At 71.7% G+C, this 44,788-nt stretch carries 42 protein-coding genes; 26 read left to right on the plus strand and 16 right to left on the minus strand.

Annotated elements, in window-relative coordinates:
• Positions 1 to 143: 143 nt before the first annotated feature.
• The gene (locus ACFWGJ_RS10010) at positions 144 to 1,088 is read left to right on the plus strand and encodes a MerR family transcriptional regulator (protein WP_387322307.1); all 945 of its coding nucleotides are present in this window, start codon (positions 144 to 146) and stop codon (positions 1,086 to 1,088) included.
• Between the two features lie 192 nt (positions 1,089 to 1,280).
• Entirely contained in the window at positions 1,281 to 2,099 is an 819-nt protein-coding gene (locus ACFWGJ_RS10015; RefSeq protein WP_387322308.1) for an SAM-dependent methyltransferase, read from the plus strand.
• Positions 2,100 to 2,134: 35 nt separating this feature from the next.
• Here ACFWGJ_RS10015 and ACFWGJ_RS10020 read toward each other — a convergent pair whose 3' ends face one another.
• Both ACFWGJ_RS10020 and ACFWGJ_RS10025 read right to left on the minus strand, forming a co-directional pair.
• Positions 2,135 to 3,055, minus strand: a complete 921-nt coding sequence (locus ACFWGJ_RS10020; protein WP_387322309.1) for a helix-turn-helix domain-containing protein — start codon at positions 3,053 to 3,055, stop codon at positions 2,135 to 2,137.
• 108 nt (positions 3,056 to 3,163) lie between these two features.
• Positions 3,164 to 3,391 carry a DUF397 domain-containing protein gene (locus ACFWGJ_RS10025; protein WP_189767770.1) on the minus strand — a complete coding sequence of 76 codons (228 nt, stop codon included), beginning with the start codon at positions 3,389 to 3,391 and terminating at the stop codon, positions 3,164 to 3,166.
• Between the two features lie 441 nt (positions 3,392 to 3,832).
• On the opposite strand from ACFWGJ_RS10025, the gene ACFWGJ_RS10030 reads away from it, so the two are divergent.
• Positions 3,833 to 4,387, plus strand: a complete 555-nt coding sequence (locus ACFWGJ_RS10030; RefSeq protein WP_387322311.1) for a hypothetical protein — start codon at positions 3,833 to 3,835, stop codon at positions 4,385 to 4,387.
• A gap of 28 nt (positions 4,388 to 4,415) precedes the next feature.
• On the opposite strand, the gene ACFWGJ_RS10035 is transcribed toward ACFWGJ_RS10030, so the two are convergent.
• The gene (locus ACFWGJ_RS10035; protein ID WP_387322312.1) at positions 4,416 to 4,775 is read right to left on the minus strand and encodes a DUF6204 family protein; all 360 of its coding nucleotides are present in this window, start codon (positions 4,773 to 4,775) and stop codon (positions 4,416 to 4,418) included.
• Between the two features lie 73 nt (positions 4,776 to 4,848).
• A complete protein-coding gene (locus ACFWGJ_RS10040; protein ID WP_387322314.1) occupies positions 4,849 to 5,295 on the minus strand; it encodes an SRPBCC family protein in 447 nt (148 codons plus the stop codon).
• A gap of 299 nt (positions 5,296 to 5,594) precedes the next feature.
• Between ACFWGJ_RS10040 and ACFWGJ_RS10045 the strand changes: the two genes are divergently transcribed.
• The 3 genes from ACFWGJ_RS10045 to ACFWGJ_RS10055 all read left to right on the plus strand — a co-directional run bounded on the left by ACFWGJ_RS10045 (position 5,595) and on the right by ACFWGJ_RS10055 (position 10,026).
• The gene (locus ACFWGJ_RS10045; protein WP_387322316.1) at positions 5,595 to 8,024 is read left to right on the plus strand and encodes a beta-L-arabinofuranosidase domain-containing protein; all 2,430 of its coding nucleotides are present in this window, start codon (positions 5,595 to 5,597) and stop codon (positions 8,022 to 8,024) included.
• Between the two features lie 151 nt (positions 8,025 to 8,175).
• Complete coding sequence (locus tag ACFWGJ_RS10050; protein ID WP_387322318.1) at positions 8,176 to 8,796, plus strand: hypothetical protein; 621 nt, start codon at positions 8,176 to 8,178, stop codon at positions 8,794 to 8,796.
• Positions 8,797 to 9,267: 471 nt separating this feature from the next.
• Positions 9,268 to 10,026 (plus strand): hypothetical protein, encoded by a 759-nt coding sequence (locus ACFWGJ_RS10055; protein ID WP_387322319.1) that lies wholly within the window; start codon positions 9,268 to 9,270, stop codon positions 10,024 to 10,026.
• A gap of 58 nt (positions 10,027 to 10,084) precedes the next feature.
• Here the strand turns inward: ACFWGJ_RS10055 and ACFWGJ_RS10060 are convergent, their stop codons facing one another.
• Positions 10,085 to 10,564 (minus strand): MarR family winged helix-turn-helix transcriptional regulator, encoded by a 480-nt coding sequence (locus tag ACFWGJ_RS10060; protein WP_387322320.1) that lies wholly within the window; start codon positions 10,562 to 10,564, stop codon positions 10,085 to 10,087.
• 132 nt (positions 10,565 to 10,696) lie between these two features.
• On the opposite strand from ACFWGJ_RS10060, the gene ACFWGJ_RS10065 reads away from it, so the two are divergent.
• From ACFWGJ_RS10065 to ACFWGJ_RS10085, 5 genes are all read left to right on the plus strand, one after another.
• Positions 10,697 to 11,257 (plus strand): quercetin 2,3-dioxygenase, encoded by a 561-nt coding sequence (locus ACFWGJ_RS10065; protein WP_387322322.1) that lies wholly within the window; start codon positions 10,697 to 10,699, stop codon positions 11,255 to 11,257.
• Positions 11,258 to 11,262: 5 nt separating this feature from the next.
• Positions 11,263 to 11,409: a DUF1427 family protein gene (locus ACFWGJ_RS10070; RefSeq protein ID WP_387322323.1), complete on the plus strand. Its 147-nt coding sequence runs from the start codon at positions 11,263 to 11,265 to the stop codon at positions 11,407 to 11,409.
• 134 nt (positions 11,410 to 11,543) lie between these two features.
• The gene (locus tag ACFWGJ_RS10075) at positions 11,544 to 11,822 is read left to right on the plus strand and encodes a XapX domain-containing protein (RefSeq protein WP_387322325.1); all 279 of its coding nucleotides are present in this window, start codon (positions 11,544 to 11,546) and stop codon (positions 11,820 to 11,822) included.
• Positions 11,809 to 12,858, plus strand: coding sequence for an amidohydrolase family protein (locus ACFWGJ_RS10080; protein WP_387322326.1), 1,050 nt, complete (start codon positions 11,809 to 11,811; stop codon positions 12,856 to 12,858). Before ACFWGJ_RS10075 ends, ACFWGJ_RS10080 begins: the two co-directional genes overlap by 14 nt.
• Before the next feature lie 107 nt (positions 12,859 to 12,965).
• Complete coding sequence (locus tag ACFWGJ_RS10085) at positions 12,966 to 13,889, plus strand: alpha/beta hydrolase fold domain-containing protein (RefSeq protein ID WP_387322328.1); 924 nt, start codon at positions 12,966 to 12,968, stop codon at positions 13,887 to 13,889.
• 15 nt (positions 13,890 to 13,904) lie between these two features.
• On the opposite strand, the gene ACFWGJ_RS10090 is transcribed toward ACFWGJ_RS10085, so the two are convergent.
• Positions 13,905 to 15,074 carry an FAD-dependent monooxygenase gene (locus ACFWGJ_RS10090; RefSeq protein ID WP_387322329.1) on the minus strand — a complete coding sequence of 390 codons (1,170 nt, stop codon included), beginning with the start codon at positions 15,072 to 15,074 and terminating at the stop codon, positions 13,905 to 13,907.
• Positions 15,075 to 15,200: 126 nt separating this feature from the next.
• Between ACFWGJ_RS10090 and ACFWGJ_RS10095 the strand changes: the two genes are divergently transcribed.
• On the plus strand, positions 15,201 to 15,944 hold the full coding sequence (locus ACFWGJ_RS10095; protein ID WP_387322330.1) for a class I SAM-dependent DNA methyltransferase: 744 nt from the start codon (positions 15,201 to 15,203) through the stop codon (positions 15,942 to 15,944).
• A gap of 198 nt (positions 15,945 to 16,142) precedes the next feature.
• Here ACFWGJ_RS10095 and ACFWGJ_RS10100 read toward each other — a convergent pair whose 3' ends face one another.
• Positions 16,143 to 16,529 carry a hypothetical protein gene (locus ACFWGJ_RS10100; protein ID WP_387322331.1) on the minus strand — a complete coding sequence of 129 codons (387 nt, stop codon included), beginning with the start codon at positions 16,527 to 16,529 and terminating at the stop codon, positions 16,143 to 16,145.
• A gap of 226 nt (positions 16,530 to 16,755) precedes the next feature.
• On the opposite strand from ACFWGJ_RS10100, the gene ACFWGJ_RS10105 reads away from it, so the two are divergent.
• Entirely contained in the window at positions 16,756 to 17,742 is a 987-nt protein-coding gene (locus ACFWGJ_RS10105) for an ArsR/SmtB family transcription factor (protein WP_387322332.1), read from the plus strand.
• 40 nt (positions 17,743 to 17,782) lie between these two features.
• Here ACFWGJ_RS10105 and ACFWGJ_RS10110 read toward each other — a convergent pair whose 3' ends face one another.
• Genes ACFWGJ_RS10110 through ACFWGJ_RS10120 form a run of 3 tightly spaced genes read right to left on the minus strand, consistent with a single transcriptional unit; the run spans position 17,783 to position 21,418 of the window.
• Positions 17,783 to 18,577, minus strand: a complete 795-nt coding sequence (locus ACFWGJ_RS10110) for a DeoR/GlpR family DNA-binding transcription regulator (RefSeq protein ID WP_387322333.1) — start codon at positions 18,575 to 18,577, stop codon at positions 17,783 to 17,785.
• Between the two features lie 52 nt (positions 18,578 to 18,629).
• Positions 18,630 to 19,988, minus strand: a complete 1,359-nt coding sequence (locus tag ACFWGJ_RS10115; protein WP_387322334.1) for a gluconate:H+ symporter — start codon at positions 19,986 to 19,988, stop codon at positions 18,630 to 18,632.
• Positions 19,988 to 21,418, minus strand: coding sequence for a homoserine dehydrogenase (locus ACFWGJ_RS10120; RefSeq protein ID WP_387322335.1), 1,431 nt, complete (start codon positions 21,416 to 21,418; stop codon positions 19,988 to 19,990). The genes ACFWGJ_RS10115 and ACFWGJ_RS10120 overlap by 1 nt, the downstream gene beginning before the upstream one ends.
• Before the next feature lie 156 nt (positions 21,419 to 21,574).
• On the opposite strand from ACFWGJ_RS10120, the gene otnK reads away from it, so the two are divergent.
• Positions 21,575 to 22,879 carry a 3-oxo-tetronate kinase gene (otnK, locus tag ACFWGJ_RS10125; RefSeq protein ID WP_387322337.1) on the plus strand — a complete coding sequence of 435 codons (1,305 nt, stop codon included), beginning with the start codon at positions 21,575 to 21,577 and terminating at the stop codon, positions 22,877 to 22,879.
• Positions 22,876 to 23,535 (plus strand): class II aldolase/adducin family protein, encoded by a 660-nt coding sequence (locus ACFWGJ_RS10130; protein WP_387322338.1) that lies wholly within the window; start codon positions 22,876 to 22,878, stop codon positions 23,533 to 23,535. Before otnK ends, ACFWGJ_RS10130 begins: the two co-directional genes overlap by 4 nt.
• Before the next feature lie 270 nt (positions 23,536 to 23,805).
• Here ACFWGJ_RS10130 and ACFWGJ_RS10135 read toward each other — a convergent pair whose 3' ends face one another.
• The gene (locus tag ACFWGJ_RS10135) at positions 23,806 to 24,693 is read right to left on the minus strand and encodes an SDR family NAD(P)-dependent oxidoreductase (RefSeq protein WP_387322339.1); all 888 of its coding nucleotides are present in this window, start codon (positions 24,691 to 24,693) and stop codon (positions 23,806 to 23,808) included.
• A gap of 70 nt (positions 24,694 to 24,763) precedes the next feature.
• On the opposite strand from ACFWGJ_RS10135, the gene ACFWGJ_RS10140 reads away from it, so the two are divergent.
• Together ACFWGJ_RS10140 and ACFWGJ_RS10145 are read left to right on the plus strand one after the other, a co-directional pair.
• Positions 24,764 to 25,672, plus strand: coding sequence for a LysR family transcriptional regulator (locus tag ACFWGJ_RS10140; protein ID WP_387322340.1), 909 nt, complete (start codon positions 24,764 to 24,766; stop codon positions 25,670 to 25,672).
• A 114-nt stretch (positions 25,673 to 25,786) separates the two neighbouring features.
• Positions 25,787 to 26,452 carry a lytic polysaccharide monooxygenase gene (locus tag ACFWGJ_RS10145; RefSeq protein WP_387322341.1) on the plus strand — a complete coding sequence of 222 codons (666 nt, stop codon included), beginning with the start codon at positions 25,787 to 25,789 and terminating at the stop codon, positions 26,450 to 26,452.
• A 134-nt stretch (positions 26,453 to 26,586) separates the two neighbouring features.
• On the opposite strand, the gene ACFWGJ_RS10150 is transcribed toward ACFWGJ_RS10145, so the two are convergent.
• Together ACFWGJ_RS10150 and ACFWGJ_RS10155 are read right to left on the minus strand one after the other, a co-directional pair.
• Positions 26,587 to 27,669: a sensor histidine kinase gene (locus tag ACFWGJ_RS10150; protein WP_387322359.1), complete on the minus strand. Its 1,083-nt coding sequence runs from the start codon at positions 27,667 to 27,669 to the stop codon at positions 26,587 to 26,589.
• A gap of 116 nt (positions 27,670 to 27,785) precedes the next feature.
• Positions 27,786 to 28,451: a response regulator gene (locus tag ACFWGJ_RS10155; protein WP_387322343.1), complete on the minus strand. Its 666-nt coding sequence runs from the start codon at positions 28,449 to 28,451 to the stop codon at positions 27,786 to 27,788.
• Between the two features lie 175 nt (positions 28,452 to 28,626).
• Between ACFWGJ_RS10155 and ACFWGJ_RS10160 the strand changes: the two genes are divergently transcribed.
• Together ACFWGJ_RS10160 and ACFWGJ_RS10165 are read left to right on the plus strand one after the other, a co-directional pair.
• Positions 28,627 to 29,871 carry a DUF418 domain-containing protein gene (locus tag ACFWGJ_RS10160; protein WP_387322344.1) on the plus strand — a complete coding sequence of 415 codons (1,245 nt, stop codon included), beginning with the start codon at positions 28,627 to 28,629 and terminating at the stop codon, positions 29,869 to 29,871.
• Positions 29,872 to 30,005: 134 nt separating this feature from the next.
• Entirely contained in the window at positions 30,006 to 32,039 is a 2,034-nt protein-coding gene (locus ACFWGJ_RS10165) for a hypothetical protein (RefSeq protein WP_387322346.1), read from the plus strand.
• A 16-nt stretch (positions 32,040 to 32,055) separates the two neighbouring features.
• Here the strand turns inward: ACFWGJ_RS10165 and ACFWGJ_RS10170 are convergent, their stop codons facing one another.
• Positions 32,056 to 32,535, minus strand: coding sequence for a MarR family winged helix-turn-helix transcriptional regulator (locus ACFWGJ_RS10170; protein WP_387322348.1), 480 nt, complete (start codon positions 32,533 to 32,535; stop codon positions 32,056 to 32,058).
• 124 nt (positions 32,536 to 32,659) lie between these two features.
• Between ACFWGJ_RS10170 and ACFWGJ_RS10175 the strand changes: the two genes are divergently transcribed.
• Together ACFWGJ_RS10175 and rox are read left to right on the plus strand one after the other, a co-directional pair.
• Positions 32,660 to 34,735, plus strand: coding sequence for an MMPL family transporter (locus ACFWGJ_RS10175; protein WP_387322349.1), 2,076 nt, complete (start codon positions 32,660 to 32,662; stop codon positions 34,733 to 34,735).
• Between the two features lie 201 nt (positions 34,736 to 34,936).
• On the plus strand, positions 34,937 to 36,364 hold the full coding sequence (gene rox, locus ACFWGJ_RS10180) for a rifampin monooxygenase (RefSeq protein WP_387322350.1): 1,428 nt from the start codon (positions 34,937 to 34,939) through the stop codon (positions 36,362 to 36,364).
• 79 nt (positions 36,365 to 36,443) lie between these two features.
• Here rox and ACFWGJ_RS10185 read toward each other — a convergent pair whose 3' ends face one another.
• Together ACFWGJ_RS10185 and ACFWGJ_RS10190 are read right to left on the minus strand one after the other, a co-directional pair.
• Positions 36,444 to 37,220 (minus strand): response regulator, encoded by a 777-nt coding sequence (locus ACFWGJ_RS10185; protein WP_387322351.1) that lies wholly within the window; start codon positions 37,218 to 37,220, stop codon positions 36,444 to 36,446.
• Complete coding sequence (locus ACFWGJ_RS10190) at positions 37,217 to 38,578, minus strand: sensor histidine kinase (protein WP_387322360.1); 1,362 nt, start codon at positions 38,576 to 38,578, stop codon at positions 37,217 to 37,219. The genes ACFWGJ_RS10185 and ACFWGJ_RS10190 overlap by 4 nt, the downstream gene beginning before the upstream one ends.
• Before the next feature lie 238 nt (positions 38,579 to 38,816).
• On the opposite strand from ACFWGJ_RS10190, the gene ACFWGJ_RS10195 reads away from it, so the two are divergent.
• The 5 genes from ACFWGJ_RS10195 (at position 38,817) to ACFWGJ_RS10215 (ending at position 44,774) form a co-directional block, all read left to right on the plus strand.
• A complete protein-coding gene (locus tag ACFWGJ_RS10195; protein WP_387322353.1) occupies positions 38,817 to 39,644 on the plus strand; it encodes an ABC transporter ATP-binding protein in 828 nt (275 codons plus the stop codon).
• Positions 39,641 to 42,163, plus strand: coding sequence for an ABC transporter permease (locus tag ACFWGJ_RS10200; RefSeq protein WP_387322354.1), 2,523 nt, complete (start codon positions 39,641 to 39,643; stop codon positions 42,161 to 42,163). Before ACFWGJ_RS10195 ends, ACFWGJ_RS10200 begins: the two co-directional genes overlap by 4 nt.
• 129 nt (positions 42,164 to 42,292) lie before the next feature.
• Positions 42,293 to 43,102: an alpha/beta fold hydrolase gene (locus ACFWGJ_RS10205; protein WP_387322356.1), complete on the plus strand. Its 810-nt coding sequence runs from the start codon at positions 42,293 to 42,295 to the stop codon at positions 43,100 to 43,102.
• Positions 43,102 to 44,418, plus strand: a complete 1,317-nt coding sequence (locus tag ACFWGJ_RS10210; protein WP_387322357.1) for a PP2C family protein-serine/threonine phosphatase — start codon at positions 43,102 to 43,104, stop codon at positions 44,416 to 44,418. Before ACFWGJ_RS10205 ends, ACFWGJ_RS10210 begins: the two co-directional genes overlap by 1 nt.
• Complete coding sequence (locus ACFWGJ_RS10215) at positions 44,415 to 44,774, plus strand: STAS domain-containing protein (RefSeq protein ID WP_387322358.1); 360 nt, start codon at positions 44,415 to 44,417, stop codon at positions 44,772 to 44,774. The genes ACFWGJ_RS10210 and ACFWGJ_RS10215 overlap by 4 nt, the downstream gene beginning before the upstream one ends.
• Positions 44,775 to 44,788: the final 14 nt, after the last annotated feature.

Raw genomic sequence — 44,788 nt, forward strand, 5'->3', positions numbered from 1 at the left:
CCGCCCCGGCCGTGGGTCACCGGCCCCGCCACCCGGACCACCTGGGACAGCTAAACCCCCTGGGGGGGTTCGTCCGGGCGGGCCGGCCGGCCCGCCCGCCGCCCTGGCTAACCTAGGAACTCCCCCTGAGGGAGGTTCAACCCTTGCCACCCGACGGCACGAGCGGCATGAGCTCCGTGGACGGCGCGAGCCGCGTCCATGGCACCCTGAGCATCGGCGAACTCGCCGCGCTGGCGCGGACCACGGTCAAGACCGTCCGCTTCTACTCCGACCGGGGCCTGCTGCCCGAAGCCTCGCGCAGCGGCGGCGGCCACCGGCGTTACGGTCCCGGGGCGCCGGAGCGGCTGCGCATGATCCGCGCGCTGCGCGCGCTCGGCGTGCCCGTCCCGGAGATCGGGCGGGTCCTCGACCGCGGCGACACCCTGGAGGCCGTGGTGGCACGCCGGTTGGCCGACCTCGGCGGCGAACTCGCCGCCCTGCGCTGGCGCGAGGCCGCGCTGCGTGCGGTGCACGACGGCGACCCGGAGCAGCTCGCGGAGCGCCTTGAGGTGATCGGGGCGGTCGGTGTCCCGCCCAGCACCTCCGCCCTGGCGCACTACTGGCGCCGGGTGCTGCCGGTCCGGCTCTCCGCCCGGCTGCGCGGCGCCGTCACCGAGGCGGCCGTCCCCCGGCCCCCGGCCGACCCGACCCCGGACCAGGTCCTCGCCTTCGCCCGCCTCCACGCCCTGGCGACGGCCGCCACCGATCGCTGCCTCGTGTCCCACCGGCCCGCCACCGCCGCACACCCGGACCTGCTCTACGACGGTCTGCACGAGGCGTACCTCCTGGTGGCCGCCGCCCTGCGGGCCGACCGCGCGCCGGGCCCCGGTGAGGCACTGGACTGTTACGTCGCCGCCCACGCCCGTGACGCCGGAACCCGGGACAGCCCCGCCTTCCGTCGCGCACTCACGGTCCGTCTCGCCGCGGCGGATCATCCGGTGATGGCCCGCTACTGGCGGCTGGCGGCGGAACTGACGCCCGATCCGAGCCTCGGCGGAGCGGACTCCTGGCTCCGTGAGGCGTTGACGACGAGCGTGGCGGTGGCCTGATGGCCGTACGCCGCGCGCTCCGCAGCGGTGCGGCGGGCGGGCGCCGAAGCCCGAGCCATGGTCGTCGGACACATGATCTACTCATTCATCCGAAGGCCTGATACGGCGACAGGCTGGCCGTGGCAAACGTCAACTCCCTAAGATGTAGTTCCTGTTACGGACACAGCTGGTGCCGATCGAGCCGGGGGAACCATGAACACCGACAGGCCGCTGTCCAAGAAGATCGACGCCACTGTTCCGACGGCCGCCCGTATGTACGACCACTATCTGGGCGGCAAGGACAACTACTCCGCGGACCGCGCGGCGTGCGAGGAACTCGACAAGGTCGTGCCCAGCACCCGTCGGCTGGCCCTGAACAACCGGCGTTTCCTGCAGCGGGTCGTCAGGACGCTGGCCACGGACTACGGAATCCGGCAGTTCCTGGACCACGGATCCGGCCTGCCCACCCAGGACAACGTGCACCAGGTCGCGCAGAGCATCGACCCGGACTCACGGGTGGTCTATGTCGACAACGACCCCATGGTGCTCGTCCACGGCCGGGCGCTGCTGGACCAGAACGACCGCACCGCGGTCATCCACGCGGACATGCGCAACACCGAGGAGATCTTCGCCCATCCCGACACCCGGCGTCTGATCGACTTCTCGCAGCCGGTCGCCGCGCTGTTCAACTCGGTCTTCCACTGCATCCCCGACAGCGACACCGACGGCCCGCAGGCCGTGGTGGAGCGCGTCAGCGAGCGGCTCGCGCCCGGCAGTTTCCTGGTGATCTGCCAGCTGGTCAGCGAGGATGCCGAGGTCCGGGACTTCGTCACCAACTTCATGGACCAGGCGACGCAGGGCCACTGGGGGCGCGTACGCCAGGAGAAGGACGTAGCGGCGCTGTTCGACGGCATGGAGATCCTGGAGCCGGGACTGGTGGAGGTCTCCACCTGGCGCCCCGACAGTGAGGTGCAGACCCGGCAGCTCTCCCAGGAATGGATCGAGTTCGGCGGTCTGGGCCGGCTTCCCTAGGGCTTGTCCGGCGATTCACGTCTGCTGCGCGCGGGTCACTCGGACCCGTAGCGCTGCTCCATCGTGGTTCTCAGCATCTCCAGGGAGTCACGGGGCATCAGGGCCTCGTCGGCCAGCCGGTCGAGTGTGAGGCGGTACTCCTCGGTCTCGTCGCGGTCCTCAAGAAAGTGCGCGCTCCTGATGTGTTCCAGATAGACGACGTCCGGCAGGTCGAGTCCGCCGAACCGCAGATAGGTGATCGGTATGGCGGGCGCCGAGGCGTTCGTGACGTCCAGCGGCACGATCTGCAGGACCACATGGGGCCGTTGGGCCATGTCGATGAGGTGGGCGAGCTGCTCGCGCATGGCTTCCCGGCTGCCCAGTACACGCAGCAGGACGGACTCGTCGATGACGGCCCACAGCTGCGGGGCGTCCTCGCGGTGCAGCAACTGGGCGCGGCGCATGCGCAGTTCGACCCTGCGGTGCACCTCGGCGGACGGTGCGTTCGGCAGGCCCCGTTCGACCACGGCCCGGGTGTACGCCGGCGTCTGCAGCAGGCCGGGCACGTACTGGATCTCGAAGGTACGGATGGTGGCTGCCGCCTCCTGGAGGCCCACCAGCCGCTCGAACCATTCGGGCATCAGGCGCTTGTCGTAACGCTGCCACCAGCCCGGCTCGCCCGCCCGGTGCAGCAGCTTGAGGAGCACCGAGGCCTCGTACTCGTCGGTGCCGTACAGCCGCAGCAGGGCGCGTACATCGGTCTCGGTCGGTGGTTTGCGGCCCTTGCCCGACTCGATGCGTGAGAGCTTGGCGCCGCTGAAGCCCAGGGCGCGTGCCGCCTGGTCCTGAGCGAGGCCGGCGTCCTCCCGGAAACCCGAGAGCTGGACGCCGACCAGCATCTTCAGCAGCGTCGGAGCCGGCTCGGAACGCTCCAGATAGGATTCGAGCCGTGCGACGCGCGGCGACCCGGCTACCATCTTCGACTCCCCCGCAATCCGGCACAAGGACGGCAACAGTATCGCACCGGACCGCGCGGCATCCCATCCCCCTTCAGAGGTTCGGCAGTTGAGCCGGCGAACGGCGGCTCACAGCAGATGGTCGAACTCGCCGTCCTTGGCTCCCGCCAGGAAAGCCGCCAGCTCCGCGGACGTGTAGACGAGCGCGGGCCCCTCGGGATCACGGGAGTTGCGCACGGCGACGCCCCCGTCGATCCGTGCGACCTCGACGCAGTTTCCCTCGGCATTGCTGTGGCGGCTCTTGGTCCAGCTGACGTCCAGCGAGCTGGCCCGTATCCCGTTCTCCACCTGTGGCACCGCGTCTCCTCGCTGTTCCCGTTGTCCCTGCGCCGAATCGAACCGGCGGCCCGGCGGCCCTCGACCAAGCGTCTTCGGCCAAACTTCACGCAATTTCGCGTGCAATTGCACGCGGCCGTGTTCAGTGTGGATAATAACTGCAGCGCCGACAACCCCAGCCAGGGCATCGCGTCCTGACGTCAGATCAGGGAGATGACGTGTTGTCACCTGCGCGTCCAGAGCTCTCGTCGCTGCGGCCGACCGCAGCGCCGGCAGGAGGCCTGGGCAGGTTCACCGGGCTTCCGGCGCGACCGCCTCTGATGGCCGGCGGGGCAGTCGTATCGGCAGTCGCACACATCCGTGAACACCCGGGGCGCGGTACGTCCCTTCGGACCCCCGCTCCGGACGGATGCGCCGCCCTCGTCACCCAACCGATACGACACGCCGGAAAGGCCTGACGCCATGCATAGCGTTCCGCCGCAGCAGCCGAGGACCGGGCAGCGAGGGCACGAACTGGCCCGGACAGGAGCGGCGTCGAGCACGCCGTTGACCGCCATGGGCCGCATCTCCTGGAGTGAGATGCGGGACTCCACGGGCTGCGCCACCGCCATCCCCCTGCTCCTCAGCAGTGTCGCCTGGGGGGACGCGGAGACCGCGGCGACGGCACTCAAGGAACTGCGCGAACGCGTCTGCCAGTACGGCTTCGTCGTGGAGCAGGCGACCGCCGCCACGGTCCCCTTCCTCTGGGAACTCGCACAGCTGCCCCAGGTGACGTGCCGGGCATCGATCCTGCAGCTGCTCAAGAACATCGCGGACACCCGGCAGTGGGAGAGCATCGCGGACGCCTATCCGAAGCTGCTCAACCACCGGGAGAACCCGGCCGTGTGGGAGCGCGCGGCGAGGGAGGCCGTCCACGCCCACCAGGACGCGCTCGACGTGCTGGAGTCGGAGGACGACACGGAGATCGCGCACGCCACGACGGAACTCGCGCGCACGCTGGGCAGACAGCCCTGCTGAATGGCTGAACGGGCGGCCGGCGGTCCGGTCAGGTGTGCTTCCGGGCCGCCTCGCGCCGCTGCCGCTTTCCCAGCGGGGCCTGTGAGAGATCCTCGGCGGTGGACCGGAGGTTCTTGAAGCCGTATCCGCGTGCCGTGAGCCAGGCCTCGGCCGCCGTCTCGGCCCGTTCGGTCGCGTCGAGGATGTCCTCCTCCTCTTCCCCCGTGTCCACGAAGCGGAAGGTGAAGGCGGACCGTGCGGCGATGTCGTAGCTCAGATGCCCTTGTGGGGTGAAGGCCGCGCGCAGCACGTCGTGCTCGGCGGCGTCGGCCAGCAGGGCGGCCCGCTGATCGGCGCGGAGCCCGTCGAAGACGCCTCGAACGGTGATACGGAAGGTACGCGTGCTCATCGGGCGACCCTAACGAGCCGGGCGGGCAGCGCTCCACCGAATTAAGGGAGCGCCGCCCGCGGGGTCCACGGTCTCAGGAGGCCTCAACGGCCGCCTTGATGCGCTGTCCGAAAGCAGGGGCGTCCTTGCGTGCCGCGCCGCCCGCGAGGGGCAGCAGCAGTTTGCCGACGCCGTGGCCCTCCAGGACGTTGAAGATACGGACGCGGGTTCCGCCGCTCGGCGTCGGCTCCAGGTCGTAGCCTCCGTCGGCCGCGGTGATCAGGTTCTTGGACCGCTCGCTCCAGCGGATCCTGCTCGGGGAGACGAGTTCGGTGATCTCGAACTCCCGGCCCGTCGTCATGCCGGCGTCCTTCACGGTGCTGCGGAACATCGTGCCGACGGCCGTCGGCCCGTCCGGCGTCTTCTCGATCTTCTGCACGCGGGGGCTGAACTTCGGATCGTTGGTGCCGTCGGCGAGGAAGGCGAAGACCTCGTCGATCGGGCGGTCGATGTCGACAGTGGCCTCGAACTGGGTACCCATGGGCTCTCCCGGGGATGGCGGCGGCCGGCGGCAGAGGGTCGGGCGCTGCCGAGGCCGCGGGTCCACACGTCAGAACAGGCGAACCAACCATACGCCGCCGTGCCGGGCCCCGCAGGCACAACAGGACGGGCATGTCCTTGTCATTTCTCTGGACAGCCGCCGTACGCCGTGCTGTGATGCCGCAAGCCGACTTTCCAACGTTGTACAGCCTCTGTTCCGCCGCTCACGGCCGACGTCCGAGCATCCTCCACGGCAGGCCGTCGGTGGCCCCTTCCTCTCCCCCAACAGGAAGCAGTGACATGCCGATCAACAGACGCCATCTGCTGCGCACCGGCACTCTCGCGCTCGGTGCGGGCGCACCCCTGATGCACACCGGATCCGTCGCCGCCGCCGCGCCCCGGGTGACCGCAGCCGGGGCCGCAGCCGAGGCCGGGACCGCCGCCGAAGTGGTCGCCGATGCCTTCCTGCGGCTGAAGCCGGGCAGTATCGTCCCGCGCGGCTGGCTGGCCGGTCAGCTGCGGCTCCAACTCGACGGACTCTGCGGCCGGCTCACCGAGAAGTCCCACTTCCTGGACTTCGCCACGAGCGGCTGGGTCCATCCCGAGAACAGCGCCTGGGAGGAACTGCCGTACTGGCTGCGCGGTTACGTGCCGCTGGCCGTCGCCACCCGCGACACCGCCGCGCTGGACCGGGCGCGGCGCTGGATCGACGCGATCCTCACCACCCAGCAGAGCGACGGCTTCTTCGGGCCGCGCGCCCTGCGGACCGCGCTCAACGGCGGCCCCGACTTCTGGCCCTTCCTTCCCCTCCTGCAGGCGCTGCGCAGCTTCGAGGAGTTCACCGGCGACACCCGGGTCGTGCCCTTCCTCACCCGGTTCCTGCGGTACATGAACACGCAGGGCAAGGGTGCCTTCGACACCAGTTGGGTGTCGCAGCGGTGGGGCGACTGCATGGACATCGCCCTGTGGCTGTACCGCCGGACACCCGAGCCCTTCCTCCTCGACCTGGTCGACAAGATGCACACGTGGGGTGCCGACTGGACCGGCGCGCTGCCGAACGTCCACAACGTCAACATCGCGCAGGGCTTCCGCGAACCGGCCCAGTACGCGCAGCGCTCCGGCTCGGCGGAGCACACCCGCGCCAGCTACCGCACGTACACGGAACTCCTCGCGGCGCACGGCCAGTTCGCCGGTGGGGGCTTCGCGGGCGACGAGAACATCCGGCCCGGGTTCGGCGATCCGCGGCAGGGTTTCGAGACCTGCGGTGTCGTCGAGTTCATGGCCAGCCACGAACTGCTCACGCGCGTCACCGGCGACCCTCTCTGGGCCGACCGGTGCGAGGAGCTGGCCTTCAACATGCTGCCCGCGTCCCTGGACCCGGACGGCAAGGGCGTGCACTACGTGACCAGCGCCAACAGTGTCGACCTGGACAACTCCCGCAAGACGCAAGGGCAGTTCCAGAACGGCTTCGCCATGCAGTCCTTCCAGCCCGGCATCGACCAGTACCGCTGCTGCCCGCACAACTACGGCATGGGCTGGCCCTACTTCGCCGAGGAACTCTGGCTGGGCACACCGGACGGCGGCCTCGCGGCGGCCATGTACGCGGCCTGCCAGGTCACGACGGAGGTGGCCGGAGGCACCTCCGTCACCGTCACCGAGACCACCGACTACCCGTTCCGCGAGACGGTCGACTTCGCCGTCTCGACACCGCGGTCCGTCCGCTTCCCGCTGCTGCTGCGGATACCCGGCTGGTGTGCGGCGCCCCGGCTGCAGATCAACGGCAAGAGCGTGCCGGCGCGGAGCGGACCGGCCTTCGTACGCGTGGACCGCACCTGGGCCGACGGCGACCGTGTCTCCCTGCGGCTGCCGCAGAGCACGACCGTGCACACCTGGCCCGGGAACCGCGACTCGGTCAGCGTCAGCCACGGTCCGCTGACCTACGCGCTGCGCATCGGCGAGCGATACGTCCGCTACGGCGGCGACTCGGTCTTCCCCGAGTACGAGGTCCATGCCACGACCCCGTGGAACTACGGGCTGGTGCCCGGCGGGAGTGTGGTGGTGCACCGCGCTCCGGGGCCGGTCGCCGCGAATCCGTTCACGCAGTCGGCCACCCCCGTCTCCCTCACCGCCGACGCACGCCGTGTCCCCGAGTGGATCGCCGACGACGAGCACGTGGTGGCTCCGCTGCAGCAGAGCCCGGCCCGGTCCGCGGGTGCGGTGGAGCAGGTCACGCTGATCCCCATGGGCGCGGCGCGCCTGCGTATCGCGTCCTTCCCGACCGCTTCCCCCGACGGGACTCCCTGGCAGCCCGAGGCTCCGTACCGGCGGATCCGTAACAAGCACAGCGGGAAGGTGCTCGCCGTGGACGGGATGTCCACCGAGAACAGCGCCCACGTGGTGCAGTTCGACAACTCGGGCACCGGGGACCATGCCTGGCAGGTCGTGGGCCGGGGTGACGGATGGTCCCTGATCCGCAACGGCCACAGCGGGAAGGTCCTGGGCGTCGACCTCATGTCGACACAGAACAGCGCCCACGTCGTGCAGTTCGAGGACAACGGCACCGACGACCACCTGTGGCAGTTCGTCGACGCGGGGAGCGGCTGGTTCCTGATCCGCAACAAGCACAGCGGGAAGGTGCTGGGAGTGGACGGCATGTCCACCCAGAACAGCGCCCATGTCGTCCAATTCGAGGACAACGGCACCGACGACCACCTGTGGCAGTTCGCCTGACCGGTGACCCCGCCGATTCCGAGCGGTTCGAAGCAGAACCGCTCGGCTCCGCGCGCCGTCTTGATGGTCGAGGCGGAACTGCGACGAGAGATGACTCGTGGGGTCGCTGAGGCACATGTGTGTTCACAGGAAAGGCTGTTGAGTGGTGTTAGTGGATCAGAGGACGAGACGGATCAGCTCGATCGCGGGAGCGACGCTGGCGGCGGTCGTGGCTCTCGGGGGATGTTCGAGCGACTCGGACTCCGACTCTAAGAAGAAGTCGAACGCGAGCGCCTCGCCCGCGGCCGACGAGAAGAAGCCGGACTCGGACGCCTCGGCATCGGCACCGGCTTCGGCCGCCGACCAGTCCACCCCCGAGGGAGCCGTCGCCGCGTGGGTCACCGCGGTCATCAAGCAGCAGCCCAAGGAGGCCTGCCTGGTGATGGCGGAACCGGCCGAGGGCTCGACGCCCGCCAAGGTCGGCAGTGAGGAGACCTGCGGCGACGACGCGCCCGACCGGAAGCAGATCGACGCGACCGTCAAGCAGCTCGGTGAGTCGTTCACACCTGAGCCGCCCTCCGCGGACCCGAAGGTGGAGGTCGCCAAGGCCCCGGCCACCGGCGACACCGTCAAGTACCCCGCCGACAAGATAACCGTCGACGGCCAGACCCTCGAAAAGATCATCCTGTCGCACTCCACCGGAGTGACGGCGGACCAGCTGGACATCAAGGTCCACTCCGGCAAGATCGAGGACTCCTGGTACGTGACGAATCTCGACTTCGACATCGGCTAGGACCCGTCGCGTCGACCGTGTGCCCGTCTCGTGCCCGCGCCTGTCATGGCGGGCGTGAGGCGGGCCTGTCCGACTCGTGGGGGCCCGCGACCACGGGCGTACCGCAGAGCCGCGCGGCGGATTCCGTGGGAGCCGGTCCGCGACTACGCGATGGCCGATGCGGGAAGGTCGCTTCTGGAGAACTGCCCTTCGGAGAAGGAGCACAGGATGCACAACCGGCCCGAAGACCTCCCGGCGCAGCCCGAACCCCAGGCGTCACCCCCAGCTGGCTCCACTGCTCCGCCGGCGGACCAGCTCGCATCCGCGGCCCAGCCCCGGACGGAGACGCAGGCGCAGCCACAACCACAGGCACAGGTGCCGCCTCAGACAGAGGCACGGGCAGAGGCACAGGCACAGGCACACCAGTCGCAGGCCCAGCACCCGCCGTCCTCGCCACCCTCGCCGCCTTCGCCGCCAAGACCCGAGCCCACGATGGTCCCGTACCAGAGCGCACAGCCGACGAACGGCTACGGCTACGGGCCTCCTCCCGCCTTTCCCCCGGCCCAGCAGTACCCGTACGGGCCGCCGCCCGGGTCTCCCCCGCCGCCCGGCGGCAAGGGCACCGCGGGGCGCGCTGTGCTGTGGGCGGCGGTGGGTGCGGTCGTCGCCTCGGCCCTGTGGGCCGGCGGACTCTTCCTCCTCGGCCCGCTCGACGGCGACCCGGATCTGGCGGGGTACCGGGCCAGGGCCAACCTCTGCTCCTCGGTCGACTACGACTCGCTCAGAACCGAGTACCCCGAGGACGGCAGCGCGCCCACGCACAACGCGCTGAAGCACAAGGCCCTCGACCAGAGCTACTGCAGCATCTCGCTGAAGAAATCCTCGGCCTCCTCCTACTCGGACGCGTATCTCTCCGTACAGATGGATCTCCACAAGGAGACCGATCCCTCCGCCGAGTTCACCGCTCTGTGGTCCGAGTACGGCCAGCGGTACGACGACTACGAGGTGGCGAAGGTGTCCGGCTTCGGTGACGAGGCCTATCTGGTGACCGAGGACACCACGACCGGCTCGGGGGTCGGCGGCAGCCGGGCGGTGATTCTCGCGGTGCGCGACGGCTGGATGACGTACCAGATGAGCTGGAACGTCTACACGACCTCCTACGAGACGACCACGCCGCCCGAGATAGGCGAGGTCTCGCGGTGGGTGAAGTCCGACACCCGGTCGACCCTGGAGAACCTGCGGTCCGACTGACGGCACGGCGTGCGGCCGTCCGAGCACCGGACTGAATCCCGCGGGGCCCAGTGACCGACTACTGAGCCGCGCCTCCCGGATCCGGTACGCCCGCGGACGGGATCCGCAGCGTCGGCGGATCCCCCCGGGGTGCCTCCAGCGCGGCGCGCAGGGAGTCGACGGGGCCACGGCCGATACGCACCGCGAGTTCCCCTTCGAGCGCCGCCAGCACGGAGACGGCTTCGAGGTGCGCCGCCGCGCCGTCGGCTGTGCGGCGGATCAGCCTCCGGCGCGCGGACGACGGATCAGGGATCTGTTCGAGCAGCCCCATGCCGATGAGGCTGTGCACGGCCTGATGCGCGGTCTGACGGGTGACACCCATGCGCCGGGCCAGCTCGGAGACCGTGGTGCCCTGCTCGTCCAGCGCGGCGAACAGCTGCGCCTGGGTCGGCGAGATGGGCGCCATCCCCGCCTGCTCCAACGTCGCCACCAGCGCCTCGTCGAACCAGCGGCGGGCGTCGAGAAGCAGCTGCGGGAGCGGAGTGCCAACGGACTTCATGGGTTCCTCAAGTAAGACGCACAGGGGGTCCGAGCTTAGGTCGGGGCATTGCCACGCAGCCAATCCCTATGTCAGGCTACCTGACATAGGGATTTCGCCCGTGTCCTCCGTGAGCCACCCCCGGGAGAGAACATGACCGCTGAATTCGCCACCCGCCACCGTTCCGCCTCGCACATCCCCTCCGATCCGGGCAGGCCGTACTTCATCGAGAAGGGCATGGGGGACCGCGCCCATCTGTTCGGCGATCTGTTCACCGTCTACGCGGGCGGTGAACAGACCGAGAACACGTTCAACTTCTTCACCGCCGAGGGCCCCAAGGGCGACATCATCCCGGCCCACTCGCACCCCGACACCTACGAGGTCTTCTACATCGCCGACGGCGCGGTCCGCCTGTTCGTCGAGGACACCGCCGGCGAGCAGTACGAGAAGCTGCTGACCGCCGGCGACTTCGGCTTCGTACCCAAGAACTGTCCGCACGCCTACCGCATCGAGCGGCACCACAGCCGCATCGTCGGCGTGGCGGCCGGTCCCGGCGGCACCTTCGAGCGGTTCTTCGAGAACCTGGGCACGCCCACGGACGAACTCGGCCTGCCGCAGCGGCCGTTCGTGCCCGAGCCGCACAAGTTCGGCTCCGTCCCCCGACAGTACGACGTACGCTTCCTGCCCGATCACCAGTGGCGTACCCAGGGATGAGCGGCATGCCCTACCTCAAGGCCCTGGCGGCCGGGCTGCTCGTCGGCGCTCTCTACGCGACGCTGCGCGTCAGGTCTCCCGCGCCGCCGCCGGTCGCGCTGTTCGGTCTGCTGGGCATGCTGCTCGGCCAGGCCCTTCTGGCGACGCTGTGAACGCCTCGAAGCCCGGTCCGGGGGCCGTCCCGGAGGCTGCTTCGGGGGGTGCTGCGAAGCGCGTTCCGAGGGGCGTCCCGCAGACTGCTCCGGAGGATTTCCCGAAGGCTGCTCCGGACGCCGCTCCGGGCGCCGTGCCGGGAATCGTCCGCGCCCGGCACTTCACCCGGCATGCCGCCCTCGCCTTCCTCGCGGGAGCGCTGATGGGCGCCGTCTACTGGGCGTTGTCCGTCCCCTCCCCCGCGCCTCCGCTGCTCGGTCTGACCGGCCTCGCGGGCATCGTCGCGGGCGAGCGGATCGTCACCGCGATCCGCAACCGGCCCTCCCGCCGCCGTCCGGTGCCCTCCGCCACCGCCAAAAGCCCCGCCGCCTCGGCCCCCACCTCCCAGGAGCCCACCCATGACAGCCCCTGACGCGCCGCGACTCGTCGACGTGCACGCCCACTTCGTCACCGAGTCCTACATCCGGCAGGCCAGGGCCGCCGGGCACGAGCGGCCCGACGGCATGCCCGGCTGGCCCGCCTGGTCGCCCGCCGCCCATCTGGACCTGATGGACCGCTGCGGTATCGGCACGTCGATGCTGTCGCTCTCCTCCCCCGGCGTGCACTTCGGTGACGACGCAGCGGCCCGGCGGCTGGCCCGCGAGGTCAACGAGGAGAGCGCCCAGGTGGTACGCGAACACCCCGGCCGCTTCGGCCTGTTCGCCTCGCTGCCGCTGCCCGACGTCGACGGCGCCCTCGACGAGATCGCGTACGCCTTCGACACCCTCGGAGCCGACGGGGTGGTCCTGGAGACCAACACCCACGGTGTCTACCTCGGTGACGCGGGACTGGAGCCGGTCTTCGCGGAGCTGGCCCGGCGCGACGCAGTGGTCTTCCTCCACCCCACCTCCCCCGTGTGCTGGGAGCAGTCCGCGCTCGGACGGCCACGCCCCATGGTGGAGTTCATCTTCGACACCGCGCGGACCGTCACGGACCTGCTGTTCGCCGGCACCCTCGAACGCCACCCCGGCCTGAAGGTCGTCGTCCCCCACTGCGGCGGCGCCCTGCCCGTGCTCGCCGACCGCGTCAACGGCTTCATGAAGCTGTTCATGCCCGACGACCAGGGCGCTCCCGACGCCCTCGCGCAACTGCGCCGCCTGCACTACGACCTCGCGGGCACCCCGTTCCCCCGGCAGGTGCCCGCGCTCCTGAATCTGGTCGACCCCGACCGGCTGCTGTACGGCAGCGACTACTGCTGGACCCCGCCGGCCGCCGCCGAGGCCCATGTCGCCTCGGTCGACGCGGCTCCGGTGCCGGCTTCGTTCTCGACCTCGACCTCGACCTCGACCTCGGCTTCGGCTTCGGATTCGGATTCGGATTCGGATTCGGATTCGGGCGAAGGCGTCACCTGGCGGTCCCTCACCACCGCCAACGCACAACGCCTCCTGCCGCGCCTCGCCGCACTCTGACGCCCGTTCGCCCAAGCCCCTTTCGCTGAAGCCCCGTCCACCGAAGCTTCGCTCACCGAACCGCCGCCCCCGGCTCCGGTTCCGACTCCGGATCATTGAAGGAACCCATGTCCCTGCCGCCCGACCTCGCCGCGCTGCTCGCCCCGCCGGACCCGGCCCGGCTGCCCCTGCCACCCGCGGCCCTGCCCACCCCCGGCGTACGACTGCTGCGCGGCGTGCCCTATCTGCTGCGCGACGGCCATCGTCCCCTGGAGCTGGACCTGTGGCTCCCCGAGAATCCGGCAGGGCCGCTCCCGGTCGTCGTCTTCGTCCACGGCGGGGCCTGGCGCACCGGGCTGCGCGGCGACGCGGGCCCGGCGTTCCGCTCCTGGCGGCCGGGCCCCTTCGCCCGCCTCGCCCAGGCCGGGTTCGCCGTCGCCTGCCCCGGTTACCGGCTCAGCGGCGAGGCCGTGCATCCGGCCCAGGTCGACGACCTGGCCGCCGCGCTGGCCTGGCTGCACGTACGGTCCGGTGAACTCGGGCTCGACAGCGCCCGAACCGTCGTGTGGGGCGAGTCCGCGGGCGGTCACCTGGCCGCGCTGCTCGCGCTCACCTCCGCGCGCCGCGTCCCCTCCGTCCCGCCCGTGACCGGCTGTGTCACCTGGTACGCCCCCACCGATCTCCTCGCACTCGCCAGGGACCCGGCGGACGGGCACACCTTCGAGGCGCTGCTGGTCGGAGGTGCTCCGGCCGACGTGCCGGAACGCACCCGCGACGCCAGTCCCGTCCACCACGTCAGTGCCGACGCGCCGCCGTTCCTCGTCCTGCACGGGAGCGAGGACCACATCGTCCCCAGCGACCAGGGCGTACGGCTGGCCGCCGTGTTGCGGGAGGCCGGAGTGACGGCCGATCTGCGGCTGATCGAGGGAGCCGATCACCTCTGGTACGGCCTTCCCGACGCCGCGGTCGAGCGGTGTTTCGCCCTCTCGCTGGACTTCAGCCGGAAGCGCACCGCCACCTCTTCGCCCCTCTCATCCCCTTCGTCCCTCTGACGGGGAAGGGCAGGTTCAACGGGCGTCGTCCGTCCACCCGGCCGACTGCGGCATGAACCTGTTCCCGGCCGCGTGGGCCGCCATCCGGGCGTTGCGGATCCGGGCCTCGGGCCCGTCCGGCAGATGGAACTCGTCGCCCGCCCGCGCGGCCCCGGCCTGCACGCTCGTGGCGGTCGTCAGCCGCCGGCGTACGTACCGGTCGAGGGCGTCGGGCACCTCGGCCGGCGCCGCGTCCGTGAGGACGTCGCCGAGCACGGCCGCGTCCATGATCGCCTGGGCCGCGCCCTGGGCCAGGAACGGCACCATCGCGTGGGCGCTGTCGCCCAGCAGGGTCACGCGTCCGACGTTCCACCGCTCCAGCGGGGCCCTGGTGTAGATGCCGTAGCGGAACATCTGCCCGGCGCGTTCCAGGACGCCCAGCACCCGGGAGTCCCATCCCTCGAACGCGCGCAGTTGCTCGCCGGGTTCGGCCCGCGCGATCCACGACTCCTGCGGGCGGCCCGCCTCGTCGGCCGTGTACACGGCCACCACGTTGAGCAGTTCCCCGCGCCGTACCCAGTAGTGGACGAAGTGGCGGCCCGGTCCCATCCAGACGGCCAGCTCCGGCAGGTCCAGATCGGCGACCTCGGCGGCCGGGAGCAGCGCCCGGTAGGCGGCGGTCTTCGAGAAGAGCGCCGTGTCCGCGCCGAAGAGCCACTGGCGGGCCGCGGACCGTATCCCGTCGGCCGCCACGACCAGGTCCGCGCTCAGGCGCTCGCCGCTCGCCGTGGTGACATGGGCGGCTCTGTCGTCCTGGTCGATGCCGACGACCGCGGTGTCCAGACGCACGGACGCGGGCGGCACCGCCGCGGCCAGTGCCTCGTGCAGATCGGCGCGGTGCAGGAGGAGGTAGGGCGCCCCGAACGCGTCCTCGACCTCGCGTCCCAGCCGGTAGCGGCAGACGTCGGTCCCGTCGGACCAGGTGCGGAAGCACACCTCGGTGGGGCGGTACGCCCGCGCGGCGATCTCGTCCAGCAGGCCCAGCCGCCGCAGTACGCGGGTGGCGTTGGGCGCGAGCTGGATACCGGCACCGATCTCGGTGAACCGCGGTGTCTGCTCGACCAGCGTCACCTCGTGTCCGGCCCCGCGCAGGCTCAGCGTGGCCGCCAGTCCGCCGATACCCGCTCCCACGACAATCGCCCTCACACCAGACCCCCGCCTCGGCCCACTCGTCCACGATGTGCGAAGTGACCTCATTCAACCGTCAGTTGACGGTCCGTCATAGGGGAAATTCGTTGGACATGGCATCGGCCGGCGGCGACCGTTGACCGAATGCAGCAGGCAAAGATCTGGGACGCCGCCACCGCGCGGCGCTACGACACGCCCGGCACCGGCATGTTCGCGCCTCAGACCCTGGGGCCCACCGTGGACCGGCTCGCCGGCCTCGCGGGGGACGGGGCCGCTCTTGAGTTCGCCATCGGCACGGGCAGGGTGGCGGTTCCGCTCGTCGAGCGAGGGGTCCCCGTCACCGGCATCGAGCTGTCACCGCCGATGGTGGAGCAACTGCGCACCAAGGCCGACGAGGCGACGATCCCCGTGGTCATCGGCGACATGGCGACGACCGTCGTCCCGGGCGAGTACAGCCTGGTCTATCTCGTGTTCAACACGATCTCGAACCTCCTCGGCCAGGCGGAGCAGGTCGAGTGCTTCCGCAATGCCGCCCGCCATCTCACCTCCGGTGGGCGGTTCGTGATCGAGCTGTGGGTGCCCGAGCTGCGCAAGCTCCCGCCGGGGCAGGCGGCCACCGTCTGGCAGACCGACGCCGACTACATCGGCCTGGACACGTACGACGTCCTGCGCCAGCACGTCGTCTCGCACCACTTCCGGTTCGACGAGAGCGAGCGGGCGCAACTGTTCCGCAGCCCGCACCGTTACATCTGGCCGGCCGAACTCGACCTGATGGCCCAACTGGCCGGTTTCGAACTGGAGTCGAGGCACGCGGACTGGGACGGCACGGAGTTCACCGCCGACTCGCGCTCCCACGTCTCCGTCTACCGGCTCCCGCCGTCCCAGTAGATACCGCACTGCCCCTGCACCGCCCCTGACAGGTGTCAGGGGCGGTACGGCCGTGTTGCCTTCTAGCCTTGCGCGCGTCATGCCAGCCGGTCCAGCCGGTCCAGCCGGTCCAGCCGCAAGGAGTTCCATGCATCCGCTGCATCCGCACACCCGTACGGCCGTCATGCAGAAGAACCCGGACCAGGCGGAACCCGGGTCTCAGCAGTGGTTGGAGACGTTGCCCGTCTCGTTGCCCTTGAGCAGTCCGCCCCAGATCCAGTTGTCGTCCGACAGGAGAACCCACTTGTCGTGGTAGACGCCGTTGGCGTTGACGAACCCGCCTTCGTTCCAGCACACGGCGGTGAGGTTCTGATTCGCCGCGACGGTGTAGGCGATGCTGTAGCCGGTGCTCGGCCCGATCCGCACATTGCCGTTGATCCAGGTCGTGACCGTCTGGGCCTGGACGCCCGCGCTCAGGGAGGTGGACCGCTCCGCCGGCCGGTGTTCCGCGGCGAAGGCCGGAGCGGCCATGCCCGCCACCGCCATGACCCCCGCCGCTGCCGTGATCATGAGCTTGGTCATCGGTCGCGAACTCTGCTTCTGCATTTCCCTGTCTCCCTCATCGGCACCGGGAGTCCCCCGGGGCGGGTGGCGTCCCTCGTGATCCCAGCGTCGCCCGCCGCGGTCCGGCGCTCCAGCTCTGCGAACTTCTTCGAAACGTCGATGGGCACGCCCGGCATGCGGTACCGGCCTCGGGAGGGACGGTCAGGCCGGCACCGGAGCGTCGTGGCACATCGGTACAGGACGGTCGTCGTTCCACAGGAGGTACTCGTTGGCGGGCAGTCGTCTCCTTCTCGGCCCCTTGGACGAGGTGCACGTCGAGGTGGGCCGAGTCCCCGGCGCCTCTGTCTTCCCCGTGCTGAGCGAGGTGCTGGGCGGCGCACGGCACGGCGTGCCAAGGCGCTGGCGGGACGCGGTCCGCTCCGCCCTGCCGGCCGCGGCGGACACCCTGCGTCCGCTGTTCGGTCCCGGATCCGGCTGGATCCCCGACCTCCTGACGCTGACCGGCGACGTACGTGCCACGGACATGCGGTCGGTGCTCGCCGGGCTGCGGGAGGCGGACGCGCAGAGTCTCGCGGCCGAGGTGGCGCTGCACCACGGCGATGCGGTGCCCCGGGGCTGGCAGCGGGTGCTGGACGATCCCGCGGGGTTCCTCGGCACCTACCTGGACGTGGTGCAGGCGGCCTGGCGGCAGCTCGAACCCCTGTGGGTACGGGCTGACGCGCTGCTGGGCAAGGAGGCGGAACGGGTGGGTTCCGCGGTGGTCAGCCGGAACCTCGACGGGGTGCTGACCGGGCTGAGCCCGAGGATCGGTTACGCGGACGGGGCGCTGGAACTGCCGTCGTGCGGGGCGGAGCACTTCGAACTGGCCGGGCGGCGCCTGGTGTTGATCCCCGTGGTCTGCGGCACCGCTCCCTCCCTGTACAGCCTCGACCGGGACGACGTGGTGTGGTTCGGTTACCCGCTGCCGGGCGCGGGGCGGCTCGGGCCGCCGGTGGCGAGTGCCCCGCGCAAGGACGACCTCGTTCAGTTGCTGGGACCGGTCAGGGCCGGCGTGCTCCGCTCGGTGCAGCCGCCGGCGACGGTCAGTGAACTGGCCCGACTGCTCAACATGGGCGCCAGCACCATCACCTACCACTGCGAGCAGCTGAAGGCGGCGGGTCTGTTGCAGCGGGAGCGCTACGGCCGGGAGGTGCGCCAGCGGCTGACCGGCCGGGGCGCGGCGCTGGTGGACCTGCTCTCCCGGCCCGCCGCGTGATTCCTCCGGGCCGGCTCGCGCGTTCAGGTGTCCTGGGCCGTCAGGGCTTCACCAGATGCAGTTCGGTTCCGGAGGCCCGTACGCCGTCGGCCGCCGCGTCGGCCAGGGCGCTGTCGGTGATGATCGTGTCGAACGCGCCCAGGGCGGCCACCCGGTACTTGCCGAAGGTGCCGAACTTCGAGGAGCCCGCGACGAGCACGGAGGTGCCCGTGCACTCCATGGCCGTCTGCTTGACCTCCACCTTGAGGTCGGAGGGAGTGGTCACCCCGCGCAGGAGGTCCCAGGAGCTGGTGCTGATGAATGCCATGTCGAGGGCGAGTTGCCGCAGGACGGTGGCGGCGAGACGGCCGACGCTGGAGCGGTTGGCGGACTCCACCCTCCCGCCGACGTGGATGAGGTCGAGGTGGGGAGCGGTGGCCATCAACTGGTCCACGGTGGTGAAGTCGTTGGTGACGACGGTCAGGGCGGTGTGGTCCACGAGGAAGGGGACCATGGCCGACAGGGTCGTACCCGCGTCGAGGTAGACGGTCATGCCGTCCTCGATCAGGTGCGCGGCCCTGGCGGCCATGGCCTGTTTCTCGGGCTGCTCGATGAGTGTCTTGGCCTGGTGGCTGGGTTCGCTCTGCAGATGGCTGGCGATCCGGGCGCCGCCCGGTACGGAGAAGACCTGTCCCTGGCGCTCCAGTTCGGCGATGTCACGGCGGACCGTCATGTGCGAGACACCGAGGAGCTGGGTGATCTGCTGGACGCTGAGCACTCCGTCGCGGCGCAGGTGCTTCAGCAACTGCTCACGCCGCTGGTCGGGAATCAGCGGGAGGGAGCGGTCCTCGGCCATCGTCGATGGTCCTTCCTGTCGTCCACCAAGACTGGTCTCACCGGCGCGCCCGTCAGCTGCCGACGAACGTGCTCAGGAGCAATACTCCACCCAGGCTGAGCAGTGACTGCAGGGAGAGCATCAGTGTCCAGGTCCGGAAGGTCTGGGACACCGAGAGCTGGAAGTACTCCTTGAAGAGCCAGAAGCCCGAGTCGTTCACATGGGACAGCATCACGGCGCCGGAAGCGCTGGCCAGCACCATCAGTTCGGGAGAGAGCCCCGGATACGCCCCGAGCAGCGGCGCGACGATACCGGTGGCCGCGGCGGTCGCGACCGTCGCCGAGCCCAGGCAGATCCGCAGCAGCGCGGCGACGAGCCAGGCGAGCAGCAGCGGGGGTATCGACCAGTCCACGGCGTAGTCCGAGATGAGCTTGTCGATACCGGTGGCGGTCAGCATGGCCTTGAGGCCGCCGCCCGCGCCGAGGATCAGGACGATGCCGCCGACGGGTCCGAGGCCCTTGCCCGCCATCTTCTGGAGTTGTCCGAGGCCGAAGCCGGAGCGGACGCCCAGGGCGAAGAACGCGAACACGACGGCTGCCAGCAGGGACAGCACGGAGGAGTCGCAGGCCTCGAAGAACGCGTAGGGCAGGGAGCCCTCGGCCGTGTGGGAGGTGCCGACCGTGCCGATCAGCATGAGGACCGGCGGCAGGAGCACCGTGATCAGCGCCAGGGTGAAGGACGCGGGCCTGCGCTGGTTCTCGGGCAGCGGTTCGGGTTCGGGTACGGGGCCCTTGTCGAGGTCGGGGGCGGGCCCGAACCAGCGGCTGGCGACCTTGGTGAGCAGCGGCCCGCTGATGACGGCGATCGGGATGCCGATGATCAGGCCGTACATGATGGTCAGGCCGGTGTTGGCGCTGTAGGCGGAGACGGCGAGGGTCGGCGAGGGATGCGGGGGCAGCAGGCCGTGCGAGATGTAGAGGCCGGCCGCCATCGGCAGTCCGACGTACAGCAGGTGGGTGCCGGTGCGCTTGGCGACCGCGTACACCAGCGGTACGAGCATCACGAAGCTGACGTCGAACAGGTGCGGCATGCCGATGAGGAGGGCCGCCGCGGTGATCGCGGTGGGGATCCACTTGACCGGCCGCGCTCCGATGAACACGGTCGCGATGCGGTCGGCGCCGCCGGAGCCCAGCAGGATGCCGCCGAGGATGGTGCCGAGGCCGATGGTGGGGCCGGTGCTCTTGAGCGCGTCGCCGAAGCCGGTCTGGAAGAACTCGACGGTCTTGCCGGGGCCGATCCCGGCGGCGAGCCCGAGGCCGAGCGCGGAGATGCTCAGCGCCAGGAAGGGGTGCAGCTTGGCCTTGGTGATCAGAACGATCAGGACGGCGACGGCCGCCGCGCCGAGGAGCAGATGCTGGATGTCGGTGTCCATCAGCCGACCCTCCCGGCAGAGGCAGAGGCAGAGGCAGAGGCAGAGGTGTCGGTGGCGCGGGAGGCGCGGCCCAGGGTCCAGGCCGCCAGCAGGTCCTCGTCGGCGTCGGCGAGGTCGGCCAGCCGGATGAGGTCACCGGCGGCGACCGGGCGGGCGAGCGTGCAGTGGGCGGCGAGGTAGAGCGGGGCCACGTCGGCGGGGGTGTCCTCGTCGCGCAGCAGTACGGCCTGGACGTCGGTCACGTCGTGGTGGTGGCCGCCCATGGCCAGGACGGTCCCGGCGGGCAGGTCCTGCTGGGCACGGCCGGCGAGGGCCGCGTGGGCGCGCGGGTCGACGCCTCCGGAGGGGCGGCTGTGCAGGACCGCGGAGAGCAGGGAGACCGGGGTCTCGACGCCCATGAGGTGGTACGGCAGGTAGATCGCGGCGTAGCGGCCGTCGCGGCTGACGACGTGTCCCTTGCCCCGCAGGGTTTCCCAGGTGACCTGGTCGCCGGTGCGGACCACGACGAACACGCCGCCGGCGAAGGACGCCTCGTCGGGCAGCCGCAGCGCGCTGAACACGTCGACGGCTCCGGCGCGGTGGAGGAGTCCGCCGTCCTCGCGCAGGGCGTAGACGTCGGCGAGTTCCGCGATGCGGGCGACCGGGTAGTGCAGGCGCTCGACGTCGGGCCGGAAACCGGTGTTCGTGGCGACGACGGCCATCTCGCAGTAGTCGGCGGTGGCGCCGACCGGCAGTGCGGACACGGCCGCCGCGCGGGCGGCGAGGGTGGCACGCACGTCGTCGCCGAGGGAGAGGAGCGCGGCGAGTTCCGGTGCGGGGACGGTGGTGTCGAGCTGGGTGACCGTACCCCGGTCGGGGTCGAGGACGAGGTCGTACTCGCTGGACTTGCCGATGGCCACGATGTCGAGGCCGAGCAGTTCGGCCCAGGTCACGAGGCCGATGAGGTTGGCGGGCTGGTCGCCGTCCGCGGTCGTGTAGACGACACCGTTGTCCTTCGCGAGGTCGGCGAGGTGGAGTCCCGCGACGGAGTCGACCTCCTTGCTGACCATGGCGACGTGCCGGCCGTCGGTGAGCGCCTCGCGTGCCATCGCGTAGCCGTCGGCGGGGCTGCCGGTGGCCTCGACGAGAATGTCCCAGGGCGCGGCGGACAGCAGTGAGCCGCCCTGGACGAGGGCGATGTGTCCGGCCTGCGCGGCGGCGGCCACCTCGTCGGCCGTGGTGCAGACGTCGAGGTCGGATGCGCTGTAGCCGAGGTCCAGGAGCATCGCGTGCAGCCGGGGTACGTCGCGGTCGCACAGGACGGCGGGGTCCAGCCCGGGGATGCGGGGCGTCTGCGCCAGCAGGGTCCGGGCGAAGCCGCCGCCCGCTCCGGACAGTGCGTAGCGCACGGTCCGGCTGCCGGTGCCGGCGAACAGATGGTGCAAGTTCATGGACCCTCCTGGATGACGAGCGCGATGCGCTGCTCGTTAACAAGATGTATCAGCAGATCCCACCCACGTAAAGTCTGTTAACATTTTTTCACAAGCCCTGGTCACGGCCCCCGGTCGCGTCGACAGGGCACCCGCCCACCCATCCCTAGGAGCCTGATGCCGACCCTCGGGGCCATCGCAGACGACTTCACCGGAGCAACGGATCTCGCCACGATGCTGGTCGCCCGCGGCTACCGCACCGTGGTGGCCGTCGGCTCCGACAGCATCGCCGACGAACCCGGGCGCACCGCGGTGGACGACGCGGACGCGGTCGTCATTGCGCTCAAATCGCGTACAGCCCCGGTCGCCGAAGCCGTGGACTCCTCGCTCGCCGCGCTGCGCGCCCTGCGGGCGGCCGGCTGCCGGCGCTTCTACTTCAAGTACTGCTCCACGTTCGACTCGACGGCGCGGGGCAACATCGGTCCCGTGGCCGACGCCCTGCTGGAGGAGATCGGGGAGCGGCGTGCCGTCGTCGTGCCGTCGTTCCCGGCCACCGGCCGGACCGTCTACCGCGGCAGGCTCTTCGTCCACGACGAGCTTCTCGACGAGAGCCCGATGCGCCACCATCCGCTGACCCCGATGCGCGACGCGCACGTGGGACGGCTGCTGACACCACAGACCACACATCCGGTACGGCTCGTGGGCCTGGACACCGTACGGGCCGGGGCGGCGGCGCTCGCGGCGGCGCTGGACGACCCCTCCCTCGCCGACGCGCTCGTCGTGGTGGACGCCACCGAGGACGAGGATCTGCGCACCATCTCGGCGGCCACCGCACACCACCCGCTCGTCACCGGCGCCGCGGGGCTCGCGCTCGGCCTGACCGGTCCGCGGCCGGGGGCCGCACGCGTGGCAGCCGTCTCGCGTCCCGGCGATCCGGCCGTCGTGCTCTGCGGCAGCGCGTCCTCGGCCACCCGCGCCCAGGTGGCGCACGGCCGCGCGCACCTGCCGCACCGCAAGCTCGACCTCGCCGCGCTGCGGGCCGACTTCGGGAGCGCTGTCGACGGGCTGGTCGCGTTCGCCCGCGCGTGCTGGGAGCAGGACCCGCAGCGACCGCCCCTTCTGTACGCCGTCGGCGACCTGAGCGACCTGGACGACTCCCCCGCCGCGTCGGCGCTGGTGGAGAAGGCGCTGGCCGCCTGTGCTTCGCGCCTGGTCGCGGCCGGCGCACGACGGCTGCTCGTCGCGGGCGGGGAGACGTCCGGCTCGGTGGTCACCGCGCTCGGCGTGCGCACGCTCACCATCGGGTCCCCCATCGCGCCGGGCGTCACCTGGGCCCGCGCCCAGGTGACTGTGCCTGCCCAGGACGACGGGCACGGCGGCAACGGCCGCACCGAGGACGGCCGGTTCGTCGACGTGGCCCTCAAGTCGGGCAACTTCGGTGCCCCGGACATCTTCACCGAGGCTTGGAGCGCGCTCGTATGAACGACCCGCGACCGAACGACCCGCGGACCGAACTCGCGGCGGCGGGCGCCCACCTCGCCGCGCTCGGCCTCAGCCCCGGTTCCTCCGGCAACCTGAGCGTCCGCGAGGACTCCCGGATCTATCTCACTCCCACCGGTACGGACCTGTCCCGCGTCGATCCCGACGCGCTCAGCGTCCTCGATCTGTCGGGAGCACACCTCGACGGGCCGAAGCCGTCCAAGGAGTTCCCGCTGCACACCGCGTTCTACCGGCGCGACGCGTCCGCCCGGGCCGTCGTCCATCTGCACTCCCGCCACGCGGCGGCCGTGTCGTGCCTGCCCGCCTGGCACGAGCACAGCGCCATACCCCCGCTGACGCCGTACTTCGTCATGCGCGTCGGCCAGACTCCCCTGCTGCCCTACGCCGCGCCCGGCGACAGCGGGCAGGCCGACCTGATGGAGTCCCTGCCGTTCCCCTTCCGGGCGGCCCTGCTGCAGAACCACGGCCCGGTCGTCGCGGGCCGCTCGATGTCCCTGGCGGTGGAGTCGGCGGTGGAGCTGGAGGAGGTCTCCGCGCTGCTCCTCGCGCTCGGCGAACGCGCTCCGCGGCTGCTGTCGGCCGAGGAGACCGCACCGCTGGCGCGGAAGTACGGGTCGCCGTGGACGGTGGCGGACTGACCTCGCCGGGCCGTCGCGCCGCGGACGCGTCGCCGTCGCGCCGCCGTCGCGCTCCGAGCGGCCGAGCTCACCGCCCACGGAGGCTGCGCGTCGGGTGCGGGTCCGGTGGGGGCTGAGCGCGCCGTTCCCCGCGCCCCTGAAAGCGGCCTTCGCCGCGGGGCCCTGCGGCGTCGGGCGGGTGCGGGTCCGGCGGGGGCCGAGCGCGCCGTTCCCCGCGCCCCTGACGGGGCGGGCTCGCTCCCGAGCCCATGGCTCGTCCCTTCGATTCGTTCAGGGCGTGAGGATCCGGTCCTGCTCCGTCGGAGGTGTGCCGCTGTACCACGGCAGGGTCTTGCCGAAGCGGACCAGTTCGCCGTAGTGGTCGGGCTCGACGTGGTCCGCGAGGACCAGGTTGAGCACCGCGCGGGCGGCCCGGGACGGCGACTGGGCATGGCTGTAGTCGCTGAACCAGGGGCGCGAGGTGGCGGTGTCGACCATGCCGGGGCACACGGAGGCGATCAGGGTCCCGTCGGCGAGATCGTTCCGGCGGCGTTCGGCGGCGACCGCGCGGACGGCGGCGACCTGGGCCACTTTGGACGGCACGTTCAGCCAGCGCGGCCAGCCCGCCTCTTCGGCGGTTCCGGCGTGGACGGCTTCGCGCCAGGACTCGACGGCGTGCTCGACCTCGTCGAGGCTCGCGCCGTCGAAGAGGTGGTGCAGCCGCGGGTCCAGATGACCGAGGGTGCCCAGGGTGCTGGCCACGACGAGCAGCCGGCCGCCGGGGCGCAGGACGGGCCCGAACGAGCGCAGGATCGCGTGGGTGGCGGTGTTGGAGACGTCGATGAACTCGTCGGCCCGCTCGGCCTGGGAGTCCTCGGGCAGCAGCCGGGCGATGGCGTTGGAGACGACGATGTCGACGCCGCCGTGCCGGGTCCGCAGTTCGTCCGCGAGGCGTGCGACGGCCTCGCGGTCGGAGACGTCCAGCACCCGGCCCTCCACCCGGCTGCGCGTACCGGCCGCCCCCGCCACCTCGCGGGCGGCTTCCTCGACGCGCCGGTGATCGCGCCCGGTGAGCAGGACCACGTCCTGCGGGTCCAGGCGGGCCGCGAGCCCTTCGACGAGAGCGCGGCCGAGCCCTTGGTTGGCCCCCGTGACGAGGGCGATGCGTGAACCTGTCATGGGGCCACGCTAGGAAGGTCCGCGGCATGCGTCCAACGAGAGTCACGCACACCTGGTATGCGTAGTCCTCATGGACTTCACGCAGGTGTCACTGACCGCGTTGCGCGTCCTCCGCGCGGTGGCGGAGCAGGGGACCTTCACCGCGGCGGCGGTGTCGCTCGGCTACACCCAGTCCGCCGTCTCCCGGCAGATCGCCTCCATCGAACGGGCGGCGGGTACGGAGTTGCTGGAGCGGCGGCGCGACGGGGTGCGGCTGACCGCGGCAGGTCATGTCGTCCTGCGCCGTGCGACGGTCGTGCTCGACGAGATCGACGCGACGGCGCGTGAGCTGTCCGGCCTGCCCGGACAGGCGGGGACCGTCCGGCTGGGCTGGTTTCCCAGCGCGGGAGCGGTGCTGCTGCCCGAAGCACTGGCGGAACTGCGCCGCACCGACCCCGGCCTCCACGTCGTCAGCCGGGAGGGCGGTACCCCGGCGCTGGTACGCGCCCTGCGGGCAGGCAGCCTGGATCTGGCGCTGCTGGCGGCGGCCCCGCCGTTCCGCCCGCCGGACGCGGAGTCGCCGCCGCTGGCGCTGGAGACGCTCACGGAACGCGCGCTGTGCCTCGCGGTGCCCGCCGCCCATCCGCTGGCTCGCGGCGACCACATCGACGTGACCGCGCTGCGCGGGCAGCGCTGGATCGCAGGCTCCGCCGCCGGAGGGGACCTGCTGCTGGGCGTGTGGCCCGGCCTGGACGAGCGTCCCGACATCGCCCACACGGCCCGCGACTGGCTGGCGAAACTCCGGCTCGTCGCCGCCGGCTGCGGACTGACCACGGTGCCCGCCTCACTCGCCACGGCCGCACCGCCGGGGGTACGCGTCCTGCCCGTGCGCGGCGGGCCCCAGGAGCAGCGGCGTCTGCTGCTGGCCCGCCTTCCGCACCCGCCGGCCGACCCCGTCACGCGGGTGGCGGCAGCGCTCCGCGCCGCGGCCCGGGCGTGAATCTGGCGCAATCGAGTGTTGCCATTCCGTTTCGTCACGCCGAGCCTGGGTGGCGCGGGAGCGCTCCCACGCCCCGTACACACCAAGAGAAGAGCCATCCGGAAGGAGCACACCTTGACTTGTCATGATCGCGTCACACCCTCGCGGGCGACCCTCATCCTGAGCCTGCTCGCCGCCGTGCTGCTCTGCCTGATCCCCTGGAGCGCCCCGGCCCACGCCCACGGTTCGGTGGTCGACCCGGCGTCCCGCAACTACGGCTGCTGGCTCCGCTGGGGAAGCGACTTCCAGAACCCCGCCATGGCACAGGAGGACCCCATGTGCTGGCAGGCGTGGCAGGACAACCCGAACGCCATGTGGAACTGGAACGGCCTCTACCGCAACGGCTCGGCCGGGAACTTCGAGGCGGTGATCCCCGACGGGCAGCTGTGCAGCGCAGGCCACACCGAGAGCGGCCGCTACAACTCCCTCGACGCCGTGGGCGCCTGGAAGACGACGGACATCGCCGGCAACTTCACCGTGAAGCTGTACGACCAGGCCAACCACGGTGCCGACTACATCCTGGTCTATGTCACCCGCCAGGGCCTCGACCCCGCCACCCAGCCCCTGACCTGGGACGATATGCAACTGGTCGCCCGGACGGGCAAGTACGCCCCCAGCCAGAACTACGCCGTCGACGTGAGCACTTCGGGCCTCAGCGGCCGCCACGTCGTCTACACGATCTGGCAGGCGTCGCACATGGACCAGACGTTCTTCATGTGCAGCGATGTGAACTTCCGCTGAGAGCGACCGCCTGAGAGTGGCCCACCGGGATTTGCTCGTCCGGAACTTGCTCGTCCGGAACTTGGCCGTCCGGTACTAGGCCGTCCGGTACTTGCCCGTCCGGTATTGGCCGTCCAGGAGTGGCCGCCGCACCCTCACCGCGTCTGCTGCAGCGGCAGGCACAGATGGAGTTCGTAGCCGCCGTCGGGGGCGGGTCCCGCGATGACGGTGCCGCCCAGCAGCTCGGCTCTCTGGCGCAGGCCAGCCAGGCCGTGGTGGGCGCCGGGCAGCAGCAGGGCGGGCCGGGTGGGCGCGGTGTTGGTGACGGCGGCCCGGACAGTCCCCTCGGCCAGCCGTATACGGACGGCGGCCTTCGCGCCGGGAGCGTGCTTGCGGACATTGGTGAGGGCCTCCTGCACGGTGCGGTAGACGGCGCGCTGGATGGTCGCGGGCAGGGCGTCCGGCAGGTCGGTGTGCAGCTCGGTCTCGATACCGCTGGTGTCGACCAGCCGCTGCAGATCGGCCAGGGACGGCTGCGGGGTCAGTTCCGTGGGACGGCTGCCCGCGGCGCGCAGCACGCTCACCATGTGCCGCAGTTCCTCCAGGGTCTGCACGCTCAGCCGTCTGATGGTGGCCGCGGCCTCCTGCGCCATCGGTTCCCGGCTGCCCACCTGCAGCGCCCCCGCGCGCACGGCGATCAGACTGACCTGGTGGGAGACCACGTCGTGCATCTCCCGGGCCAGTTGCGCGCGTTCCTTGGCCAGCACGCTCTGGGCCTGCAGTTCGCGTCCGTGCTCGCGCGCCTGGGAGATCTCGGCCAGCCGCAGCGACAGTTCGCGGCGGGCCTGGACGAGCTGGCCGAGGAAGACCGGCGCCGCCGCGGTGGCCAGGCTGTAGGTGACAGTGATCAGGTCGGACGGATCGGAGAAGTCCGCGAACGTCGGCGAGGGCCACATCCACCAGGTGATGTCGCAGGCGGCGAACGCCAGCGCGCAGACCACCAGGAGCACCCGGCTCCGGCTCAGCGAGGCGAGGGCGTACAGCGCGGCCAGGGTGGCGAACACCGCGTCGCTGACCAGGGTCGCGGGAAGGGCGCACAGGAAGGCCACCAGCGGAAGATGGCGGCGCAGGGACAGAGCCGCCGCGGCCAGTACCGCGACGGCTCTGCGCTCGGGATCGTCGGCCTCGACGTGCACCCAGATGTCCAGCAGGGAGATACCGATGAGCAGGGCGTCCATGACGGGGGCCGGGATACGCCGGGCCGCGACCCATCGCCGTGGGCGCGCGGCGCACCGCGCCCAGCCCTTCGGATGCGCGGCGGAGTGCTCCCGACCGCCGTCGTGCGCGCGGGATTTCACCCCTCCTCCCGAGGGCTCGGCGGTTTGAGCAGTCCCGCGCGTTCGGCCAGCAGGGCGGCCTGGACCCGGCTGCCCACCCGCAGTTTGGACAGCAGGGCGCTCACGTGGTCCTTGACCGTGCCGGTGCTCAGGTGCAGTTGTGTGGCGATGGCGGCGTTCGGCAGCCCTTCCGCGATGAGGATCAGGACGGCCTTCTCACGGCCGGTGAGCTGGGTGACGCGGCGCAGGGCGGCCTGCTGGGGGCCGTTGGCGAGGTAGCCGTTCACGACGGTGCGGGTGATGGAGGAGGACAGCACGACTCCGCCCTGTGCCAGCGTGCGCACCAGCACGGGCAGTTGCACGGGGTCGGTGTCCTTGAGCAGGAACCCGGAGGCTCCCGAGCGCAGGGCGGCGGCCACGTACTCGTCCATGTCGAACGTCGTGAGCATCGCCACCACCGGCGCCGCCGGCAGGAGCCGCAACTGGGCGAGCACGCTCAGCCCGTCCACGTCCGGCATCCGGATGTCCAGCAGCACCACATCGGGCGTCAACCGCCGTGCAGCCGCGACCGCCTGGCCGCCGACGACGGCGCCGACCACCTCGATGTCGTCGGCCGCGGAGAGGATGTGCTCGAAGCCCGTGCGGATCAACGCTTCGTCGTCGACCACCAGTACGCGAATCACGTGCGCCCCTATCGACGTGGACCGCTTGAGGTTTCGTACCACGCGCGAGGGTGCCCCGGGGTTCCCTCGGTGACGTTTCCGGCTGGGCGACGGAGGGCTTCCAGCCGGTCGGCTGGACGACTGCGGCCACTTGCCGGATGGGCCCGGGCGGGTGCGCCGCGTCAGCCTTAAACCCATGACACACGAAGCGACTGCAGCCTCCGCACCGGCCCTTCCGTCGCCGGTCCCGCGGCCGAGCCGGCCGGCCGACGTCCCCCTCAAGTCATCGGCCGGCCGGCTCATCGGTATCGATCTCGCCCGTGGCCTGGCGGTCTTCGGCATGTACGCCGCCCATGTGGGCCCCGAGCCGACCGCGGGCGGACCGGTGGGCTTCCTCGCCGAGCTGGCCCGCGGCCGGTCCTCCGCCCTGTTCGCGCTGCTCGCCGGGTTCTCCCTCGTTCTCATCACCGGCCGTCCGCGACCCCACACCGGCCGCGCCGGACGGCAGGCGGTGGGCCGGATCGTGCTGCGCGCGCTGATCCTGATCGCCGCGGGCTACGCGCTCACCGCCCTGGACACCGACGTCGAGGTCATCCTCTCGTTCTACGGGCTGATCTTCCTGCTCGTCCTGCCGCTGTACCGGCTGCGCGCCCGCACCCTGGCGGTGCTCGCCGCCGGGAGCGCCCTGCTCATGCCCGTGCTGGTGTACGCGATCCAGCAGGCGATCTACGACGGCGACTGGGCCGACACGGTCATCGCGGCGGATCCGCTGGCGCGCGTCAGCGACACCGACGGCTTACTCGAACTTCTGTTCACCGGCTCGTATCCGGCGCTCACCTGGATGCCGTTCATGATCGCGGGCATGGCGGTCGCCCGCCTCGATCTCACCCAGGCCCGGATCCGTACCCGGCTCGCCCTGACCGGCGGCGCTCTGGCCGTACTCGGCTACGGCGGCTCCTGGGTGGCTCTGCACCTCGTCCCGGGCGCCTTCACCACGATCGCCGCGGCTACGGACGGCGGCGGGGCGGCATCGGCCTGGTGGTCGGACATCGTCGGCTATCCCGTCGACGAGACCCCGGCCGTGTGGCTGCTGGTGGGCGCGCCCCACAGCCAGACCACGTTCTCCGTGCTGGGCAACACCGGTGCGGCGCTGCTCGTGCTGGCGGCCTGCGTCACCGTCGCCGCCCGGATGCCGCGGCTGACCCGGCTCGCCCGGCCGGTCGCCGCCGTCGGCATGATCGCGCTGACCGCCTATGTCGCGCACATCCTCGCCATCGCCGTGGTCGGCATGGAGGAGCAGCCCGGCCCTGCCCTGGTCGCGCTGTTCGCATTCGTCACGGCGGCCCTGCTCCTGGCGACCGTCTGGACGCGGCTCTTCCGCCGCGGTCCGCTGGAGTACGTGCTGTACCGCGCCACCCGTATCACCCGTCACATCAGGTAACTCCCGTCGCAGCCCGCCGGTCGGGCCGGGCTGGGGACGTCAGCGGAGTGTGACGGCCAAGGTGACGGCATCGAAGATCACTCGTTTGACCGTACTGACAGATCTTCCCCGTCCCCCGAAAGAGCTAAGCGATCATGTTTGTGCGCTGGCATACACCCTCGGACAGCGACCTGCGTGTGCTCGATGTGCGGCGCGCGGAAGCCGCGCTCATGGAGCACTACGCGCGGCTGGTCCGACTGGTCTACGTCACCCTCCCCCGCTCCCCGGGCCGCCACCGGCGGGTCCTCGCCGCCCATGGCCTCGTACAGCGGGCGCTGCCCCACCGCGCGCCCGCCATACCGGTCCGGCGCCGCTCGGGCGACGCCCGGGACGCGGCCCCGGACGAGTACGGGGTCCTGCGGACGTCCGTACTGCGGGCGGCCATGGCCCAGGACGCGCGGCGCGGTCCGCTCACCCGGTCGCGGGGGCGGTGGGCGGGGCGCCCCGCGCTGCCCGCGGTGTGGGGGCTGCGGGTCTTCCCCCAGTCGGGGGGCGCCGAGGAACTGCTGCTGGACCGTGCCCTCGCGCAGGCCGGCTGGCCGGTGCGGGCGGCCGTCGCGCTGCTCGTCCTGGAGAAGCTGTCCGTGGACGAAGCGGCCACCGTCCTGCGGGACACCGGCGTGGCCGAGCCCGGCGAAGCCCTCCGGGCCGCCCGGCGGCTCGTCGACGAGAGCGGCCCTCAGCTCTCGAACCCCGGCAGCGGCACGGGTACGGCGGAGACGGCCGACGGATCCGGCCCGGCATCGGCGGCAGGCGGCTCCGGCCCGCCCGTGTCCGCCCTGCTCGCCCCGGAGTTCGACCCCTGTCTGCTGCACGCACGGCCGACCGACCTCCTCCGCCGCAGACACCGGGTGCGCACCGCGGTGACCGGCGCCCTGCTGGCCGCGTGCGTCGGAGCCGTTTCCCTCTCCCTCGCGGGCGACAGCGGTGTCCCCGCCGAGAGCGGCCGCGATTGGACGGACTCGAAGGCAGTGGGCACCGCGCTGCTGCGCCAGACGCCCGCCGGCGTCTGGGCGGACACCGCCCGGGTCGACTTCACGGCCTGGCCCGCCCGCGGAGCGCGGACCGGCGACCGGGCACTGCTGGAGCGCGCCCTGCGGGCCTGGTCGGACCCGTCCTGGCGGGGGCGGCGGTCGCAGGAGGCCGGAGCGGCGCCCACGGGCAGCGGCCCGGCGCCGCATCTGCTGTTCGCGGACGACGTCGACGGACGCGCGGTCGTCGTCCTGCACGACGACCTGACCACCGTGCGCTACAGCGAACCGCTGGACGGCGACGGCACCCCCGAGCTGGTGTCCGCCCTCACCGACGGCGCGAACGTGACGACCGCCGCCGCGGTCGTCGTCTCCCGCACACCGGAGTCCGTACGGATGCTCCTGGCGCCGTGGATCGCCGAGGCGGGCATGCGCGATCTGCTGGCACCCGACACGCCGGCCCGGGAGGTGTCCCGTTCCCGCACGGGCCTCACCGAGCCCCTGCCGGTGCCGTCGGCCGGTGGCGACTGCCGTACCTGGCCCGTCGTGCAACTGCGGTCCTCGACGCGCATCGTCGAGAAGCACGCGTTCCTGCTCACCGACCTCGGCGGTCTGTCGCCCGTCCATCTGACCTACATGCCGCCGCCGGAGCCGGGGGTGCGTCCGCGACCGCCCCGGGAGGCCACCGGGCCCGACGCGCTGCGGGGCTGGGCACGCACCGCCTGCCGGCTGGACGGAATGCGCGGCCAGGGGGTGCGCTCGGTGAACCACTGGATCTTCGCGCAGCAGGACCTGCCCGAGCGCGCAGGCCGGGCCACCTGGGTGTGCGCCCGTGCCGACACCTGGCGCGGCCCCGGCCGGGTGGAGTACCTCTTCCTCGGCCCGGGCACCGGTCCCGCCCGCTCCGCCGGTGTCCGCGCGAACACCGCCGAGTGCAGCCGGTTCGGCCAGCACGTGCTGGCGGACGTCGACTGGCGGGCCCCTTCCGGATCCTCGTACCTGCTGGCCGCCGGGAGCAGGTCCGTCGGCAGCATCAAGGCCTCGGGGCCCCTGCGTGCCGAGGCCGACGGACGCTTCCTCGCCGTCCGTGCCCCCAGGAACACCGACGCGAAGGTCGTCGGACAGCTCCCCGAGCGGGCCGAGGTCCGGGCGCCCTGAGGCAACGGGCGCCCGGTCAGCGCTCGTTGCTCAGTTCGCTGTTGAGGGCGTGGAGGAACTCGGCGATCGTCTCCAGCTGCTCGGGGGTGAACTTCCGGCGCGCGGCCTCCGTGCTGCGCGCCAGCGGGCTGAAGTACTCGCGGGCGAGCTTCCGGGCGCCCGCGTTGTAGGTGAGGTGGACCACCCTGCGGTCGGCGCTCTCACGCGTGCGGCTGATGTGGCCCGCGCGTTCGAGTCTGTCGAGACAGGCCGTGACGGCCCCGGAGGTGAGGTCGAGGCGCTCCCGCAGACGCGAGGGCGTCATCGGCTCCCCGTCGGTCACCGAGGCGTCCAGGATCGCGGCCAGCGCGTGGACGTCCGTGGCATGCAGCTCGTTGGCCTGGGCAAACGAGTGGGCGATCCGGTTGAACTCGCTGTTCAGCGCCCGCAGCAGGACGGCGTAGGCCTGGAGATCGCTGGCGTGGCCCTCAGGGCTGTCCGAACTGTTGGGCTGCATGGGACAAGGATAATATCTCTCAATGGTTGAGATACTTTCTCTTTGAGCTATCTTTGCTTTCGACCGCTGTCCGTCCGGTCCCTGTCCTGCGCCACGCCTGTTGGGAAAGCTCTTGAGAAAGTCAATGAACACCGCGCGTCGACCCGCCCGATGGCTGGTCCCGCTGGTCCTCGTCGTCGTCTGGCTCGGTCTCGGCGGAGCCTTCGGCTCCTACGCGGGCAAGCTCGGCGACGTGTCGACGAACGACCAGGCCGCCTTCCTGCCACAGAACGCCGAGTCCACCAAGGTCATCGAGCAGCAGAAGGCCTTCGCCGAGCGGGAGACCCTGCCCGCCGTCCTCGTCTGGACCGCCGACGGCGGCGGCAAGGTCTCCACGGCGCAACAGGACTCCGCGACCCGGGTCCTGGAGTCGCTCGCCGAGGTGGAGGGCGTCGAAAGCAGGCCCTCACCGGCCCTGCGCTCACAGGACGGAGCCGCACTCCAGGGCGTCGTGCCGCTGCGCCCGGATCTCGGGGAGCGGCTGGGCGAGGTGCTGGACGAACTGGAGCAGGCCGCGGCGGACGTCTCCGGGACCCGCGTCCAGATCGCCGGACCCGCCGCCACCCAGGGCGACCTCGGCGAGGCCTTCGCGGGCATCGACGGGATCCTGCTGGGAGTGGCCCTGGCGGCCGTGCTGCTCATCCTGCTGCTGGTCTACCGCAGTGTGCTGCTGCCCTTCACGATCATCATCAGCGCCGTCTTCGCCCTCGGCATCGCCTGCGCCATCGTCTATGTGCTCGCCGACCACGACGTCGTGCGTGTGGACGGTCAGGTGCAGGGCATCCTCTCGATCCTCGTGATCGGCGCCGCCACCGACTACGCCCTCCTGCTGACGGCCCGTTTCCGCGAGGAACTCGCGCGCAGCGACGACCGCTTCCAGGCCGCGTGGAAGGCACTGCGCGACTCCTTCGGCGCGATCACCGCCAGCGCCGCGACCGTCGCCCTGGGGCTGCTCGCCCTGCTGCTCAGCGACCTCACCAACAACCGCGCGCTGGGCCCCGTCGGAGCGATCGGCATCGTGTGCGCCGTACTGACGACCCTCACGTTCCTGCCCGCGGTGCTCGCCCTCATGGGCAAGGTGGCCTTCTGGCCGGCCAAGCCCCGTTCGGCCGACGCGGAGACGGGCGGGCACGGGATCTGGCGGCGCGTCGCCCACTGGGTGGACACGCGCCCCCGGCGGCTGTGGATGGCCTCCGCCGCGCTGCTCGTGGCGGGTGCGGCGTTCTTCCCCGCCCTGCAGTCGAAGGGCGTGCCCCTGGACGAGCTGTTCGTCAACGACGCACCGTCCGTCGCGGCCCAGGAGACCCTGGGCCGGCACTTCCCCGGCGGCTCCGGCCAGCCGGTCGTGATCATCGCGGACGCGGACCGGCGTACGGAGGTCACGCGCGCCGCGGCCGCGACGAAGGGCGTCGCCGAGGCACAGGCGGTGACCGCTTCCGGCCGCCCGGACGGAAAGCCGCTGGTCAAGGACGGCCGGGTGCGCATCGACGCCGTCCTGGACGCCGCGCCGGACAGCGACTCGGCGAAGGACACCGTGCAGGCGCTCCGCGACCGGCTGCACACGGCCGACACCGGCGCCCTGGTCGGCGGCTACACCGCGCAGCAGTACGACACTCAGCGCACCGCGGAGCACGACCGGACCCTGATCATCCCCGTCGTCCTGGCGATCATCCTGCTGATTCTCGTCGTCCTGCTGCGCTGCCTCCTGCTGCCGGTGATCCTGGTGGCCACCGTGGCGCTGAACTACCTCGCCACGCTCGGGATCGCGGGCCTGGTGTTCCGGCACGGCTTCGGCTTCTCCGGCACGGACGCCTCGGTTCCGCTGTACGGGTTCGTGTTCCTCGTCGCGCTCGGCGTGGACTACAACATCTTCCTGATGTCACGCGTACGGGAGGAGACACTGCAACTGGGCACGCGGCAGGGCATGTTGCGCGGACTGATCGCCACCGGCGGTGTCATCACCTCCGCGGGGGTGGTCCTGGCCGCCACGTTCGCGGCCCTGATCGTCATCCCGCTCGCGTTCCTCGCGCAGATCGCCTTCATCGTCGCCTTCGGCGTGCTGCTCGACACGATCGTGGTGCGCTCGCTGCTGGTCCCGGCCCTCGTCCGGGACATCGGCCCGGCCGTCTGGTGGCCCGGCCGCCTCGCGCGCCGGCCGTAACCGGCGCAGGCGGCGGCCGTCCGGGGCGCTGCCGGCGCGGGCAATGAAGAAGGCAAGGAGTCGTGTGCTCCTTGCCTTCTTCAAGCTATAGCGCACCGGGGGGCTTGCCGCAAGACCCCGGTCGTGGCGCAGAATCACCGGCCGAAGCCGGAAACCACCGGACCGGCTTCTCGGTTTCTACGTCGCTGAGTTGGGGTTTTGATGATTGACGTGATCGTTGTGGGCGCGGGACCGACCGGCCTGATGCTGGCCGGCGAGTTGCGGCTGCACGGTGTGCACGTGGTGGTGCTGGAGAAGCTGACCGAGCCGACCGCGGAGACCCGGGGCCGCGGCCTGCACACGCGCAGCGTCGAGATGATGGACCAGCGCGGGCTGCTGGACCGCTTCCTCGCGGTCAGCGAGAAGTTCCAGGCCGGCGGGCTCTTCGGCGGCATCATGAAACCGTGGCCGGACTCGCTGGACACCGGCCATCCGTACGGACTGTCCACGCTGCAGCCGGTCACCGAGCGGCTGCTCGAAGAGCGGGCCGTGGAACTGGGCGCCGAGATCCGGCGCGGCAGTGAAGTGGCCGGACTGAGCCAGGACGAGGACGGGGTGAGCGTCGGACTGGCGGACGGTACGAGCCTGCGTTCCCGCTATCTCGTCGGGTGCGACGGCGGGCGCAGTGCGGTGCGCAAGCTGCTCGGCGTCGGCTTCCCCGGCGAGCCCGCCACGGTCGAGACGCTGCTGGGCGACATGGAACTGACCGCGGACGCGGCGTCGGTCGCCGCCGTCGTCGCGGAGGTCCGCAAGACCCAGCTGCGGTTCGGCACCATCCCCAACGGCGACGGAACGCACCGCGTCATCGTGCCCGCCGACGGGGTGGCCGAGGAGCGGGAGACCGCGCCGACCCTCGACGAGTTCAGGCAGCGGCTGCGGGACGTGGCGGGCACCGACTTCGGTGTGCACTCACCGCGCTGGCTGTCCCGGTTCGGCGACGCCACCCGGCAGGCCGAGCGCTACCGGGTCGGACGCGTGCTGCTGGCGGGCGACGCGGCGCACATCCATCCGCCGACCGGCGGGCAGGGGCTCAACCTCGGAGTACAGGACGCCTTCAACCTCGGCTGGAAGCTGGCCGCCGCGGTCGACGGCTGGGCGCCGGAAGGGCTTCTGGACAGCTACCACGACGAACGGCACCCGGTGGGCGCCCGCGTGCTCGACAACACCCGGGCGCAGATCACGCTGTTGGGGACGAGTGCGGGTGCGGTCGCGCTGCGGGAGCTGTTCTCGAAGCTGATGGACTTCGAGGAGGTGAACCGGTACGTCACCGAGATGATCACCGCGGTCGGGGTCCGCTACGACTTCGGCGAGGGCCACGACCTGCTCGGCCGCCGCATGCGGGACGTCGAGCTGAAGCACGGACGCCTCTACTCGCTGATGCACGAGGGCCGCGGCCTGCTGCTCGACCGGACCGGCGGCCTCTCGGTGGCGGGCTGGACGGACCGGGTCGACCACGTGGTCGACGTCAGCGAACAACTGGACGTACCGGCCGTGCTGTTGCGGCCGGACGGCCATGTGGCGTGGGCCGGCGACGACCAGCAGGACCTGCTGGCGCACCTGCCCAAGTGGTTCGGGAACGCCACCGGTTGAGCGTTCCGCGCCACGTCCCACCGGAACCGCGACCGGGACCGGGACCGGAACCGCGACCGGGACCGGGACCGGGACCGCGTCAGCGGGTGCCGGTCCGCGTGGGTCGGGCGGACCGCTCGGCCGCCTCGTGTGCGCCGGCACTGACCAGCCCTGTCTCGTAGGCGACGATGACGGCCTGCACACGGTCGCGGAGCCGGAGTTTGGCGAGGATGCGGGCGACGTGCGTCTTGACGGTCGTCTCCGCCAGATGGAGTCGGGCGGCGAGTTCGGCGTTGCTCAGCCCCTGGGCCAGCAGCCCGAGGACTTCCACTTCGCGCGGGGTCAGCGGGGCGAGGTCGCGGTGCAGGGCGGCGGCGTCGCTGCCGCGTCGCGTGAACCTCTGCACGAGGCGGCGGGTGATGGCGGGTGCCAGGAGAGCGTCACCGGTGCGGACCGTGCGGATGGCGGCGGTCAGTTGCTCGGGGGTGACGTCCTTGAGGAGGAAGCCGCTGGCCCCCGCGGACAGCGCCGCGTAGACGTACTGGTCGAGGTCGAAGGTGGTCAGGATGATGACGCGCGGCACGTCGGGGGCGTCCGTAGCACCGGAACTGCCGGAACCGGCGGAACCGCCGGAACCGCCGGGAACGCCGGGAACGCCGGTGAGGATGCGGCGGGTGGCCTCCAGGCCGTCCATCTCGGGCATCCGGACGTCCATGAGCACCACGTCGGGGCGCGTGCGGCGGACCGCTTCGACCGCCTCGGCTCCGTTGACCGCCTCGGCGACCACGTCGATGCCGTCGGCGCCGAGGATCAGCCGGAATCCCGTACGGACCAGGGTCTGGTCGTCGGCGAGGACCACCCGCAGCGGCTCGGTCACGGCGTCCACGGTGTCTCCAAGGGGATGGTCTCCAGGGGAATCTGGGCCACCACACGGTAGCCGCCGGTCAGGCGCCGGCCGGTCTCCAGCGTTCCGTCGTGCACGGCGAGGCGCTCCCGCAGACCGATCAGCCCCCGGCCGCTGCCGGCCGCCGCGCCCGTGCCCGGCTGTCCGCCGGTGTCGGTGACTTCGATCCGCAGCCGCTGCGGGCCGTATGCGACGGTGACGGCGGCGGTGGCGCCGGACGCGTGTTTCACCGTGTTGGTCAGGGCTTCCTGGACCACGCGGTAGGCGGCGAGTTCGAGACCGGGCGGGAGGGGACGGGGCGGTCCTGTCACGGTCAGGGCGACGGGCAGCCCGGTGTCCCGGACCCGTCCGACCAGCTTCTCCAGCTGGTCCAGGCCGGGTTGCGGGGCCAGCTCCGCCACCACGGCACCGGCCGGGTCCGCGCCTTCGGCCGTCCCCCTGCCCCCGCCCTCGCCGTCACTCCCGTCCTCACCCTCGGCGGCCATGGTGAGCAGCCCCATGACATGGCGCAGTTCCGTCATGGCCGCCCTTCCGCCCGCCTCGACGGCGAGCAGCGCCTCGCCGGCCTGCTCCGGCGAGGTCCGCATGATCTTGCGGGCGGCGCCCGCCTGAATGATCATCACGCTGACGTTGTGCGTGACGACGTCGTGCAGTTCGCGGGCGATCCTGGCCCGCTCGTGCTCGACCGCCCGCCGCAGTGCCCGGCTCTGTTCACGTTCCAGGACGGAGAGCCGGGCGCGGCCCTCGTCGGTCCGGAGTTTCCAGGTCCGCAGGCCGACGGCGGCCACGGCCATCGGGACCAGGATCAGCAGCGCGATGTACTCGTTGGGGACGATCGGTGTCACCGAGTTGCCCGAGGTGCCGACCAGGACGACCGACACCGGCAGCGCCACCAGGGTCGCCACCCGGTACGGGCTGTACACGGCGGCGCTGTAGACGGCGATGACGTACGCGTAGAAGGTCAGCCGCAGAACGCTCTGCGGTGTCGCCAGGGTCGCGGCCGTCACGACGCACAGCACGGCGAGCGGGTAGCGGCGGCGCAGCGCCAGGGCGGCCGAGGCGACGGCCGCGAGGGTCACCATGAAGGCCATGCCCGCGGGGCCGGCCGGACGCGGAATGACGCGTACCACCCCGGGGGCGATCTCGCGGATCACGACGTTGTCGGCGTTGTCGATGCCGTAGTAGACGGTGGTGATGCCGAGTACCAGGGCCGTCAGCACGTCGAACAGCCAGGCGCGTCGGGTGAGCCGCAGCGGTGGACCGCTCGGCAGCCCGGCCTCGCGGACCGCCCGGCGGGCGGCTTCCCACAGCCGCGCAGGCGCCGTACGCATGTCCGTCACCGGTCCTGTGTCCGTCACCGGTTCATTGTCGCCGTCACGCGGCGGCGTGGAGTCCGTCCCGGTGGTCATTCCCACCGCGCCGGATACATCGCCCGCCTACATCGCAGGGATGACCCTCCGGGGCATCGTCCCGGCGCGGTACCGCAAGGGGTTCGGGCGGGCGATGTGTAAGGACCGGTCCCGCTCCTACCGTTCACGCAGCCGACTTCCCCGACGCAAGGAGCATGTCGTGACCGTGCCGGTGATCGAACTGCGGGAGGTGAGCCGCCACTACGACGACGGCCCGCCCGCTCTGCACGAGGTGTCGCTGACCGTGCGGCCCGGCGAGGCCGTCGCGGTCCTCGGCCCTTCCGGCAGCGGCAAGTCCACGCTGCTCAATCTGATCGCGGGCCTGGACCGGCCCGACACGGGGACCGTCACCGTGGACGGGGTGCGGGTGGACGGGCTGGGCGAAGCCGGTTCGGCGCTCTACCGGCGGTCGAAGGTCGGCATGGTCTTCCAGTTCTTCAACCTGCTCGACGATCTGACCGTCACCGACAACGTCGCCCTGCCAGCCCGCCTCGCGGGTACGCCCCGCGGCGAGGCGGACCACCGAGCGGCGGAGCTCCTCGAACTGCTGGGCATCGACCGGCACGCCCGCTCCCGTCCGGGGCGGCTGTCCGGCGGCGAACGACAACGCGTCGCGGTGGCACGGGCGTTGATGAACCGGCCGGCGCTGCTCCTGGCCGACGAGCCGACCGGGGCGCTGGACACGGCAGCCGGAGAGGACGTCAGCAGGCTGCTCGGCGACCTCAACGCCGAGGGCCAGACCCTCGTCGTGGTGACTCACGACCTGGCCCTGGCCCGGTCCTGCACGAGCCGCACGGTCCGGATCGCCGACGGCCGGATCGTCGAGGACGTCCGGTCGGGTGCCATCGGGACGGGTGCCGCCGCACTGCAGGCCGTCGCTTCGGGAACCACCGCTTCGGGAACCACCGATTCGCGGACCGTCGCGTCGGAGACCGTCGCTTCGGAGACCGTCGCGTCGCAGACCGTCGCTTCGGAGACCGCGCGATGAGCGCCCTCGGCAGGGTGGTGCGCTCGGGGGTGCGACGCCGCCGGGTGCAGACCCTGGTGACAGGGCTCGCCACGATGATGGCGGTGACCGTTTCCGTCCTCGGCGGATCGCTGCTCGTGGTGTCCGGGGCACCCTTCGACGACGCCTTCGCCCGGCAGCACGGCGCGCATCTGTCCGTGCGGTTCGACGCGGGCAAGGTGAGCGCCGGGCGGTTGGCGAAGTCCAAGGACACCGACGGAGTGAGCGGCGCGGCCGGGCCGTTCCGTACGGCGACGGTCACCCCGCGGTCGGACGGAGCCGGGCCCGGCGGGCCGCTGACCGTGGCAGGCCGGGCCGATCCGGGCGAAGACGTCGACGAGGTGACGCTGCTCGACGGGCGGTGGCCCACACGCTCCGGCGAGATCGCGCTGTCCGCCGACTCCCCGATCGTCCCGGCCCTGGGCATGAGGATCGCCTTTCCCGACCTGCCCGGCGGTCCGGAACTGGTGGTGGTCGGCGTGGCCCGCTCGGTCACACGGACCGCCGACGCCTGGGTGGTCCCGTCCCAGATGCCGGCGCTGACGGCGCCGGCCAGCGGCGGCTACCAGATGCTCTACCGCTTCACCGACGCGAGCACCGACGCGCGGGTCAGCGCGGGCGACAGGGCCGTGACCCGGTCGCTGCCGTCCGGCGCCGTCCTCGGCAAACGGTCCTGGCTCGCCGTGAAGGAGACCGCCGAGCGCGAGACCGCCGTCTACGTCCCGTTCCTGTTGGCGTTCGGAGCCCTGGGTCTGGTCATGTCGGTGCTGATCGTCGGCAACATCGTCGCGTCGGCCGTCGGTACGGCGACGCGCCGCATCGGCATCCTCAAGGCCGTCGGGTTCACCCCGGCCCAGGTCGTACGGGCGTACGTGGGCCAGGCGCTGATCCCGGCCGCCGCCGGCACGGGCCTCGGAGTCGTCGCCGGCCATCTGCTCGCCGTTCCCGTCATGGCCGAGACCGAGGACGTCTACGGCACCTCGTCCCTGGCCGTCGCCCCCTGGGTCGACCTGACGGTGGCCGCCGGGGTGCTCGGGCTGGTGGCGGCGACCGCATGGGCTGGTGCCTGGCGGGCCGGCCGGCTGCGTACGGTCGACGCGCTCGCCACGGGCCATGCCGCTCCGGCCGGGCGCGGCCGGTGGGCGGTCCGTCTCGCCGGCCGGCTGCCGCTGCCGCCGCCGGTGGCCCTGGGTCTGGCCCGGCCGTTCGCGCGGCCCGTCCGCGCGCTGGCCATGGGCACGGCGATCCTGTTCGGCACGGTCGCCGTCACGTTCACCGTGGGGATGGGTGCCTCGCTCGACGAGGTGATGAAGGCGAAGTCCCACGACGTCGCCGACGTGGTCGTGCCCGCGCCCTTGCCGGACATCGGCGAACAGGGTCCGCCAGGTGGTGCCCGAGGCCCGCAGGGCTCCCGAAGCCCACAGGACCCCGGCGCCGAGAAGCGGCCCGAGGCCGAGGCGGATCCCGCCTCGGTCGCCTCCGTCATCGGGGCCACCGCCGGAACCGGGAGGTACTACAGCGCCGCGACGGTACGGGCGTCCGTGTCCGGCCTGACCGGCACCGTCGACGTGATCGCCTTCACCGGCGACGCCTCCTGGGGCGGCTACACGATGGTCTCGGGCCACTGGTTCGACAGGTCCGGCAGCGACGGGCGCACCGCTGACAGGTCCGGCGCCGACGCACGCACCGCTGACAGCTCAGGCACCGACCGGCGCACCGCCGACCGGTCCGATACCGGCGGGCGCGGTAGCGGCGCGCCCGGGGAGGCCGTGGTCCCGACCCCTTTCCTGGCCGCCACCGGCGCCCGTGTCGGCGACACCGTCACCCTGGACGGGCTGGCCGAGCCGGTCACGGTCCGGATCGTCGGCGAGGTCCTCGACCCGCGCAACGGCGGCATGCAGGTCTTCACCGACGTATCGACGCTCACCGGCGCGCATCCCGACCTGACGGAGACGAGCCACCACATCGCGGTCACGTCCGGCACCGAGGTGACCGGCTATGTCGACGCGCTCAACAAGGACCTGGCACCGCTGGGCGTCACCGCGCAGGCCGGCGGGCTCGGCGCCGGCGGCGACATGGTCGTCACGCTCAACGCGCTCTCCGCGATCCTCACGCTGATGCTCGTCGCCGTCGCCGCGCTCGGCGTGCTCAACGGCGTCCTGCTCGACACACGCGAGCGCGTCCACGAGATCGGGATCCACAAGGCACTCGGCATGACGCCCCGGCAGACCGTCGCGATGGTCCTCACCTCGGTCGTCCTGACCGGCCTGGTCGCGGGCGCCCTGGGCGTGCCGCTCGGCGTGGCCCTGCACGGCCGGATCCTCCCCGCTATGGGCGACAGCGTGGGGCTCCGCCTCCCCGAGTCCGTCATCGCCGTCCACCACGGGGCCCAACTGCTCCCCCTCGTACTCGGCGGCCTGGTCATCGCCGCCCTGGGCGCGCTCCTGCCGGCCGGCTGGGCCGCCAGGGCCCGGACGGCCACGGCCCTGCGCACCGAATAGACGCGTCCCGGTGAGAAGTCGTCGGGCCCGCCGGGGAGGGCCGTGGGGCCGAGTCGTACCACGCGGATCCTCGGTCCCCGCGGATCCTCGATCCGCGGGGACCGTCTGCGGTCTGCGAGGATGTTTCGTATGGATGTGCGGCACAGGAACCATGTGACGGTCTCCGGACGGCCCGGTGGGCCCGTGGTGATGCTGGCGCACGGGTTCGGGTGCGACCAGAACATGTGGCGTCTGGTGGTGCCGGCGCTGGAGCGCGACTTCACCGTCGTGCTCTTCGACCACGTCGGCGCGGGGAACTCGGATCTGTCGGCATGGAGCCCGGACCGGTACTCGACGCTCGACGGCTACGTCGAGGACGTACTGGAGCTGTGCCGGGAGCTGGCGCTCGGTCCCGTGACGTTCGTGGGGCATTCCGTGAGCGCGATGATGGGGGTGGTGGCCGCCGTCCGGGAGCCCGAGGCGTTCGCCGGGCTCGTGCTGCTGGCGCCCTCGCCGCGGTTCGTCGACGATCCCGAGACCGGTTACCGGGGCGGGTTCGACGCCGAGGACATCGATGAGCTGCTGGAATCGCTGGACGCGAACTATCTGGGCTGGTCGGGCGCCATGGCCCCGGTGATCATGGGCAATCCGGAGCGGCCGGAGCTGGGTGTGGAGCTGACCAACAGTTTCTGCCGCACCGATCCGGACATCGCCAGGGTCTTCGCCCGCGTGACGTTCCTGTCCGACAACCGCGAGGATCTCGCCCTGGTGAAGGTCCCCACGCTGGTGGCCCAGTGCGCCAGCGACGCGATCGCTCCCCGGGAGGTGGGTGAGTTCGTGCACACCCGGATCCCCGGGAGCCGGCTGGTGACGCTCGACGCCACCGGGCACTGCCCGCAGCTCGCCGCTCCGCGGGAGACCACGGCGGCGATCACCTCGTTCGTGGAAGCACTCGTCTGATGGGCGAATCCGGCGACGAGAGGAACGGGGTCGCCGAGGCGGACGGGGCGGGCGAGGCAGACGAGGTGGCGAGCGGCTGGGGCACGGTCCGCCTCGGCTCCTCCGACGACCGGGCACAGTTCTCCGCGCTCCTGGAGGACAGCGTCGAGGATCTGTACGAGCACGCGCCCTGCGGCTATCTGTCCACCCTGCTGGACGGCACGATCGCGAAGGTCAACACCACGCTGCTGGACTGGCTGGGCTACGAGCGGAACGACCTGCTGGGCCGCAGACACTTCTCCGACCTGCTGACCGTGGGCGGGCGGCTCTACCACGAGACCCACTTCGCCCCGCTGCTGAGAATGCAGGGCGAGGTCAGCGGTATCGCCCTGGAGCTGAGAACCGCAGACGGCTCCCGGCTGCCGGTCCTGGTCACCTCGACCGTGCGCACCGGCAGGGACGGGCAGCCGCTGCTGATCCGCACCACGCTCTTCGACGCGCGCGACCGCCGCGCCTACGAGACCGAGCTGCTGCGCGCCCGCGAGGAGGCCGAGCGGGAACGCGAACGGCTCCAGCGCCTGGCCGCCACCCTGCAGACGACCCTGCTGCCGCCGGCCCTGGCCGACGTGCCCGGCCTGAACGTCTCCGCGTACTACCACATCGCCTCCGCCGACGAGGTCGGCGGCGACTTCTACGACCTGTTCCCGCTGGCCGAGGGCACCTGGGGACTCTTCCTCGGCGATGTGTGCGGGAAGGGGGCCGCCGCTGCGGCCGTGACCTCGCTGACCCGCTACACCCTGCGGGCCGCGGCCGTGTACGACCCTGATCCCGTCGCCGTCCTCGCCAACCTCAACACGGTCCTCAACCATGAGTACAACGGCGCCGACCCTCGCTTCTGCACGGTCGTCTTCGGTCTGCTGACCCCGGACCCGGACCGGGGCGGCTTCCACATCACCCTGGCCAGTGGCGGGCATCCGCCCGCCCTGCTGATGCGCGCCGACGGCACCACCGACCACCTGCCCACCCCGGGCGGACAGCTCATCGGTGTCCTGCCCGACGCCCACATAGCCACCACCGCCGTCCGGCTGACCCCCGGCGACACCTTGCTGCTGCACACCGACGGGCTCACCGAGGCCCACGTCAACGCCGTCGACGGCGAGGACCGCTACGGTGACGACGCACTTCTCGATTTCGCCCGCGCACTGGCACCCACCACCGCCTCGGACACCGTCGACGCGATCCGCGATCTGCTCGACACCTTCGGCAGCGGTGTGGACGACGACACCGCCGTCCTGGCCATCCATGTGCCCCGACCTCCCAGTGAAGAGCTGCCGTGACCCAGCGCCTGACCCTTCGCACCCGCACCGCTCCCGCCGGAGCGGTCATCGAACTGGCCGGGGACCTGGACCACTGCAGCGCCCCCGAGGTACGCGCCGCGCTGCCGGGACTCGACCTGCGTCCGGGCCAGCAGCTCGTCCTCGACCTCGGCGGTGTCACCTTCTGCGACTCCAGCGGTATCACCGTGCTCATCGCCGCCCGCAATCACGCCCTGGCGGCCGGTGCGGGCATCGCCCTGGCCGCCGTCCCCGGTCCCGTCAGCCGGATCTTCCGTATCGTCGGCCTGGACCAGGTCTTCGCCGTCCACCCGACGGTCCTGGCCGCCGAAGCCGCCTGGCGGCCGACGGCGAGCTGACACCGGGTCCCGGC

This window comes from Streptomyces sp. NPDC060205, from assembly GCF_042728395.1.
Classification (GTDB): Bacteria; Actinomycetota; Actinomycetes; order Streptomycetales; family Streptomycetaceae; genus Streptomyces.

What these genes read in the sequence shown, in the direction of transcription:
- otnK (WP_387322337.1), top strand. Translation starts at nt 21,575, where the DNA reads ATGCCGACCCTCGGGGCCATCGCAGACGACTTCACCGGAGCAACGGAT.
- ACFWGJ_RS10055 (WP_387322319.1), top strand. Translation starts at nt 9,268, where the DNA reads ATGGTCCCGTACCAGAGCGCACAGCCGACGAACGGCTACGGCTACGGG.
- ACFWGJ_RS10205 (WP_387322356.1), top strand. Translation starts at nt 42,293, where the DNA reads ATGGATGTGCGGCACAGGAACCATGTGACGGTCTCCGGACGGCCCGGT.
- ACFWGJ_RS10170 (WP_387322348.1), bottom strand. Translation starts at nt 32,535, where the DNA reads ATGCAGCCCAACAGTTCGGACAGCCCTGAGGGCCACGCCAGCGATCTC.
- ACFWGJ_RS10165 (WP_387322346.1), top strand. Translation starts at nt 30,006, where the DNA reads ATGTTTGTGCGCTGGCATACACCCTCGGACAGCGACCTGCGTGTGCTC.
- ACFWGJ_RS10140 (WP_387322340.1), top strand. Translation starts at nt 24,764, where the DNA reads ATGGACTTCACGCAGGTGTCACTGACCGCGTTGCGCGTCCTCCGCGCG.
- ACFWGJ_RS10200 (WP_387322354.1), top strand. Translation starts at nt 39,641, where the DNA reads ATGAGCGCCCTCGGCAGGGTGGTGCGCTCGGGGGTGCGACGCCGCCGG.
- ACFWGJ_RS10175 (WP_387322349.1), top strand. Translation starts at nt 32,660, where the DNA reads ATGAACACCGCGCGTCGACCCGCCCGATGGCTGGTCCCGCTGGTCCTC.
- ACFWGJ_RS10015 (WP_387322308.1), top strand. Translation starts at nt 1,281, where the DNA reads ATGAACACCGACAGGCCGCTGTCCAAGAAGATCGACGCCACTGTTCCG.
- rox (WP_387322350.1), top strand. Translation starts at nt 34,937, where the DNA reads ATGATTGACGTGATCGTTGTGGGCGCGGGACCGACCGGCCTGATGCTG.
- ACFWGJ_RS10135 (WP_387322339.1), bottom strand. Translation starts at nt 24,693, where the DNA reads ATGACAGGTTCACGCATCGCCCTCGTCACGGGGGCCAACCAAGGGCTC.
- ACFWGJ_RS10190 (WP_387322360.1), bottom strand. Translation starts at nt 38,578, where the DNA reads ATGCGTACGGCGCCTGCGCGGCTGTGGGAAGCCGCCCGCCGGGCGGTC.
- ACFWGJ_RS10035 (WP_387322312.1), bottom strand. Translation starts at nt 4,775, where the DNA reads ATGAGCACGCGTACCTTCCGTATCACCGTTCGAGGCGTCTTCGACGGG.
- ACFWGJ_RS10080 (WP_387322326.1), top strand. Translation starts at nt 11,809, where the DNA reads ATGACAGCCCCTGACGCGCCGCGACTCGTCGACGTGCACGCCCACTTC.
- ACFWGJ_RS10045 (WP_387322316.1), top strand. Translation starts at nt 5,595, where the DNA reads ATGCCGATCAACAGACGCCATCTGCTGCGCACCGGCACTCTCGCGCTC.
- ACFWGJ_RS10085 (WP_387322328.1), top strand. Translation starts at nt 12,966, where the DNA reads ATGTCCCTGCCGCCCGACCTCGCCGCGCTGCTCGCCCCGCCGGACCCG.
- ACFWGJ_RS10210 (WP_387322357.1), top strand. Translation starts at nt 43,102, where the DNA reads ATGGGCGAATCCGGCGACGAGAGGAACGGGGTCGCCGAGGCGGACGGG.
- ACFWGJ_RS10070 (WP_387322323.1), top strand. Translation starts at nt 11,263, where the DNA reads ATGCCCTACCTCAAGGCCCTGGCGGCCGGGCTGCTCGTCGGCGCTCTC.
- ACFWGJ_RS10020 (WP_387322309.1), bottom strand. Translation starts at nt 3,055, where the DNA reads ATGGTAGCCGGGTCGCCGCGCGTCGCACGGCTCGAATCCTATCTGGAG.
- ACFWGJ_RS10060 (WP_387322320.1), bottom strand. Translation starts at nt 10,564, where the DNA reads ATGAAGTCCGTTGGCACTCCGCTCCCGCAGCTGCTTCTCGACGCCCGC.
- ACFWGJ_RS10040 (WP_387322314.1), bottom strand. Translation starts at nt 5,295, where the DNA reads ATGGGTACCCAGTTCGAGGCCACTGTCGACATCGACCGCCCGATCGAC.
- ACFWGJ_RS10130 (WP_387322338.1), top strand. Translation starts at nt 22,876, where the DNA reads ATGAACGACCCGCGACCGAACGACCCGCGGACCGAACTCGCGGCGGCG.
- ACFWGJ_RS10110 (WP_387322333.1), bottom strand. Translation starts at nt 18,577, where the DNA reads ATGGCCGAGGACCGCTCCCTCCCGCTGATTCCCGACCAGCGGCGTGAG.
- ACFWGJ_RS10100 (WP_387322331.1), bottom strand. Translation starts at nt 16,529, where the DNA reads ATGCAGAAGCAGAGTTCGCGACCGATGACCAAGCTCATGATCACGGCA.
- ACFWGJ_RS10065 (WP_387322322.1), top strand. Translation starts at nt 10,697, where the DNA reads ATGACCGCTGAATTCGCCACCCGCCACCGTTCCGCCTCGCACATCCCC.
- ACFWGJ_RS10115 (WP_387322334.1), bottom strand. Translation starts at nt 19,988, where the DNA reads ATGGACACCGACATCCAGCATCTGCTCCTCGGCGCGGCGGCCGTCGCC.
- ACFWGJ_RS10160 (WP_387322344.1), top strand. Translation starts at nt 28,627, where the DNA reads ATGACACACGAAGCGACTGCAGCCTCCGCACCGGCCCTTCCGTCGCCG.
- ACFWGJ_RS10120 (WP_387322335.1), bottom strand. Translation starts at nt 21,418, where the DNA reads ATGAACTTGCACCATCTGTTCGCCGGCACCGGCAGCCGGACCGTGCGC.
- ACFWGJ_RS10030 (WP_387322311.1), top strand. Translation starts at nt 3,833, where the DNA reads ATGCATAGCGTTCCGCCGCAGCAGCCGAGGACCGGGCAGCGAGGGCAC.
- ACFWGJ_RS10150 (WP_387322359.1), bottom strand. Translation starts at nt 27,669, where the DNA reads ATGGACGCCCTGCTCATCGGTATCTCCCTGCTGGACATCTGGGTGCAC.
- ACFWGJ_RS10095 (WP_387322330.1), top strand. Translation starts at nt 15,201, where the DNA reads ATGCAGCAGGCAAAGATCTGGGACGCCGCCACCGCGCGGCGCTACGAC.